The following is a 54,909-nucleotide window of genomic DNA, read 5'->3' as shown; positions in this document are numbered from 1 at the left end:
GCCGATGATGCCGAAGGGCAGGGCAAGCAGCGCCGTCGGCAGAGGCCCGAACGTGATCCCCCAGGACTGGAAGAGCCATGTCACCAGGATCGTGAGGGCGGTGCCGAAGGCCATCGTGTCGCCATGGGCGAAGTTTGAGAAGCGCAGGATCCCGTAGATCAGCGTCACCCCGAGCGCGCCGAGCGCGAGCTGCGATCCGTAGGAGGTGGCCGGGATGATGACGTAGTTGAAAAGAGCCGTCAGGGCGTTGAGAAAATCCATGGCTCAGCCCCCCAGGAATGTCTTGCGGACTTCGGGGTCGGCCAGCAGTGCCTCTCCCGTGTCGGTGTAGCGGTTGGCGCCCTGGACAAGGACATAGCCCTTGTCTGCGATGTTCAGCGCCTGGCGTGCGTTCTGTTCCACCATGAGGATCGAGATACCGGTGCGGGCGACCTCGATGATCCGGTCGAACAGCTCGTCCATCACGATCGGCGAGACGCCGGCGGTGGGTTCGTCGAGCATCAGGACCTTCGGCTGGGTCATCAATGCCCGGCCGACGGCAACCTGCTGACGCTGGCCGCCGGAAAGCTCACCCGCCGGCTGGCGCCGCTTCTCCTTCAGAATCGGGAACAGCTCGAAGACCTGCTCCATCGTGTGGGAGATGTCGTCGCGGCGCAGGAAGGCGCCCATCTCGAGGTTTTCTTCCACCGTCATCGAGGTGAAGATGTTCGAGGTCTGCGGCACGAAGGCCATGCCCTTGGCCACGCGGTCCTGTGGCGACAGGCGCGAGATGTCCTCGCCGTCCAGCCGCACCGCGCCGCCGCGCAGCTTCAGCATACCGAAGACCGCCTTCATCGCGGTCGATTTGCCGGCGCCGTTCGGCCCCACGATCACCGCGATCTGGCCCTTGTCCACGGCCACGGTGCAGTCATGCAGGATGTCGACCGGTCCGTAGCCGCCTGTCATGGCGTCGCCGATCAGGAATGGTGCCCCCATACCCTATCTCCCCGTTGCCGGTTGCGGCGCGCGGTCCGCGCGGGCCGTCCGGCTTTCATCTTGTTGAAAACAACCCGGCCGGAGGCCTCCGGCCGCGTGAACAGGCAACCGGCCTGACTGCCGGCCCGCCCTATCCATTGGCAGTAACCTTGTTCTTCAGGCCCGTGCCGAGATAGGCCTCGATGACCGCCTCGTTCTCCATGATATGCGCCGCGGAGCCCTGGGCCAGCACCTTGCCTTCGGCCATCACGATCACCGGGTCGCAGAGGCGGCCGATGAAATCCATGTCATGCTCGATGACGCAGAAGGTGTAGCCACGCTCCTTGTTCAGCCGCACGATGGCATCGCCGATCGTGTTCAGAAGCGTCCGGTTCACGCCGGCGCCGACCTCGTCCAGGAAGACGATCTTGGCGTCGACCATCATCGTCCGCCCCAGCTCCAGCAGCTTCTTCTGGCCGCCGGAGATCTGGCTCGCCTTCTGGTCGGCAAGGTGGGAAATGGTCAGGAATTCAAGGACCTCGTCGGCTTTCTTGGCAAGTGCGCGTTCCTGCTGGGCAATCGCCCCGCGCCGGAACCAGGTGCTCATGATGGTCTCGCCGACCTGGGCTGGCGGCACCATCATCAGATTCTCGCGAACCGTCATGGAGCCGAATTCATGGGCGATTTGGAAGGTCCTCAGCAGTCCCTTGTGGAACAGCTCGTGCGGGCTCAGCCCGGTGATGTCCTCGCCATCCATCAGCACGCGGCCGGAGGTGGGCGGCAGGCGCCCGGCGATGACGTTGAACAGCGTGGTCTTGCCGGCGCCGTTTGGTCCGATCAGCCCTGTGATCGAGCCCTGCGCGATCTCCAGGGATGCCCCGTCGACGGCATGGAACCCGCCGAAATGCTTGTGCAAGTCTTCGACGACGATCATGTCATGTCTCCCCGTGGCTCTTGTTTTTGCGCCGGTATACCGGGCAGAGCCTTGTTCTTAAAGCAAACGGCCCGGATGCTGACCGGGCCGTTCTTGTCTTCACGCGCCGACGCTTACTGAGCGTAGTAGTCGGTGACCTGCTTGTCGTTCTTGATCGTGTAGATCCGATAGGAACCGGCGGCTTCGCCCGGCCCGATCAGCTTCACGCCGGTGGCGCCTTCGTAGTTGATCGACTTGCCTTCGGCGAGCAGCTTCAGACCCTTGGCAAGTTCACCCGGAAGGATGGTTTCGCCCGGGCCGTTCGCGACCTTCATGACATCGTTCTTGAAGACTTCCGCCTTGTCCGACTTCGCGGCCTGCATGGAGAGCAGGATCAGGGCCGCGGCGTCATAGCTCTCGCCAGTGAACGAGGAGGTGCCGTCGAAGCCGGCGGCCTTCGCCATGGCAAGGAACTTGGTGTGGCCGGCGCTCTGGATGCCCGGCACGTCGCCGAACGAGCCGTCCATCGGCTTGCCGATCGCCTTCAGCAGGCTGTCGCCATACATGCCGTCGGGCAGGTAGAACTTGGAGAAGGCACCGGCGTCGAGCGCACCCTGGATGATGCCCTTGCCGCCCTTGTCGACGTAGCCGGCAACGACGAGAAGCTGACCGCCGGCCGAAGCGAGCGTGCCGACTTCAGACGAGTAGTCCGCCTTGTTGTCTTCGTGCGGGACCGAGATGGTGACCTTGCCGCCGGCCTTTTCGAACGCGGCCTTGAAGGCATCGGCCAGACCCTTGCCGTAGTCGTTGTTGGTATAGGTCAGCGCGACGGTCTTGATGCCCTTCTTCATGATCGCATCGGCCATCACGGTGCCCTGGCGGGCATCGGACGGGGCGGTGCGGAAGAACAGGCCGTCATCCGGGGCGGTCGACAGCGCCGGCGAGGTCGCGGAGGGCGAGATCATCACGATGCCGTTCGGGCGCGCCACCGATTGCAGCACGGCGCCGGTCACGCCGGAGCAGTCCGCACCCATGATCGCCGCGACGTGATCGGAGGTGACGAGACGCTGGGCCGCGGCGGTCGCGGCCGCGGCGTCGGTGCAGGTGTCGTCGCCGCGCACGGCCGTGACGGTATCGCCACCAAGCAGCGCGTGCGAATCGCTGACTTCCTTGATCGCCATTTCGGCCGATTTGGCCATCATCGGCGTGACGGATTCCAGCGGGCCGGTGAAGCCGAGAAGAATACCGATCTTGATGTCCTTGGCGTTGGCCGCGCCGGCCATCAAGGACACGGCGGCCGAAGCCAGAAGCAGTTTTTTCATTTTACACTCCCGTGTTGGATCGAGGTCCGCCGGTTACCGTAGAAGGATGCGGAATAAAAGGGAAGTCATTCAAAGTGCCTTCCAGGGCCCTGATTTGTAACGCCGCCGTGATCGGTCGTGGCCCTAAAACGACGCCCGGCATGTCGCGCCGGGCACGTTGACGGGTAGGGTGGCGGGCAGGCTGACGGCTGCGCCGGGCGGCCCTCCGGACCGGCTTCCGGGGGGGCTCCGGTCCCGCCGGGTTGCGGGCAATGGCGGGGTCAGATCGACAGCCGCGCGGCCTGGGTGCCACGCTCACGGTAGGGCGTGGTGTTGTAATGCGCCCGGTAACATTTCGAGAAATGCGACGGGCTCGCGAAGCCGCATGCCAGCGCGACGTTGATCACGCTCATGTCGGTCTGCATCAACAGGTTTCGCGCCTTTTGCAGGCGTAATTCCATGTAGTAACGCTTCGGGCTGCGGTTCAGGTAGCGACGGAACAGGCGCTCCAGCTGCCGTGTCGACATGCCGACCTCGTCGGCAAGGTCGGCCGGGCTGATCGGCTCCTCGATCGCGGCCTCCATCATCTGGATGACCTGCGAGAGCTTCGGGTGGCGCACGCCGATCCGGGTCGGGATCGACAGGCGCTGGGTGTCCTGGTCGGTGCGGATGGTGGAATAGATCAGCTGGTCGGCCACGGTGTTGGCCAGGTCCTCGCCATGATCGTCGGCGATCAGCTTCAGCATCAGGTCGATGGAGGAGGTGCCGCCGGCCGTCGACATCCGGTTGCCGTCGATCACGAAGACCGACTTGGTGAGCTTCACATCCTCGAATTCCTCCAGGAACCCATCCTGATTCTCCCAGTGGATGGTGGCCTTCTTGCCGTCGAGCAGCCCGGCCTTGGCCAGCGCGTAGGAGGCGGTGCAGAGCCCGCCCATCACCACGCCGCGGCGCGCCTCGCGCCGGAGCCAGGAGACGATCGGCTTCGTGGTCGCCTTCTGCACGTCGATCCCGCCGCAGACCAACACGATATCGTCGCGGTCAAGCTCCTCCAGCCCGCTGTCGAGCTTGAACGAAGTGCCGTTGGAGCAGGTGGCGAAGTCGCCGCCTTCCCCGACCAGTTTCCAGTGGTAAACGTCCCGGCCGGCGATGCGGTTGGCAATGCGCAGGGGTTCCACCGCGCCGGCAAAGGACAGCATGGTGAAGCGGTCCAGCAGCACGAAGATGAATCGCTTCGCAGGGCGGCTTTGAGCGCCTGGGTTCGATCTGCGGTTAGACTCAAGCATGGAGCGACCTATTGGCGTCGTTTCCGTGACACCGATACACCAACGACCGGCTACGACAAGGGGGCGCGAATCGGAATCCGACCTGGCCGCGGCAGTTGCGGTGGAGGGGGGTGTTCCCTATAACGCGCCAAACCTGCAACGTCCCCGTGTTCCGGAGTGTGATATGACCAAGGGCTGGACCAAATCCGACTGGCGCGCGAAGCCCCGGGTGCAGATGCCCGACTACCCGGATCCTGCCGCCTTGGCCGAGGTCGAGTCGCGGCTGGCGAAATACCCGCCGCTGGTCTTCGCCGGCGAGGCGCGGCGCCTGAAGAAGGCGCTTGGCCAGGTGGCGGAGGGGCGCGCCTTCCTGCTTCAGGGCGGCGACTGCGCCGAGAGCTTTGCCGAGTTCTCCGCCGATAACATCCGCGACACCTTCCGGGTAATGCTGCAGATGGCCGTGGTGCTGACCTATGGCGCCAAGGTGCCGGTGGTGAAGATCGGCCGGATGGCCGGGCAATTCGCCAAGCCCCGCTCTGCCCCGACGGAGACCCTGGGCGGGGTGGAGCTGCCCTCCTACCGCGGCGACATTATCAACGGTTTCGACTTCACCGCCGATGCGCGGGTGCCGGACCCGGCGCGGATGCTGCAGGCCTATACCCAGGCCGCCGCCACGCTGAACCTCCTGCGCGCCTTCTCCACTGGCGGTTTCGCTGATATCCACCGCGTGCATTCCTGGACGCTGGGCTTTGCCGAGGATGACAAGGCGGAACGCTACCGCGCGCTTTCCAGCCGGATCTCGGACGCGCTCGACTTCATGAACGCGGCCGGCGTCAACGCCTCGACCGCGCATGACCTCGGCACGGTCGACTATTACACCAGCCACGAGGCGCTGCTTCTCGAATACGAGGAGGCCCTCTGCCGGATCGACTCGACGACAGGCCTGCCGGTGGCGGGCTCCGGTCACATGATCTGGATCGGCGACCGCACGCGACAGCCGGACGGCGCGCATGTGGAATTCTGCCGCGGCGTGCAGAACCCCATCGGGTTGAAATGCGGACCCTCGCTTTCGGTCAGCGACCTCAAGACCCTGATCGAACGGCTGAACCCGGAGAACGAGGCCGGCCGGCTGACCCTGATCGCGCGTTTCGGCGCGGGCAAGGTGGGCGATCACCTGCCGAAGCTGATCCGCGCGGTCGAGGAAGAGGGCGCCCGGGTAGTCTGGACCTGCGACGCGATGCACGGCAACACGATCAAGTCCGCCTCGGGCTACAAGACCCGGCCGTTCGAGTCCGTTCTGCGCGAGGTCCGCGAGTTCTTCGACATCCACAATGCCGAGGGCACGATCCCCGGCGGCGTGCATTTCGAGATGACCGGCAGGGACGTCACCGAATGCACCGGCGGCGTGCGCGCGGTGACGGACGAGGACCTTTCCGACCGCTACCACACCGCCTGCGACCCACGGCTCAACGCCAGCCAGTCGCTGGAGCTCGCCTTTTTGGTGGCCGAGGAGCTTTCGAACCGGCGCGAGATCCAGCGTTCCGCCGCGCTCTGAGCCGGGTCTCGAAGACAGCACTTCCAGGCCGCCCTGCAGGGCGGCCTTATTCGTCCGGGTCGACCAGCCGCAGGGCGGGGCGGGCGCGGAACGGGGCGGGGGCCTCGTCGAAGCCGGCACGGGCAGTGCGGGTGGCGGCGGTGTCAAACGCTCCGGGGGAAACGCCGCGCAGTGCGCGCCGCTGGGTGCCGTTCACGGTGAAGCGGCGGGGCGGGTAGCCGATCGTGCCGCTTGTAACCAGGCAGCCGAACAGCCGCGTCAGCGCACCCTGATGGTCGGTCAGCGGCAACAGCAGCATCTGCCCCTCCAGCGCCGGTCGGCCCATGCCACGCTCTGCCCGCAGCGAGAGCTGCAGGTCATGCGGCCCGTTGAGCACGTCGGTCAGCGCCGCGGTCACCGCCTCGCGCGCCGGCAACTGGAACAGCGCGGCCAGCGGCATACCCCGCACCTCCATGCCGAGCAGGTCGCAGACATGCATCCCGGCCAGCCGGAAGCGGGCATGACCCGGCGCGATCCGGTCCAGGATGAAGGCATAGGGCAGGGCGGATGCGATGCCGCGGGGATCGACTTCGCCCCGCGACGGCGCCAGCCGCGGGCCGCGCAGACGGTCCCAATAGTCGCGGACGATGGCGATTTCCGGCAGGTCCGGCAGCGTGCGATACTCCGATAGGGCGACGACTTCGCCGGCCTGGTGGTGGTCCCGTTCCATGATCTTCCCCGAGCCTTGAGAGGCGGGTTCGATTGCCGGACGGAAAACGTTCTGTTAACCCTAAAACGGCAATCCTTACCCAAGGGTTAAGATACACCCGCCGACCTCCGGTTGGGCGAGAAAGTGAAGAATTGGTTAATGCTTCGCGCGCCTGCCCACCTGTGGCGATGGGAACGTGCGCCGGGCAGAAGCCGGACGGTCCAAGATTTTCTACGCACGGCAAGGCCTTGCGTGCAGGTGCGAAAGGCAGGGTGCCGATGGTCGTGTCGATGACGGGGTTTGCCGCCGGGCGGGGCGAGGGGGCGGGGGCGTCCTGGGCCTGGGATCTCAGAAGCGTCAACGGCAAGGGGCTGGACCTGCGGCTGCGGCTGCCGGAGGGCGTCGAGGGGCTGGAGCAGGCGCTGCGCGCCGCGCTCGGGCGGCGGGTCGCGCGGGGGAGCCTCAGCCTCTCGCTGCGGCTCAACCGCGAGGCGGGTGCGGCGGCGCTCCGCGTCGATCCGGCGATGCTTTCGGCCGCGCTCGCCGCACTGGGCGAGGTCGACCTTGCGGCTCAGGCGGTGGGGATGGAGCTGGCCCCGGCCTCTGCCGCGGACGTGCTGGCGCAGCGCGGTGTCCTGGCCGCGGGAGAGCCGGAGACCGACAGCGCGCCGCTGCTGGCCGCGCTGAAGGATGACTTCGAAAGCCTGCTTGAGGCGTTCGGTGCCGCGCGGGCGGCGGAGGGGGTCGCTCTCGGGGCCATCCTGGCCGGGCAGGTCGACCGGATCGCGGCGCTGGCGCAGGAGGCGCGGGGCCTTGCGGAGGCGCGCCGCGACCAGGCGGCAACCGCCCTGCGCGAGGCGCTGGCGCGGCTGCTGGAAAACGCCGAGGGGATCGACGAGGCCCGGGTGGCGCAGGAGCTGGCGCTGCTTGCCGTGAAGCAGGACGTAACGGAGGAGCTTGACCGGCTCGACGCCCACGTGGTCGCCGCCCGCGCCCTGCTGGCGGAGGAGGGGCCCGTCGGCCGCAAGCTCGACTTCCTGATGCAGGAGTTCAACCGCGAGGCCAACACGCTGTGTTCCAAGGCGCAATCGGCGGCGTTGACGCGCCTCGGGCTTGACCTCAAGGTGACCATCGATCAGATGCGCGAGCAGGTGCAGAACGTGGAGTAGAACCATGCCGGAACCGAAGACGCGGCGGGGGCTGCTGATCATCCTCTCGTCGCCCTCTGGGGCCGGGAAATCGACGCTCTCGCGTCGGCTGATGTCCTGGGATCCGACGCTGTCCTTCTCCGTCTCCGCGACGACGCGCGCGCCGCGACCGGGCGAGGAGGACGGCCGGGAATACTACTTCCGCAGCCGCGAGGACTTCGAGGAAATGGTGCGCACCGGCGACATGCTGGAGCATGCCGAAGTCTTCGGCAATCTCTACGGCTCGCCGCGCGGGCCCGTGGTGGCGGCGATGGAGGCCGGTCGCGACACGCTCTTCGACATCGACTGGCAGGGCGGCCAGCAGGTGAAGCAGGCGATGCGCGACGATGTCGTCTCGATCTTCATCCTGCCGCCCTCCATCGCCGAGCTGGAGCGGCGTCTGACCACCCGCGGACAGGACTCGGTAGAGGTGATCGCGGACCGGATGGCGAAGGCACAGGCCGAGATAAGCCATTGGGCGGAATACGATTACGTGCTGGTGAACCGTGATCTGGACGAAGCGGAGGCGGAGCTGCGCACGATCCTGACGGCCGAGCGGATGCGGCGCGAGCGCCAGCCCGGCCTGACCGATTTCGTGCGTGGCCTCAACAGGGAGTTCGATGCGAGATGATCTATGCTCTGGAAGGCGTGGCGCCGGTGTTCCCCGAAGACGGCGACTACTGGGTTGCCCCGGATGCCAATCTGATCGGGAACGTGGTGCTGGAGGCCGCGACCTCCATCTGGTTCGGGGCGACCCTGCGCGGGGATAACGAGGAGATCCGCGTCGGCATGGGGTCCAACATCCAGGAAAACTCGGTTCTGCACACCGACATGGGCTATCCGCTGACGATCGGGCCGAACTGCACGATCGGCCACCGCGCGATGCTGCATGGCTGCACCATCGGCGAGGGCAGCCTGATCGGGATGGGGGCGACCGTGCTCAACGGTGCGGTGATCGGGCGGGGCTGCCTGATCGGGGCCTGCGCGCTGATCCCCGAGGGCAAGGAGATCCCGGACCACAGCCTCGTCATCGGGGCGCCGGGACGGGTTGCGCGGGTGCTCGACGCCGAGGCGCGGGCGCAGCTGGTGCTCTCGGCCAAGCATTACCAGGCCAATATGCGGCGCTTCCGCGAGGGGCTGAAGCCGGTCTGAGCGGGCCGGTCCGGCGGGCTTGCGGGCGGGGTGTCGCGCGGCGCTGAAGGCAGCGTTCGGTGGATACCGTAATCGCACCGTATTCGCACCGCTTTGGCACCGTAAGACACCGCAAGCGGGGCAGTGGAGAGGCGCGTTCGGCGGATCAGGGAAATGGCAGCATTGATGAGTGCCAGGTTAACGCAGCGCCCGGTCCGGCGCTGGAATTTTTGTTCCACACATGCTAGCGACGATCATGTGCGCCTGCCAGGAGAGAGCGGATGACGGAAATGCAGGTCTTGCGGCCCCCGGCCACGGTCGAGGCGTTCCGCGAGCGGCTGGGCGAGATCTCTCACACCCTGCCGAAGCGGCTCAGGCAATGCGCCGAATATATCGCCTCGCACACTGACCGGATCGCCGTCTCGACTGTGGCGGAGCTGGCCGCGGGGGCGGGGGTTCCGCCCTCGGCGCTGATGCGGTTCTGTCAGATCATGGGGTTTTCCGGCTTCTCCGAGATGCAGAAGCTCTTTCGCGAGGCCTATGCGCCGGGCTTTCCCGACTATTCCACCCGGCTGAAGAACCTGCGCGACAGCGGCGCGGGCAGCCCGGCGGCGCTACTGGCGGAATTCGTCGAAGCCGGGCGGATGTCGCTTGAGGGACTCGCAAAGACCGCGGACGCCGCCGCTCTGGACGCGGCGCTGGCGGTACTGACGGAAGCCGACACGGTGCATCTGATCGGCTACCGGCGGGCCTTCCCGGTGGCCAGCTACCTTGCCTATGCCTTCGAAAAGATGGGCGTCGCGGCGATGCTGCATGGTGGGGTCGGCAAGCTGGAGCACCGCCATGCCCTGCGGCCGGGCGACGCCCTTCTGGCGATCACCTTCGCACCCTATAGCGAGGAGACGATCGCTCTGGCGCAGGAGGCGCGCGCCCGAGGGCTTTCCGTCGTCGCGGTGACCGACCGGCTGACCAGCCCGCTGGCCCGCCACGGCAGCGCGGTGCTGACGGTGCCCGAGGTCGACTTCGGCGCCTTCCGCTCGCTCTCCGCGACGCTGGCGCTGGCGATCACGCTGGCGGTTGCCGTGGGGGCGGCGCGGGGGCGCGGCTGACCCGGGGCGCGGCAGCGCGGGGGGCTGCCGCGTCGGCGGGAATGCTGAAAAGGGCTTTTGCTTCCGGCGAAATTGGAATAAAAATTCCAAAAACCACCATCTCTGGTGAGTCTCGACCACTGCGGGAGGCTGCATGAAACCCTTGGATGTCATCACCATCGGCCGGTCCTCGGTCGATCTTTATGGCGCGCAGGTTGGCGGGCGGCTGGAGGACATGGGGTCTTTCGAGAAATACCTGGGCGGATCGCCCACCAACATGGCGGCGGGCACGGCGCGGCTGGGGCTGCGGTCGGCGCTGATTACCCGTGTGGGCGACGAGCACATGGGGCGGTTCATCCGCGAGCAGCTGGCGCGTGAGGGCGTGGACGTGCGCGGGGTGAGGACCGATCCGGAGCGGCTGACGGCGCTGGTCCTGCTGGGGATCCGCGACGAGGCGCAGTTTCCGCTGATCTTCTACCGTGAAAATTGCGCCGACATGGCGCTTTGCGAAGACGACATCGACGAGGGGTTCATCGCCGAGGCCCGCGCCGTTGTGGCGACGGGCACGCATCTGAGCCATCCGCGGACCGAGGCGGCGGTGCTGAAGGCGCTGCGGCTTGCGCGCAGGCACGGGGGGCAGACGGCGCTCGACATCGACTACCGGCCGAACCTCTGGGGGCTGGCGGGGCACGGCGCGGGCGAGGAGCGGTTCATCGAAAGCGCCAAGGTGACGGAGAAGCTGCAGGGCACGCTTGCCCTCTTCGACCTGATCGTGGGGACGGAGGAGGAATTTCACATCGCCGGCGGCTCTACCGACACCATCGCGGCGCTTAGGGCCGTGCGCGCGGTGACGAAGGCCACGCTGGTCTGCAAGCGCGGGCCGATGGGGGCGGCGGCCTTCACCGGGGCGATCCCGGACAGTCTTGACGAGGGCGAGGCGGGACCGGGGTTCCCGATCGAGGTCTTCAACGTGCTGGGCGCGGGCGACGGGTTCATGTCGGGCCTTCTGAAGGGCTGGCTTGATGGCGAGAGCTGGCCCAGGGCGCTGACCTATGCCAACGCCTGCGGCGCCTTCGCCGTCTCGCGCCACGGCTGCACGCCTGCTTACCCATCCTGGGAGGAACTGCAGTTCTTCCTGAAGCGCGGGGTGAAGCAGAAGGCGCTTCGCAAGGACGCCGAGCTGGAGCAGGTGCATTGGGCGACGAACCGCGCCGGGGACTGGCCGGTGATGCGCGTCTTCGCCTTCGACCACCGCATGCAGCTGGAGGAGATGGCGGCCGAAACCGGGGCGGACCCGGCCCGTATCGGCGCCTTCAAGGCGCTCTGCCTGGAGGCCACGCTGCAGGTGGCGGACGGCCGGCCGGGCCATGGCATTCTCTGCGACGGGCGGCTGGGGCGGCAGGCGCTCTACCGCGCGGCGGGCTCCGGCCTCTGGATCGGGCGGCCGGCGGAATGGCCGGGCTCGCGCCCGCTGACGCTGGAACCTGAGCTGGGGCCGGATTGCGGGGGCCTGGGCGAGTGGCCGCTGGAGCAGGTCGTCAAGGTGCTCTGCTTCTACCATCCGGGCGACGACGCGGCGACCCGGGCCGGGCAGGAGGCGACCGTCGCCCGGCTTTTCGCCGCGGCGCGCCGCAACCGGCTGGAATTCCTGCTGGAGGTGATCCCCTCCAAGGTCGCGCCGGTGGATGACGCGACCTCGGCCGAGGTAATCCAGCGCTTCTACGATATCGGTGTCTACCCCGACTGGTGGAAGCTGGAACCCTTCACCACCGATGCCGCCTGGGCCAATGCCTGCGCAGCGATCACCCGCAACGATCCGCATACCCGTGGGGTCGTGGTGCTCGGCCTCGACGCGGCGGAGGCGGAGCTTGCCGCGTCCTTCGAACTGGCGGCGCGGCACGACCTGGTCAGGGGCTTCGCCGTCGGCCGCACCATCTTCGCCGAGGCGGCGCGGGGCTGGCTTGCGGGCAGCTTGAGCGATGCCGAGGCGGTGGCGATGATGGTGCGGAAATACGCTGCCCTCTGCGCGGTCTGGAACCGCGCGCGGGGGCTGAGGGAGGCGGCCTGAGGCCGCCCCGGATCGAAACGGACGGAAAGGACAAGCGATGCCGGATCTGCTGGAGAAGCCGAAGGGCACGCGCGGCAAGGTGCATGACATCACGCCCGAGAGCGCGGGCTGGGGATACGTGGGCTTCGGCCTCTACCGTCTTGCCCCGGGCGAGAGCGCGGCGGAGGTGACGGGCGACCGCGAGGTGATCCTGGTTCTGGTGGAGGGCAAGGCGCGGCTTTCGGCGGGGGGCGCCGATTACGGCGAGATGGGTGAGCGGATGGATGTCTTCGAGAAGACGCCGCCGCATTGCCTCTATGTGCCGAACGGATCGGACTGGGCGGCGGAGGCCACGACCGACTGCACGCTCGCCATCTGCACCGCGCCGGGCAAGGGCGGGCATCCGGCGCGCCGGATCGGGCCTGAGGGGATCGTTCTGACCCAGCGGGGGCAGGGCGCGAACACCCGCTTCATCAACAACATCGCCATGGAGGGCGAGGATTACTGTGACTCGCTTCTGGTGACGGAGGTGTTCACGCCGCAGGGCAACTGGTCCTCCTACCCGCCGCACCGGCACGACGAGGATGATTTCCCCAACATCACCTACCTGGAGGAAAGCTACTATCACCGGCTGAACCCGGCGCAGGGCTATGGCCATCAGCGGGTCTTCACCGAGGATGGCAGCCTGGACCAGACCATGTCGGTCGCCAATCACGACGTGGTGCTGGTGCCGAAGGGGCATCACCCCTGCGGCGCGCCCTACGGCTACGAGATGTATTACCTCAACGTAATGGCCGGGCCGCTCAGGAAATGGCGGTTCAAGAACCACCCCGATCACGACTGGATCTACCGGCGCGACAACCCCGGTGCATAAGGCCCGCGGCGCGGGACTGAAGAGGGCTCAGCCCTCCGGCCCGGCGGCGGCGAGCACGACCTGAAGGCTGGGGGCATGGGGCGCAAGCTCGGCCAGCACCGCGTCGGGTTCCGGCAGGTGCGGGCAGAGCACGCAAAGTTCGCCCCGGAATCCCAGCGCCTCCAGCCGCCGGGCGACGTCGATGGCGTCGAAGCCCGGGCCGATCAGCGGGCAGGCGGCTGCGGTCGGGCGGTGGCGGGCGAGAAGCTCCGGCGTCAGGCTGTCGATCTTTGCCTCCAACACCCTGGTGCCGGGCACGACGGGCGGGATCTCCTGCGTTCGGGCGCCGATGACCAGCGCGCAGGGCGGCTCGTGATGCTTGGGCGTCCCGGGCTGGGAGGCGTTAGGGTCCGGGGTCTGGTTGATGTCTTCTTCCATGGCGCAAATTCTGCAAGAAACTTCACGGAACGGTGATCGCGGCCATTTGCAACGGAAGCCGGATCGACGCAAGCGTTCTGCAGCCGGGAGTTGCGCATTGCGCGCGATTGCCGCAGGGTCTGCCGCGATGCGGAGGGGATGATGCGATCCGATCTGGTGAAGTCGATCCTGGGCGGGTTGCCCCAGCCGCTGGTGTTTCTGGCCGCCGACGGACGGATCCTTGCGGCCAATGCCCCGGCGGTGGAGCTTCTCGGCCCGGCCATCGAGGGGCGGCATTACGTCACCGTGCTGCGCCAGCCGGCGCTGCTGGACGCGATCGAGGGCACGCTGCGCCATCGCCAGCCGGCAAGCGCGCGCTACCTCGTCTCCGGTACCGCGCGGGAATCGGTCTGGAAGGTGCTGGCCGCGCCGGTGGAGGGCGAGGGGGAGGCCGGTGTGCTCGTCAGTTTCCTCGACACCACGGACCTAGAACAGGCCGGTCAGATGCGCCGCGATTTTGTCGCCAATGTCAGCCATGAGCTGCGAACGCCGCTGACCGCACTTCTGGGCTTCATCGAGACGCTGAAAGGCGCCGCGCGCGACGATGCGCCTGCGCGCGACCGGTTCCTTGGCATCATGGAGCGCGAGGCGGGGCGGATGAACCGGCTGGTGCGCGATCTGCTGTCACTGTCCCGTGTCGAGGCGGACGAGCGTGTGCGGCCGACCGAGCGCGTTGACCTTGCCGCGCTGGTCCTCTCCTGCGTTACGGCGCTGCGTCCGGTGGCGGATGCGGCCGGCGTCACGGTCGAGGTGACCGGGGCGGAGGCCCCGGTGAGCGTGCCGGGCGATCCCGACCAGCTGACCCAAGTGTTCCACAACCTGATCGAGAACGCGGTGAAATACGGTGGCGCGGGCGGCCATGTCGGCGTCGCGCTGACCCGCGAGCCGCGCGACATCAGCCTGAGGGGCCCGGCGGTGCGTGTCGACGTCACCGACCGCGGCGAGGGGATCGACGCGATTCACCTGCCGCGGCTGACGGAGCGATTCTACCGCGTCGACAGCCACCGCTCGCGCGAGCAGGGCGGTACCGGGCTGGGTCTCGCCATCGTCAAGCATATCGTGAACCGGCATCGCGGCCGGTTCCGGATCGAGAGCGAGCGCGGCAAGGGCAGCCGGTTTTCGGTGATTTTGCCGGAAGGGTGAGCCGGCTTCGGTGCGACTGTCACCTTGCTGTTACAATACTGTCGCAAAAGGCTGACAGGAGCGCGCTACACCGCGCGCGAGCGTGTCCGGCCGAGGGCCGGGCGCGGAGCATGGATCGGGCGGCCCGCAGGGCTGCCGGGCGGACAGGAGAATGGCATGACCAACGCGCATACGGTGACGAGCTTCGATGACGACCTCGAAACCATCCAGGCGATGATCATGAAGATGGGCGGCTTCGTCGAGGCCGCGATCCTCGATGCCGCCCAGGCGCTCGAGACGCGCGACGAGGAGCTGGCCGACCGGGTCCGCGCCAACGACAAGCAGATCGACGCGCTGGAAGAGGCGGTCAACACCGAGGCCGCGCGGCTGATCGCGCTGCGCGCGCCGGCGGCATCGGATCTGCGCACGATCCTGACGGTGATGAAGATCTCCGCCAATCTCGAGCGCATTGGCGACTATGCCAAGAACATGGCCAAGCGCTCGACCGTGCTGGCCCAGATGCAGCCGATCCCGGGCGCCGGCGGTGCGCTGAAGCGGATGGCGAAGGCGGTCGAGGTGATGCTGAAGGACGCGCTCGACGCCTATACGCAGCGCGACATCGAACTGGCAGCCGACGTGCGCATCCGCGACCAAGAGGTCGACCAGATGTACAATGCCATGTTCCGCGAGTTCCTGACCCACATGATGGAGGACCCGCGCAACATCACCGCCTGCATGCATCTGCATTTCATCGCCAAGAACCTGGAGCGGGTGGGCGACCACGCCACATCCATCGCCGAGCAGGTGATCTACCTCGTCACGGGGCGGATGCCCGACGACAACCGGCCGAAGGGCGACAACACCTCCTTCGTCAGCTCGGAGGGGAACGCCTGATGGCCGCGCCCGAGCTGCCGGTGGTGCTGGTCGTCGAGGACGAGCCGGCGCAGCGGGAGGTTCTGGCCTATAACCTCGAGGCCGAGGGCTTTCGCGTCGCGCGCGCGGAGAACGGCGAGGAGGCGCTGCTGCTGATCGAGGAGGAGACGCCCGACCTGATCGTGCTCGACTGGATGCTGCCCTCGGTCTCGGGCATCGAGGTCTGCCGCCAGGTGAAGTCGAAAAGTGACACGCGGGGGATCCCGATCATCATGCTCTCCGCCCGGTCGGAGGAGGTCGACCGGGTGCGCGGGCTGGAGACCGGCGCCGATGATTACGTGGTCAAGCCCTACTCCATCGTCGAGTTGATGGCCCGGATCCGCGCGCAGCTGCGCCGGGTGCGGCCGGCGGCGGTCGGGGGGACGCTGGAATTCGGCGACATCCGCCTGGACGCCGAGAGCCACCGCGTCTACCGCGCCGGCGAGGTGCTGAAGCTCGGGCCGACGGAGTTCCGGTTGCTTGCCACCTTCATGGAAAAGCCGGGCCGGGTCTGGAGCCGCGAGCAGCTGCTCGACCGGGTCTGGGGGCGGGACATCTACGTCGATACCCGCACGGTGGACGTGCATATCGGCCGGCTCCGCAAGGCGCTTTGCCGCCATGGCGGCGAGGATCCGGTGCGCACGGTGCGCGGCGCGGGATACGCCCTGGGGTGAGGCGCGGCCTGACGAGGCTCCGTTGCAGCCTCGTCAGCGCCGAACGCCCGGAGCGCAAGCGGAGGGACGGACCAACACCGCGCGCCGTGCCCGGCGGCGCGGCGGCCCGAGTATTCCTGCCAGCAAGAAGTGCGGGGGCCGCGGGCGGGATGGCTTGCGGCCCCGTTCCGTTTGCGCGACGGTGCCGGCATAATCGGCGGGCCGCAGGGCCCGCAGCAGGGAGATATGCCATGCCGATCAAGAACCGCTTTTCCGAGATGCTGCCCGAGATCACCGAGTGGCGACAGGATTTCCACGAGAACCCGGAGCTTCTGTTCGAGGTGCATCGCACCGCCGGGATCGTGGCCGAGAAGCTGCGCGCCTTCGGTTGCGACGAGGTCGTCGAGGGGATCGGCCGGACCGGGGTCGTCGGCGTGATCAAGGGCAAGACCGACAGCGCGGGCCGCGTGATCGGGCTGCGCGCCGATATGGATGCGCTGCCGATCGTCGAGGCGACGGGGCTCGATTATGCCTCTAAGACCCAGGGCAAGATGCATGCCTGCGGCCACGACGGCCATACCGCGATGCTGCTGGGCGCGGCGAAGTACCTTGCCGAGACGCGGAATTTCGACGGCACCGCCGTGGTGATCTTCCAGCCGGCCGAGGAGGGCGGCGGCGGCGGCAAGGAGATGGTCGACGACGGGATGATGGAGCGGTTCGGGGTGCAGGAAGTCTATGGCATGCACAACATGCCGGGCATCCCGCTTGGTCACTTCGCGATCCGCCCGGGCGCCATGATGGCGGCGGCGGACCAGATGGAATGCACGATCACCGGCAAGGGCGGCCATGCGGCGAAACCGCATGACTGCATCGACCCGACGCTGGTGGCGAGCCATGTCGTCGTGGCGCTGCAATCGGTGGCGAGCCGCAACGTCGACCCGCTGAAGCAGGTCGTCGTCTCGGTCTGCACCTTCCGGACCGAGAGCGAGGCCTTCAACGTCATTCCGCAGACGGTGCTGCTGCGCGCCTCGATCCGGACCATGGACCCGGAGGTGCAGGATTTCGTCGAGGGCCGGATCAAGGCGATCGTCGAGAACACCTGCGCCGCCTTCGGTGCGACGGCCGAAATCGACTATCGCCGCGGCTACCCGGTGACGATGAACGCGGAGGAGAACACCGGCTACGCGGTCGAGGCCGCCAAGCGGGTGACCGAGAACGTGGATGCCGACGCGGTGCCGCTGATGGGGTCGGAAGATTTCTCGTTCATGCTGAACGCGCGGCCGGGGGCCTACATCTTCCTCGGCAACGGCGACACGGCGATGGTGCATCACCCGAAGTACAACTTCGACGACAACGCGATCCCGTTCGGGTCGAGCTGGTACGCGGAGATGGTCGAAAGCCGGATGCCGGCGGCCTGACGACAATGGCGGGGGGCTGTCTGCCCCCCGCACCCTCCCGTGCCGAGCCGGGCGTGGAGGGTCGGGGTCAGCCGATCTCCGCCAGCGTGAGCGGGCAGGGGGTGCCCCCATAGAAACGGTCCAGGATGGACTGCATCAAGCCCTGCAAAGGCGGGTCCGCGGCGGCGCGGAAGAGCGTGGCCGAAGACCGCAGCTTCATCGCGTCGACCGGGCCGAGAATGCGGGCAGGGTCGGTTTCCGGCTGGGCCAGCAGCGCCGCGGCACACTCGGCGAGGCGGGGGCCAAGGACCGGGTCCGCAGCATAGGCACGGGCCTCGGCCAGATCGGCGATGCCGTAATACTGCGCGGTGGCGGAGCGCCCGAGGCTGGCCAGCTGCGGAAAGACGAACCACATCCAGTGGCTGTCCTTCCGGCCGCGGCGAAGCTCCGCGAGGGCAGTCGGGTAGATCTTCGCCTGGGCCTCGGTAAAGCGGGCGAGGGCGGCCATCTCAGCCGCCGGTGTGGCTCATGTGGCGGCTCATCTGGCCGGCGACGGTCTGGCGCGAATAGTCGAAATCGTGCCCCTTCGGCTTGCGCGCGATGGCCGCGCGGATGGCGGTGCGGAGCTCCACATCGTCCTCCGTCGCGCGGAGCGGGCTGCGCAGGTCGGCGCGGTCTTCCTGGCCGAGGCACATGAAGAGATCTCCGGTGCAGGTGACGCGGACCCGGTTGCAGCTTTCGCAGAAGTTATGCGTGAGCGGGGTGATGAAGCCGATCCGCTGGCCTGTTTCCTCCAGCCGGACGTAGCGGGCCGGGCCGCCGGTGCGGTCGGAGAGTTCGGTCAGCGTGTAGCGGGTGGCGAGCTGCGCGCGCAGGTCGGAGAGCGGCCAGTACTGGTGAAGCCGGTCCTCCTCGCCCATGTCGCCCATCGGCATGACCTCGATGAAGGTGAGGTCATGGCCTTCGGCGGCGCACCATTCCGCGAGGGTGAAGAGCTCGTCCTCGTTCACGCCCTTCAGCGCGACGGTGTTGATCTTCACCTTCAGCCCCGCCGCGCGGGCGGCCTCGATCCCGGCAAGGACCTGGGGCAGTCGGCCCCAGCGGGTGATCTTGGCGAATTTCTCCGCATCCAGCGTGTCGAGCGAGACGTTCACGCGGCGGACGCCGCAGGCGGCGAGCTCGGCTGCGTATTTGCCGAGCTGCGAGCCGTTGGTGGTCAGCGTGAGCTCCTTCAGCGCGCCGCTTTCGAGATGGCGGGACATGTTCTGGAAGAAGGTCATGATGCCGCGGCGCACGAGCGGCTCGCCGCCGGTGATACGCAGCTTCTCTACCCCGAGCCCGACGAAGGTGGTGCAGAGGCGGTCAAGCTCCTCCAGCGTCAGGAGTTCCTTCTTGGGTAGGAACTCCATGTGTTCGGACATGCAATAGACGCAGCGGAAGTCGCAGCGGTCCGTCACCGAAACGCGGAGATAGGTGATCGCACGGGCGAAAGGATCGATGAGGGGCGCTATCATGGGCGGAAGGTAAACCGGGCGTGCGGGGCCGGCAAGGGTCAGCTGCGCGGCGGCAGCGGGCGCATGGCGGCGCGGGCGGGGTTGTCGCCCCAGGGCTTGCCGCGCCCGGCCGCCTTCAGCGCGCGGGAGAAACGGCGGATGGCCCCGGGGCCCGGCAGGCGCGGGGTATGGGCGAGCTCCCAATGAAACCCGTTGATGGGATCGTTGAAGAAGACCGCGTAATAGCCGGGAACGTATACGGAATATTCCATCGGCGCATCGGTGACGGGAAGGCCGTTCGCCAGCAGGAAACGGGTGTGGAAGGCATCGACCTCGGCCCGGTTCCGCGCCCAGAGCGCGATGTGATGGAGGCCGACCGCGCGGGCCTCGTGATCGAGCTTCGTGCCGCTGCGGGCGGGCTGGATACCGATGTAGGAATGTGGCAGCGGGAAGCGCGCCATGTAATAGGTGGAGTGGTAGCCGATATCGAGCGTCCAGAAGCTCTTGTAGCCGAGCCAGCCGAACATGCTGTCGTAGAAGGCGACGGATGCCTCGTAATCGAGCACCGAGACTTCTACGTGATGCAGGCCGCGCCAGCGCATGGGGCCCTCCCTCTGCTGCGGCAGTCTCGGGGGGCGGGGGAAAGATGACAAGCCCTTTGGAGCGCGCGCCCGGGCCTCAGCCAAGGTGTTTCCCGGCCTCGCGCCGGGCGAAGGCCTTGAGGCCGGCCCCGTGTTCGGCGAGGAAGGCGGCGGCGCGGGGGGCGTCGTGCTTGGAAAGCTCGCGCAGCCACCAGGCGATGGCCTTCTGGATGAACCAGTCGCCGTCGGGCACGTAGGACGCCGCCCAGCCGAGAACCCGCGCGCGGATCGCCTGATCCTCGGACGAGGGGTGGTTCATCTTTGTCCAGGGCAGCGTGATGACGAGGGCGGCGCGGCGGGTCCACATGTTCGGGTGGCGGGCCCAGGCCTCGACCTCGTCGATCCGGGAGGGGTCCGCCACCAGCCGCCGGGCGCCGGCGTCGCAGGCGTGATCGGCAATGGCCCAGGCGTCGAAGCCGGGCGCCCAGGAGGCGATCAGCCGCCAGGCGCCGCTGTCATCTGGCCGGATCCGTGCCTGGGTCAGCAGTTTCGCGGCGGCCACCTTCGCCTCGTGGATGTCGCTGTCCCAGAGCCCGGCGGCCAGCGCGATCCGCTCTTCCACCGACAGCGTCTGGCGCCAGGTCTTTGCCATCGCGTCGATCTCCGGCACGCGGAGGCCGAGATAGGGGCGCGGCGCCTTGTGATAGGCGGCGGCGCCCGCGGCGCGTTCGGGGTCGGCGCCGGCGCGAAGCTGGGCGAGGGCGTCTTCGAGGCTGGGGGTCATCGCGGGGCCTTTCGCGGCCGGGAACGGGAAGGACGGGCAGGGTGGGATCCGGGCGAGTCGACCGGGCGGCCAGCATAGCGATGATGCGCCGCGCGCGCGATGACGTGCGATTGACGGGGAACGCGCGCGATTGTGTTCGCGGACGGACGCGCGTTCCGGGTTGCAGCGGGGCCGGGGATGCCTAGATGATTCTGCAGCGCGGCAAGTGACGAGGGTGGTATGGCAAAGGCACGCGAGGGCTCTGCGAAAACGGCCGCGACGGAGCGGGTGGTGCTGGTCCTGCAGGGCGGCGGCGCGCTCGGCGCTTACCAAGCGGGCGCCTTCCAGCGGCTTTCGGAGCTTGGCCACCAGCCGGACTGGGTGGCCGGGATCTCGATCGGCGCGGTGAATGCGGCGATCATCTGCGGCAACCGGCCTGAGGAGCGCGCGTCGGCGCTGGAGACGTTCTGGCACCGGATCACCGCGGCGCTGCCGCAGCATCCGGTTGCGGGCTTTCCGCCGCGCCAGATGTTCGGAGACTGGGCTGCGGCGGCGGTGATTGCCGGCGGCGTGCCGGGCTTCTTCTCTCCGCGCCTGCCCTTTGCTGCGCTGATGCCCGGGGGGCTGAGCCACCTGACAAGCTTCTACGACACCGCGCCCCTGGCCGAGACGCTGAGGGAGTTGGTGGATTTCGACTACCTGAACGGGCACGGTCCGCGGCTCAGCGTCGGGGCCGTCGACGTGGAGACCGGCAATTTCGTCTATTTTGACAGCGCGCGCGAACGGATCGGGCCGGAGCATATCCTTGCCTCCGGTGCGCTGCCGCCGGGCTTTCCCGCGGTCGAGGTCGCCGGGCGGAGGTACTGGGACGGCGGGCTTGTCTCCAACACCCCCCTGCAGCATGTGATGGACGAGGCGGAGACTGATCCGCTCTGTATCTTCCAGGTCGATCTCTTCTCTGCCCGCGGCAGCCGGCCCGGCAACATGAGCGATGTGCAGCAGCGCGAAAAGGACATCCGCTATTCCAGCCGCACCCGGCTGACCACCGACCGCTACCGGGAGCTTGCGCGGCTCAGCCAGGCGGCCGAGCGGCTGGCCGCCAAGCTGGGCGAGGCCTACGAGGACGACGAGGACCTTGCGCTGCTGCGCGCGGCCACGCCGGATTGCCCGATCGCGCTGGTCCATCTGATCCACCGCGACCAGGCCTACGAGGGGGCCTCGAAGGATTACGAGTTCTCGCGGCTTTCGATGGTGGAACACTGGGCGGCGGGCGAGCGCGACGTGACGCGGACGTTGTCCCACGGCCACTGGAAGACGCGCGAGCCGGCGAAGCCGGGGCTTCATGTCTTCGACCTTACGCGCGATGACCATGAATCAGCGGGCGGGCGCTGAGCCCGCGGGCCTACGGCAAACGTGATCGTGATCACGGGGGTCGGGGCTTGATTCGAAGGGTTCGCCCCGCCATGCTGTGTGACCAGCCGGGCATGTCGCCCGAGACTGAACCGGGCATGTCGCCCGAGGAGGATGGATTATGGAAGGCTTGAGTGTCGGACACCTGCTGGTGGTCGCGGTCGTGGCCCTGGTGCTGTTCGGCCGGGGCAAGGTGAGCTCGCTGATGGGCGAGGTCGGCAAGGGGATCACCGCCTTCAAGAAGGGCATCAACGACGGCGCGAAGGAAATCGCCGACGAGGGGACGGCCTCGGCCGCCCGTGACGTGACGCCCGAGGCGGAAAAGGCCAAGGCCTGATCCCGACCCGGCGGCGCGGGCCCCCCGAACGGCGGGGGCCCGGTATGGAGAGGATCCCTCCGGCCAGATGCGGATCCGTCGCCCGGGGAATCACCCCTTTGGGCAGAGGGCGGGGTAAGCCCCGAATCTGCCTTCAGACTGTGCCGGATGACGCCCGCGCGGGACTGCGCGACGGCGGCAAATCCCGCCTTTCGCCCGTGAATGCGCGCAATTCTTCCCAATATCAAAAGCTCTATGACAGGTTTTGTGACGGAACTGTCATTCACCTGTCACATGAAGCGGCTATCCCGGCCACGTCTTCGCGCCCTGGGAGTGGAGACGAAGACCGAAATCTGATCCGGGAGAAAAGCCGTGAGCTTCTTCAAAACCATCGCCGTCGGCGCCGCTGCCGCCGCCTTCAGCGTCTCGTTGGCCGGCGCGAGCTTCGCCGCCGACATTTCGGGCGCTGGCTCGAGCTTCATCTACCCCGTCTTCGCCAAGTGGGGCGAAGCCTACAAGAAAGCCACCGGCATCGGCCTGAACTACCAGTCGATCGGGTCCGGCGGCGGCATCAAGCAGGTGACCGCGAAGACCGTGACCTTCGGCGCCTCCGACAAGCCGCTGGACGACAAGTACCTTGCCGATCACGGGATGATCCAGTTCCCGATGATCCAGGGCGGCATCGTCATGATGTACAACGTCAAGGGCGTGAAGCCGGGCCAGATGGTTCTCGACGGCAAGGTCGTCGAGCAGATCTACATGGGCAACATCACCAAGTGGAACGACCCGGCGATCGCCAAGCTGAACCCGGGCCTGAAGCTGCCGAACGAACCGATCGTCGTCGTCCACCGTTCGGACGGGTCGGGCACCACCTTCAACTTCACCAACTACCTGTCGAAGATCTCGAAGGAATGGGCTGACAAGATCGGTTCCGACACCGCCGTCGAATGGCCGCTGGGCCTGGGCGCGAAGGGGTCGGAAGGCGTGGCCAACACCGTCAAGCAGACCGCTGGCGCGATCGGCTACAACGAATACGCCTACGTGATCCAGAACAAGCTCGGCTACTCCAAGATGGTCAACAAGGACGGCAAGGTCGTCGCGCCGTCGCTGGAAACCTTTGCCTCGGCCGCGGCCAACGCCGACTGGGCGGGCGCCAAGAACTTCCACGTGATCATCACCGACCAGCCCGGCGCCAAGTCCTGGCCGATCGCCGCCTCGACCTGGGTGATCATCCACAAGGACCCGCAGGACCCGGCCGCCGCCGCCGCCGCCCTGAAGTTCTTCGCCTGGGCCTACAAGAACGGCCATCCGGAAGCCAAGGCGCTCGACTATGTCGCGATCCCCGACAATGTCGTCGGCCTGATCGAGAAGTCCTGGAGCGCCGTGCAGCATAACGGCAAGCCGGTCTACGCCGCGATGAACTGAGCCCGCGACGTGGCTTGAGGAAACTTGGGACGGGCAGGGCCTTTGGCCTTGCCCGTCCGCCTTCACGATGAGATCAGCAGCAAGGGGGCGGCTGCCATGACGATGATGACGGACACTGCGTTGAACGGATCCCGGGCCCGGGCGGAGGCGATCTCCCGCCGGATGCGGCAGCAGGATCGGCTGTTCTTCTGGCTGACCTGGGGGTCAGCAACCGGCGTCGTCCTCGTTCTGCTTGGCGTGCTCGTCTCGCTGCTGTGGGACTCCCTTCCCGCCTTCCGTCATTTCGGCATCGCCTTCATCTGGACCGAGCGCTGGAGCCCGGCCAAGGACATCTTCGGCGCGCTGGCGCCGATCTACGGCACGCTCGTCACCTCTGCGATCGCCATGGTGATCGGGGTACCGGTGAGCTTCGGCATCGCGATCTTCCTGACCGAGATCTGCCCCAAGCGCCTGCGCCGGCCGATCGGCACCGCGATCGAGCTTCTGGCCGGGATCCCCTCGATCATCTACGGCCTCTGGGGGTTCTTCGTGCTGGCGCCGGTGATGCAGCAGGTGGTCCAGCCTTTCCTGATCAACACCTTCGGCGACCTGCCGGGGATCGGCATCCTGTTCTCCGGCGCGCCCTACGGCATCGGACTGCTGACGGCGGGGCTGGTTCTCGCCATCATGATCCTGCCCTTCATCACCTCGGTCAGTCGCGACGTGTTCAACACCGTCCCGGTGATGCTGCGCGAGAGCGCCTACGGCATGGGCATGACGACCTGGGAGGTCGTGCGCTACATCATCATCCCCTACACCCGGCTCGGTCTTGTCGGCGGCATCATGGTGGGTCTCGGCCGCGCGCTGGGGGAGACGATGGCCGTCACCTTCGTGATCGGCAACTCCCACCATATCCGCGCGTCGCTGCTTTCGCCCGCGACGACGATCTCCGCCGCCATCGCCAACGAGTTCGCCGAGGCCACGTCGCCGCTCTACACCTCCAGCCTGATCGCGCTCGGCCTGATCCTGTTCTTCATCACCTTCAGCGTTCTGGCGCTGGCGAAGTGGCTCATCGGCCGCACGGAAAGCTTCTGAGGTCCGCCCATGTCCATCGCATCCCGCCGCTATCGCAGGAACCGCATCGCCATGGTGCTGTCGGCCGGGGCCGCCGGCATCGGCCTGTTCTTCCTTGCAGCGATCCTCTGGACGCTGCTGTGGAAGGGCCTCGGCGCGATCCGGCCCTCGATCTTCCTCCAGATGACGCCGCCGCCGGGGTCGAACGGGGGCCTTGGCAACGCGATCTTCGGCTCGCTCGCCATGACGTTCGTGTCGATCCTGATCGCGACGCCGATCGGGATCCTCGCCGGGACATATCTTTCGGAATACGCCCGTGGCTCGAAGATCGGCGAGGCGGCGAAGTTCATCAACGACGTGCTCCTCTCGGCGCCCTCGATCATCGTGGGCCTTTTCGTCTATGCGGTGCTGGTCGTGCCCTTCGGCCATTTCTCTGCCTGGTCGGGGGCGATTGCGCTGGCGGTGATCGCCCTGCCGGTGATCAACCGCACGACACAGGACATGCTGCAGCTCGTCCCGAATTCACTGCGCGAGGCGACCGCCGCGCTTGGCGCGCCGCGCTGGAAGTCGATGACCTTCGTGATCTACCGCTCTGCCTGGTCGGGCATCCTGACCGGGGTTCTGCTGGCCATCGCCCGCGTCTCGGGCGAGACGGCGCCGCTTCTGTTCACCGCGCTCAACAACCAGTACTGGTCTACCGACATGAGCCAGCCGATGGCCAATCTGCCGGTCGTGATTTTCCAGTTCGCCATGAGCCCCTATGATGACTGGCAGCGGCTGGCCTGGGGCGGGGCGCTGATCATCACCGTCGCGATCCTCGCGCTCAACATTCTTGCCCGCAGCCTGTCCGGCCGCCGCTCGTCGTGAAGGAGAAGGACATGAACATGCCCGCAGACACCCAGACCCCGACGCATGGCTTCGACCTGCAGGGCCAGGCGCAGACCTTCGTTCAGGGCGACACCGAGCGGCCCGCCAAGGTCGCGGTCAAGAACGTCGACTTCTGGTACCAGAACGGCCATCACGTGCTGAAAGGGATCGACCTGGAGCTGCGCGACAAGACCGTGACGGCCTTCATCGGCCCGTCGGGATGCGGCAAGTCCACGCTCCTTCGGATCTTCAACCGGATGTACGACCTCTACCCCGGCCAGAAGGTCTCGGGCGAGGTGCTGCTCGACGGGCGCAACATCCTGTCGCCGTCGGAGGATCTGAACCAGCTCCGCGCCAAGGTGGGGATGGTGTTCCAGAAGCCCACGCCCTTCCCGATGTCGATCTACGAGAACATCGCCTTCGGCATCCGGCTTTATGAGAAGATCTCCAAGGCCGACATGAACAACCGGGTGGAGCAGGCGCTGCGCGAGACCGCGCTCTGGGACGAGGTGAAGGACAAGCTGCACCAGTCCGGCCTTGGCCTTTCGGGCGGGCAGCAGCAGCGGCTTTGCATCGCGCGGGCGGTTGCGGTCAGGCCGGAGGTGCTTCTGCTCGACGAGCCCGCTTCGGCGCTCGACCCGATCTCGACGGCGAAGATCGAGGACCTGATCATCAAGCTTGCCAACGATTACTGCATCGCGATCGTGACGCATAACATGCAGCAGGCGGCGCGGACCTCGCTCTATACCGCGTTCATGTATCTCGGCGAGTTGGTGGAGTTCGACAAGACCGAGAAGATCTTCACCGCGCCGACCCAGCAGCGCACCAACGACTACGTCACGGGTCGGTTTGGGTGAACAACGGCCCCGGCGCAGCCGGGGCGTAATCGCTCCGGTGGAGCGATTTCAGGCCTGAGCGCCTGAGCGCAAGCGAGGGCCGGCGTGAGTCTGCCAAAGGGCGGCTCGCCCACGCTGGGCCCGCGCTCATCCCCCCTTCGCCTTCAGCCGTGCGTTGCAGGCGCTGAGGTATTTCGGCCAGCTCTGCCCCGCCGTCCGTCCGGCCGCCTTGTCCGCGCGCCAGAGCTTGCCACAGGCGCGTTCGCGCGCCACGAAGGCGGCATGGGCGGCGCCGGCCGCAGAGGTGCCCCCGGCGGGGGCCGCAACGCCCGGTGTGGGCACGGCAAGACAGACCACGCCCAGGGCCAAGAATGAAAAGATGATCCGCATGGCATCCTCCTGACGCGGGGCCGCGCGCCCCGCCGGAGATGCCATAGCGCGATCATGCCTACCGAACGGTTAATCCCGAACGGTCAACCCACCGTCAGGCGCCGCGCGAGAGGGCGGCGACGCCGGTGCGGGCCATCTCGGCCAGGCCGAGCGGGCGCATCAGGTCGGCGAAGGCATCGATTTTCTCGGCGGTGCCGGTGATCTCGAAGACGAAGCTTTCCAGCGTCGAGTCGACCACGCTGGCGCGGAAGATGTCGGCGAGGCGCAGCGCCTCCACCCGGTGTTCGCCCGTGCCGGTGACCTTGAAAAGCGCGAGCTCGCGCTGCACCGCGCGGCCCTCGACCGTCAGGTCGTGCACCTCGTGGACCGGAACCAGCCGTTCGAGCTGCGCCTTGATCTGCACGATCACCTGCGGCGTGCCGGAGGTGACGACGGTGATGCGACTGCGGTGGCCCTCGTGATCCACCTCGGCGACCGTGAGGCTCTCGATATTGTAGCCCCGACCGGCGAAAAGGCCAATGACGCGGGCTAGAACCCCGCTTTCGTTGTCCACCAGCACGGCCAGCGTGTGGGTTTCGATCACCACCGCATGCGGGTCGCGCAGCTCGTAGGCCGAATGGCTGGTTGCGCCTTTCTTGATGTTCAGTGCCGACATCTCGGGCCCTCTATTCGTATCTTCTGTCCAGAAATATCCTCGGGGGGTGTGGGGGGCAGACAGCCCCCCGCCGAGGGCCTTACACCAGCGCCCCGCCGGCCCCGGTGATCGCGCCCTCGGTCGCCGCGCTGCCCAGGAGCATCTCGTTATGCGGCTTGCCCGAGGGGATCATCGGGAAGCAGTTCTCGTGCTTCTCGACCAGCACGTCCAGGATCACCGGCCCGTCGTATTCCAGCATCGCGCGGATTGCCTCGTCGAGATCGCCGGGGCGGTCGACCTTGATGCCCTTGGCCCCGAAGGCCTCTGCCAGCTTCACGAAGTCCGGCAGACTTTCCGACCAGCTGTGCGAATAGCGCTCGCCGTGCAGAAGCTGCTGCCACTGGCGCACCATGCCGAGGCGCTCGTTGTTCAGGATGAACTGCTTGACCGGCGCGCGGAACTGCACGGCGGTGCCCATCTCCTGCATGTTCATCAGCCAGGAGGCTTCGCCCGCGACGTTGATGACGAGGCTGTCGGGATGGGCGATCTGCACGCCGACGGAGGCGGGCAGGCCGTAGCCCATGGTGCCAAGGCCCCCGGAGGTCATCCAGCGGTTCGGCTCGTCGAAATGCAGGAACTGCGCGGCCCACATCTGATGCTGGCCGACCTCGGTCGTCACGTAGCGGTCGCGGCCCTTGGTCAGCGCCTCCAGCCGCTCCAGCGCGTATTGCGGCTTGATCGTGCTTTCCGAGCCGCGATAGGCGAGGCAGTCGACCTTCTTCCACGCGTCGATCTTGCCCCACCAGCGTTCCACCTGCGCCTTGTTGGTGCGCGCGCCGCGGGCCTTCCAGATCTCCAAGAGCTCGCGCAGGACATTGCCGACATCGCCCACGATCGGGATATCGGCATGGATGACCTTGCCGATCGAGGAGGGGTCGATGTCGATATGCGCCTTCTTCGAATGCGGCGAGAAATCCGGGATCCGGCCGGTGATCCGGTCGTCGAAGCGCGCGCCCACGGCGATCATCAGGTCGCAGCCGTGCATGGCGAGGTTCGCCTCGTAGAGCCCGTGCATCCCCAGCATCCCGAGCCAGTTCTTGCCCGAACCGGGATAGGCGCCGAGCCCCATCAGGGTGGAGGTGATCGGAAAATCCGTCGCCTCGACCAGCTCGCGCAGCAGGCGCGAGGCCTCGGGGCCGGAGTTGATGACACCGCCGCCGGTGTAGAAGATCGGCCGTTCGGCGGTCTCCATCAGCTCGGCCAGCTTCTCGATCGCGGCGCGGTCGCCCGCGACCCGCGGCTGGTAATGGCTGATCTTGGCCTTGGCCGGGGGTACGTAGGTGCCGGTGGCGAATTGAACGTCCTTGGGGATGTCGATCAGCACCGGGCCGGGGCGCCCATGGGTGGCGACGTGGAAGCCCTGATGGATCGTGTCGGCGAGGCGATCGGTCTCCTTCACCAGCCAGTTGTGCTTGGTGCAGGCGCGGGTGATGCCGACGGTGTCGGCCTCCTGGAACGCGTCGGTGCCGATCAGGAAGGTGGGGACCTGGCCGGAGAGGACGACGAGCGGGATCGAGTCCATCAGCGCGTCGGTCAGCCCGGTGACGGCATTGGTCGCGCCGGGGCCGGAGGTGACGATGACGACGCCGGGCTTGCCGGTGGAGCGGGCATAGCCCTCCGCCATGTGGACCGCGCCCTGTTCGTGGCGCACCAGGATGTGGCGGATGCCGTTCTGCTGGAAGATCTCGTCATAGATCGGAAGCACGGCGCCGCCCGGGTAGCCGAAGACCACCTCCACCCCTTGATCCTTCAGGGCCTGAACCACCATCTTCGCGCCGGTCATCTGCTTGGTCATCTCACCATCTTCCTCGGGCCGTCTCACTCTGGCTTCGAAATTCGCAACAAAAAGCCCCCGGAGTTACTCGGGGGCGCATGGGGATCCTGTCTGGGGTCCGTCACCGGCCCATGCGCTTTGCCTCCAAAATTACAAGTACCGTGATCATCGCGCGTCCCTCATGCGTGTGCGGCGGCACATTAGGCTGCGGTCTCGGGGGCGTCAATGCCGAATTGGCGGAATAATCTGCCGCCGCGTAGGTTGCCGGGGCACTTATGTTGCGCTGGGGGATGGGTGTTGGCAACAAGTGGAAAGATCTTCGGGCCTGCTCGCAGGGCCACACGAAAAGGTGTCCCCGCTGCTGGACAGGAGCGGAACCCGATGTAAGAGTGCGTGCGAGCAGTCGGTTCGGCAGAAGCGCTTCGCAGGCCAAACCCCTGGATAGACTGCCGAATCCAACTTGGGAGGAAACCTAATGGATCGTCGTTCATTCCTGACCAAAGCCAGCGTCGGCGGGGTCGCTGCGGCCGGGGCCGCGGCGCTTGCCGCGCCGGCGGTGGCCCAATCCGCGCCGAAGGTCACCTGGCGCCTCACGTCCTCGTTCCCGAAATCGCTCGACACGATCTACGGCGCCGCGGTGACGATGGCGGATTACATCTCCGAGGTGACCGACGGGAACTTCAAGATCCAGGTCTTTGCCGCGGGCGAACTGGTCGGCGGCCTGCAGGCGATGGACGCCGCGGCGGCGGGCACGGTGGAGTGCTGCCACACGGCGACCTACTACTACTGGGGCAAGGATCCGGCCTGGGCGCTTGGCACCTGCGTGCCCTTCGGGCCGAACGCGCGTCAGATGAACGCCTGGTACTACTACAACAACGGCCGCGACCTGCTGAACAAGTTCTACGAGAAGCAGGGCCTCTACGGCATGCAGTGCGGCAACACCGGCGTGCAGATGGGCGGCTGGTACCGCAAGGAGATCAAGACCCTCGCGGACATCAAGGGCCTGAAGATGCGCATCGGCGGCTTCGGCGGCAAGGTGATGGAGGCGCTCGGCGCGGTGCCCCAGCAGATCGCCGGCGGCGACATCTACCCGGCGCTGGAAAAGGGCACGCTCGACGCCTGCGAATGGGTCGGCCCCTATGACGACGAGAAGCTCGGCTTCTACAAGGTTGCGCCGTACTACTACTACCCCGGCTGGTGGGAAGGCGGCCCGGCGCTGACGACCCTCGTGAACCTGAAGAAGTGGAACGAGCTGCCGAAGTCCTATCAGACGCTGTTCAAGGCGGCCTGCCAGGCGGCGGACCTCGACATGCTGGCGCATTACGACGCGGTGAACCCGGCGGCCCTCAAGCGGCTGGTGGCGGACGGCGCGAAGCTGCGCCCGTTCAGCCGCGAGATCATGTCGGCGGCCTTCGATGCGGCCCACAAGATCTATGCTGACCTGTCCAAGACCAACGCGCCGTTCAAGGAGATCTGGGAGAGCCAGTCCGAGACGATGCGCGGCGGATACCTGTGGGACCAGGTGGCCGAGTATCACTACGACACCTTCATGATGGGTCAGGACAACGCCAACAAGATCTGAGGCTCCGGCCACCAGATCGGAAAGGCCCCGGGAAACCGGGGCCTTTTGCTTTGCGGGGACCTCCCGTGGCCATCCGCTAGGTCGGCCGGTCGCCCATCAGGTATCGCGGGCCCTGGCCATTCGCGGCCGCCCGGTCGCCGGCATTGTAGAGCTGGCAGCGGTCGAGCGAGAGGCAGCCGCAGCCGATGCAGCCATCGAGCTTCTCGCGCAGCGCCGAGAGCGCCTCGATCCGCGCGTCGATATCGGTGCGGAACTCCTGCGAGAGGCGGGTCCAGTCGGCCTTGCTGGGCGGGCGACCCTCCGGCAGGGCCGCAAGCGCCGCACGGATCCGCTTCAGCGGAAAGCCCAGCTGCTGCGCGATCAGCACGAAGGAGAGCTTGCGGATGTCCGAGCGGTCATAGCGCCTGTGCCCGCCGGCGTTCCTGAGGGGCGCGATCAGCCCTTCGTCCTCGTAATAGCGGATGGCGGAAACGGCGAGGCCGGTGCGCCGTGCGATCTCGCCGATGGGGAGGCCGCCGGAGGGGGAGGGCATGCGAAAACTCCTTGATCTCAAGTTCACTTGAGAAATTACAACAGGAATCGCCCGAAATGCCAACGGAAAGGACCGAAAATGGCGGCTATGCTGGAACATGTGAACGTGACCGTGCCCGACCCGGATGGGACGGCGGCGCTTTACGAACGGCTCTTCGGCTGGAAGATCCGCTGGCAGGGGGGCGCCATCCACGGCGGGCGCTCCGTCCATGTCGGTACCGCGGAGCAATATGTCGCGCTCTACACCGGCCCGGGCGGCGAGCAGTCGCCGCGGCAGGACAATTACAGCCAGCTCGGCGGGCTCAACCATATCGCCGTGGTGGTCGACGACCTCGAAGCGCTGGAGGCGCGGGTGAAGGCGGAGGGCCTCGCTACCCATTCGCATGCCGATTACGAGCCGGGGCGGCGCTTCTACTTCCACGACGCCGACGGCATCGAATACGAGGCGGTCAGCTACGCCTGATCCAAGGCGCTTGCCAGGGGGCCGGCTTGGTGCTAGCCCTCTGGCCATGAAGACGAACGGCATCATCTGCATTTGCTGCATTATCGGCTGACATACGTCAGGCGGGCCGTTCTCTCTGTTCTCAATCCAGACCGAACCTGTTAGGCCCGCCGCCGGTGCTGCCGCGCGAGGGACAGGCATGGTCGAGATCAGGCTCCACAACACCAAGACCCGGACGAAGGAGGCCTTCGTTCCGATCGACCCCACGAACGTGCGGATGTATGTCTGCGGGCCGACGGTCTACGACCGGGCGCACCTCGGCAATGCGCGGCCCGTGGTGGTTTTCGACACGCTCTTCCGGCTGCTGCGCCATGTCTATGGCGAGGGCCACGTAACCTATGTCCGCAACTTCACCGACGTCGACGACAAGATCAACGCGCGCGCGGCCGAGATGAAGGCCGCGGGCGATCCGCGCGAGCTGGAGACGATCATCCGCGCGCTGACAGACGAGACCATCGCCTGGTATCACGCCGACATGGACGCGCTCGGCGCGCTCCGCCCGACGCTGGAGCCGCGCGCGACGGAGTTCATCGGCCAGATGATCGGCATGATCGAGGGGCTGATCACCTCCGGTCACGCCTATGCCAAGGACGGGCATGTCCTCTTCCGCGTGCGGTCCTACCGCGATTACGGCGCGCTTTCGGGCCGGTCGGTGGACGACATGATCGCCGGTGCCCGGGTCGAGGTGGCGCCGTTCAAGGAAGACCCGATGGATTTCGTGCTGTGGAAGCCGTCCTCGGACGATCTTCCCGGCTGGGACAGCCCCTGGGGGCGGGGGCGGCCGGGCTGGCACATCGAATGCTCGGCCATGAGTCACGAGCTGCTGGGCGAGAGCTTCGACATCCACGGCGGCGGCATCGACCTGCAGTTCCCCCACCACGAGAACGAGATCGCCCAGAGCGCCTGCGCCCACCCGCACGGAGATTTCGCCCGCTACTGGATGCACAACGAGATGCTGCAGGTCGAGGGCAGGAAGATGTCCAAGTCGCTGGGCAACTTCTTCACTGTACGGGATCTGCTGGATCAGGGCGTGCCGGGCGAGGTCATTCGGTTCGTGATGCTGAGCACGCATTATTCGAAGCCGATGGACTGGACCGAGAAGAAGCGGCAGGAGGCGGAGGCGACGCTGCGGAAATGGCGCGGGCTGATCGCCGGGGCCGAGGCGGTGGGGGAGCCCGCGGCCGAGGTGGTCGAGGCGCTGTCCGATGACCTCAACACCGCGGGCGCGCTGGCGGTACTGCACCGGCTGGCGGCCTCCGGCGATGGCGCGGGACTTCGCGCCTCCGCCTGTCTCATGGGGCTTCTGGGCGCGGATCAGGGTGGCTGGGCTGAGGCGCCAACGGTGGATCTTTCGGGCTTCGCTGAGCGTCTGAAGAATGCCAGGCAAGCTGCTATGAAAACAAAGGACTTTTCGGAAGTCGACCGACTGAAGGCTGGCCTCGTTGCCGCCGGGGTCGAGGTGCGGATCGGGCGCGATGCGGTCGATCTGGTTGCGGGGGCGCAGTTCGATGCCGCCAAGTTGGAGGCGCTGACATGAGCGACGCGCGCTTCTGGCCGGCTCCGGCGCCGGGGGTTTTCCGCCCCCGGACCTCCGGAGAGTATTTTTGCCAAGAAAAAGTAGGGGGAGTGCGAGGATGAGCCGGGAGCGTCTTTATCTCTACGACACCACGCTCCGCGACGGGCAGCAGAGCCAGGGGGTGCAGTTCTCCGTCCCCGAGAAGCTGCAGATCGCGAAAGCGCTGGACGATCTCGGGCTCGATTATATCGAGGGCGGCTGGCCCGGGGCGAACCCGACGGACAGCGATTTCTTCGCCGCAGCGCCGAAGACGCGGGCGACCTTCACCGCCTTCGGCATGACCAAGCGGGCCGGGCGCTCGGCGGCCAATGACGATGTGCTGGCCGAGGTGATGAATGCCGGCACGCCGGCCGTCTGTCTGGTCGGCAAGACCCATATCTTCCATGTCGAGACCGCGCTCGGCATCACGCCGGAAGAGAATATCGAGAATATCCGGGCCTCTATCGCCCATCTTTCATCCAATGGACGAGAAGCGCTCTTCGACGCCGAGCATTTCTTCGACGGCTGGAAGGCCGACCGGGACCATGCGCTCGACTGCCTGAAGGCGGCGCTGGAGGCCGGGGCGCGCTGGGTCGTCCTCTGCGATACAAACGGCGGTACGCTGCCGGCGGAGGTCGGGCGGATCGTCTCGGAAGTCATCGCGGCGGGGCTGCCGGGCGACCGGCTCGGCATCCATTGCCACAATGACAGCGAGGCGGCGGTGGCCTGTTCGCTTGCCGCCGTCGATGCGGGCGTTCGGCAGGTGCAGGGCACGCTGAACGGGCTGGGTGAGCGCTGCGGAAATGCAAATCTTGTCAGCCTGATACCGACACTTCTTCTGAAAGAACCTTATGCCAGCCGGTTCGAGATCGGGGTCAGCCTCGACGGGCTGAAGCGGATCACCAAGGTCTCGCGCATGCTCGACGATATCCTGAACCGGGTGCCGAACCGCTCCGCGCCTTACGTCGGTGCCTCGGCCTTCGCGCACAAGGCGGGGCTCCATGCCTCGGCGATCCTGAAGGACCCGGCGACCTATGAGCATGTCGACCCGGCCCTCGTCGGCAATTCGCGGATCATCCCGATGTCGAACCAGGCCGGGCAGTCGAACCTGCGCGCGCGGCTGGCCTCGGCCGGCATCGAGGTGGAGGCCGGCGATCCGCGGCTGGCCGAGATCCTGCGCGAGGTGAAGCGGCGCGAGGATATGGGCTATGCCTATGACGGCGCGCAGGCCTCCTTCGAGCTGGTCGCGCGGGCGGAACTGGGGCTTCTGCCGAAGTTCTTCGAGGTGAAGCGCTACCGCGTCACCGTAGAGCGGCGGAAGAACAAGTACGACCGGATGGTCACGCTGTCGGAAGCCGTCGTGGTGGTGAAGATCGGCGAGGACAAGATGCTCTCGGTCTCCGAGAGCATGGACGAGACGGGAAGCGATCGCGGGCCGGTCAACGCACTCTCCAAGGCGCTGGCGAAGGACCTCGGGCCCTACCAGCCGAATATCGACGACATGAAGCTGGTCGATTTCAAGGTCCGCATCACGCAGGGCGGCACCGAGGCCGTCACCCGCGTCATCATCGACAGCGAGGATGGCGAGGGGCATCGCTGGTCGACCGTCGGGGTCTCGCCCAACATCGTTGACGCGTCCTTTGAGGCGCTGCTGGATGCGATCACCTGGAAGCTTATCCGCGACGGGGCGCGGGCGACGTGAGCCTCGACCACTGCCGCGATCTGGTGGAGCGGGGCGATCCTGACCGGGCGCTGGTGACGGCGGGCGCGGACGAGGCGGCCCAGGCGAAGCTCTGGCCGCTCTGGGCCTTCAACCTGGAGGTCGCGCGCGCGCCCTGGGCCGCGCACGAGCCGCTGGTGGCGGAGATGCGGCTGCAATTCTGGGCCGATGCGGTGGAACGCCTGCCGGAGGGCGGCACGCCCGGTCATCCCGTGATGGAGCCACTGGCCGAGGCGCTCGGCGGGGCCGGGGCCGCGCCGCTGGCGGCCCTGGTCGAGGCGCGCAGGCGGGATGTCTGGCGCGAACCCTTCGCGGATGTAGCGGCGCTTGGCGCGTATTTGGAGGCAACCTCGGCGGGGCTTTTCTGGGCCGCGGCGCGTAGTCTTGGCGCCCCCGAGGCGGCCGAGCCGGTGGTGCGGGCCTATGGCTGGGGCGCCGGGCTCGCGGCCTGGCTGCGGGCGGCGCCGGAGCTGAGCGCGCGGGGCTGGGCGCCGCTGCCGGAAGGGGCGGATGTAGCCGCGCTCGCGCGGGACGGGCTGAGCCGGATCGCAGAGGCGCGGCGGCGGCGGCGGGTGGTGCCGGCCTCTGCCTTCGCGGCGCTGGCGCCGGGCTGGCAGGCGGCGGGCATTCTGCGCCGCGCGGCCCGGGCGCCCGGGCGGGTGGCGGAGGGCGGGCTCGGCCCGTCCGAATTCGCGCGGCGCGGTGGGCTGGCCTGGGCCGGGCTCACCGGGCGGTGGTAATGTAGCGTGTAAGCCGCGCCTCTCAAAACTCTGAAATCAGGTGATGATTTCGCTGTCCGCCGGGCGAAAGGCGAGCCAGATCAGCGCGCCCCCGGCCAGCACGATCAGCGGCGCCATCATCATGCTGACGGCATGCCAGCCCGCCTGCGGCGTGCCGCCCGAACAGTTCATCAGCCCGCCAGAGGCGAAGGAGGCCATGGTCACCCCGCCGAAGACGATGAGGTCGTTGAGGCCCTGCATCCGGCCCCGCTCCGATGGCGCATGGGCGGAGGCAAGCATGGTCGTCGCGCCGATGAAACCGAAGTTCCAGCCGATCCCGAGGAGCATCAGCGCACCGAAGAAGTTCGTCAGCGCGACGCCGGCCAGCGCGACGGTGGCGGAGCCGGCGAGGATGACAAGACCGGTGCCAATGATCTTTTCCACCCCGAACCTGGCGATCAGGAAACCGGTGAAAAAGGAGGGGACGTACATCGAAAGCACGTGGGCGGAGACGATGTTGGCCGCGTCATCGGTATGGAAGCCGCAGCCCACGACCGCCAGCGGCGCCGAGGTCATCATCAGGTTCATCAGCGCGTAGGAGACGGTGGCGCAGATCACCGCCACGGCGATGCGGGGCGTGGTGATGAGCTGCCAGCGCGTCCGCCCTCGGGGCGCGTCGTGATGCGGCCGGGCCACGCGCGGGATGTCGACCAGCGGAAACAGCAGGAACCCCACCGCGTTCAGGCCGACCACGGCGAGGTAGGTGCCGAGGAAGGGCACGGCCAGCGCGCCGGAGGTCATCTTGACCAACTGCGGGCCGACGATGGCGGAGGCGAGCCCGCCCGCCATGACATAGGAGATCGCCTTGGCCTGGAAGCCCTCGGAGGCGGTATCGGCGGCGGCAAACCGGTAAAAGCCCTGCGCCGACATGTAGATGCCGGTCATGAGCGATCCGGCGAGGAAGAGCAGGAAGGAGTTCTCGTAAAGCCCCACCGCCCCAGTGATCGCGCCCAGCATGCCGCCGAGGGCGCCGATGAAGAAGCCGGTGCGGCGGCCCCATTTCTGCATCGCGGCCGAAAGCGGCGTGGCGGTCAGCATCGATCCCACCACGATCATCGAGATCGGCACCGTGGCGAGGCAGGGATTGGGCGCCAGCGTCTGTCCGGCCAGGCCGCCGATGGTGAAGATCATCGGCAATTGCGCCCCGATCAGCGCCTGGGCGGCGACCAGGACGGCGACGTTACGGCGGGCGCGGGCGTCGCCGTCTGCGGGGGCAAGGATCTCTGTCATGCGCCATGGCTAGTGCGCGGCGCGGGGGCCGGCAAGAGGCCCCGTGCGGGGGCCGATCATCCCCCCGCGCGGTGCCGGCCGGCGGGGCTTGTGGCGGGCGGGGAAACTTCTAGCCTGCGGCGCGAGTATTTGGGCCAGGAAAAAGCGGGAGCGCGGCGCGCGTGATCGGGCGGATCATCGAGACGGAGGCCTGCGTGGCCGAGGGCGCGGCCTGGCTCGCGGCACGCGAGCCGCGCTTCGCCGCGGCGCTGGAGGCTGCGGGGCCGCTGCCGCTGCGGCGGCGGGCGGGCGGGTTCGGGGCGCTTCAGGATGCGATCGTGGGGCAGCAGGTCTCCACCGCCTTAGCGCGCGCGATCAGCGGGCGGCTGGCCGAGGCCGGTCTGGTGACGGCGGAGGCGGTCGCGGCGGCAGATGAGGCGGCGCTGCGGGCCTGCGGCCTGTCGCGGCCGAAGATGCGCTATCTGAAGGCGGTGGCGCTTTCGGGCTTCGACTATGCTGCGCTGGTGGACGCACCGGAGGAAGAGGCCGTGGCCCGCCTCGTGGCCCTGCCGGGGATCGGGCGCTGGACGGCGGAGATCTACGTGATGTTCGCGCTCGGCCGCGCTGACGCCTTCGCGGCGGGCGACCTGGCGCTGCAGGAGGCGGCGCGGATGATCTTCGCGCTGGAGGATCGGCCCTCGGAGGCGGCGCTGCGTGAGATGGCGGAGGCCTGGCGGCCCTGGCGGGCCGTTGCGGCCCGGCTCCTCTGGGCCTATTACCGCGTGGCCAAGGGGCGCGAGGGGGTGAGATGACGCGGGAACTGCAATTCGGGCGGCGGGCGCCGGTTTCGGGCAAGGCGAAGAGCCTCGTCGTTTTCCTGCACGGCTATGGCGCGGACGGGGCGGATCTTCTTGGCCTTGCCGATCCGCTGGGGCCGCATCTGCCCGATACCGTTTTCATCGCGCCAGACGCGCCCGAGCGCTGCGGGGGCAATCCCTTTGGCTACCAATGGTTCCCGATCCCCTGGATCGACGGGTCCAGCGAGGCCGCCGCCGCCGCCGGCATGGCCGAGGCGATGGCGGATCTGAACGCCTTCCTCGATGCACGGCTGGCGGAGGAAGGGCTCGACGACAGTGCGCTGGCGCTGGTGGGCTTCTCCCAGGGCACGATGATGGCGCTGGCCGTGGCGCCACGCCGCCCTTCCGCCTGCGCCTGCGTCGTGGGCTTTTCCGGCATGCTCGTCGCCCCCGAACGGCTGGCGGCAGAGACCGTCTCGCGCCCGCCCGTGCTGCTGGTTCATGGCGATGCCGACGAGGTGGTGCCGCCCGCGGCGATGCCGGCGGCGGCCGAGGCGCTGAGGGCGGCGGGATTCGCGGTCTCCACCCATGTCTGCCGCGGGGTGGGGCATGGAATCGCCCCCGACGGGCTGTCGCTGGCGCTGCAGGCGCTGAAGGAGCACCTGCCGGGCTGAAAACCGGCCGACGCGGCGTGGCGCGGGGTCCGGAACGGGGCTGGAACTGTCATGCTGTTGTGAAGTTGCAGCTTTATGCCCATCTGCACAGACCCACCGCATGTTGCGGGACTTGCCAGAAGACGAACGCCATATATAGTTAATCTATCGGGAGCGGGTTGCGCGACCCGCGCCCGCCAGACGGCCCTCCGGGGCGGGATCGGAGACCGGGTGATGGACGGAGACTTCAGAACCAGTTTCGTGCGGGAACCTGCGGCGCTCAGGCATTATCCCGCGCTGGTGCTGAACGCGGATTACAGGCCGCTGTCCTACTACCCGCTGTCGCTCTGGCCCTGGCAGGAGGCGATCAAGGCGGCCTTCCTCGACCGGGTCTCGATCGTGGCGGAATACGATGCCTTCGTCAGGTCTCCCACCACCGAGATACGGATACCTTCGGTGGTGGTGCTCAAAGAATTCGTCAAACCCCAGAAGCGCGTGGCCTTCACGCGCTTCAATCTTTTTCTGAGGGACGAATTCTGCTGCCAGTACTGCGGCACGCGCGGCGATCTGACCTTCGATCATGTCATTCCGCGTGCCCGCGGCGGGCGCACGAGCTGGGAAAACGTGGTGGCGGCCTGCTCGCCCTGCAACCTCAGGAAGGGCTCCAAGAGCCTGCGGCAGGTGGGGATGCAGCTGCGCAAGCCTCCGGTGCCGCCGACGGCGGAAGACATGCAGAAGGCGGGCCGCAAGTTCCCGCCGAACTACCTGCACGAGAGCTGGATGGATTTCCTTTACTGGGATGCGGAGCTGGAGGCCTGAGGGGCTTGCAGCCGGCGCGATGAGGGGCGAGGGTCGGGCGACAAATCAAGGGAGCCCGCCGATGTCCGATCCATTTTTCCAGCCCGTTTCGGGGATGACGCTGCCGCGTTTCGCGGGCGTTCCGACCTTCATGCGGCTGCCCGAGGTGGGGCCCGACCATCCGCGCTTCTCCGACGTGCAGATCGGCATCGTCGGACTGCCCTGGGACGGCGGCACGTCGAACCGGCCCGGCGCACGCCATGGGCCGCGGCAGCTGCGCGACGCCTCCACCATGATCCGGGCGCAGCATCCGGTCTTCGGTATTCGGCCGTTCGAGCTGGCACGGGTCGCGGACCTCGGCGACGTGGGGCCGAACCCGGTCGACCTGCACGACACGCTGGAACGGATCGAGGGCGTCTATGCCAAGCTTCGGACTGCGGGGGTGCGGCCGCTGACCGCGGGGGGCGACCATCTTTGCACGCTGCCGGTGCTCAGGGGCCTCGCCAAGGGCGCGCCGCTGGGGCTGATCCATTTCGATTCGCACACGGATCTTTTCCCGGCCTATTTCGGCGGCCGGGCGCTGACCCACGGGAACCCGTTCCGCGTGGCGGTGGAGGAGGGGCTTCTGGAACCCGCACGCTGCATCCAGATCGGTATCCGCGGCACGATGTACGATTCGGCGGACCGCGAGTTCGCAGCCGAGCACGGCATTCGCATCGTCACGATCGAGGAGCTTTTCGACCGTGGTATCCCGGATGTGATGGCAGAGGCGCGCGAGCGTGTGGGCGACGCCCCGGTCTACTGCTCCTATGACATCGACTTCATCGACCCGGCCTTCGCGCCCGGGACCGGCACGCCCGAGGTGGGCGGGCCGAATTCGTTCCAGGCGCTGCAGGTGGTGCGCGAGATGCGCGGGCTGAACGTCGTCGGCGCAGATCTGGTAGAGGTTTCGCCGCCCTTCGACCAGGCCGGCAACACCGCCTGGCTCGGCGTCTCGGTGATGTTCGAGCTGCTCTGCGTCATGGCCGAGGCCTTGTAGACGCCTCAGGCGAGAAGTTCCGGGCAGGATGAAACGGGCTTTTCATCCTGCTTGGTATATCTTCCAAGGGGCGCCGTCGGGTGTGGGCAGTGGCCCCCCCGCCTTTCGGCCACCCGCCACGGATGCTAGACTCGTTGCTGCAATGCGGCTAAAAGGGCGCCGTTAGCGCTAACAGACGGGCCGGGACGGTTGGGCGTCGCGGTGCCGGGGCCGAGGAAAGGGCAGAGCATGGTTGCGCGCGTTATTCCGGTCGATCCGTTCGACCTGGTGATCTTTGGTGGCACCGGGGACCTGGCAAAGCGGAAGATCCTTCCGGGCCTCTACCGGCGGTTCCTGGCCGGGCAGATGCCGCCCGAGGCACGCATCATCGCCGCCGCCCGTTCGGAGATGGACGATGCCGGCTACCGGGCCTTGGCCGGGGCGTCGCTGGCGGAATTCGTCTCCAAGTCGAAGCAGGACGAGAAGGCGATTGGGGAATTCCTCGAACGGCTGCATTACGTCACCATCGACGCCACGGGCGAGGGGGGCTGGAAGGCGCTGAAGGGCCTGATGCGCAAGGGCGTGGTGCGGGCCTTCTACTTCTCCGTGGCGCCGTCGCTCTTCGGCGACCTGGCAGAGCGGCTGCATTCGCATGGCATCGCCGATGGCGAAAGCCGGATCGTGGTGGAAAAGCCCTTCGGCCGTGATCTCGCCTCCGCCCGCGCGCTGAACGCGGTCCTGGCCGAGCATTTCAACGAGGAGCAGATCTACAGGATCGACCATTACCTGGGCAAGGAAACCGTCCAGAACCTGATGGCCGTGCGCTTCGCCAATGTCCTGTTCGAGCCGCTGTGGAACGCGCAATACGTCGACCACGTTCAGATCACCGTGGCCGAGACGGTGGGCGTGGGCGGCCGCGGTGCCTATTACGACAAGTCCGGCGCGATGCGGGACATGATCCAGAACCACCTGATGCAGCTTCTCTGCCTGATCGCGATGGAGCCGCCCTATCACTTCGAGCCGAACGCCGTGCGCGACGAGAAGCTGAAGGTGATCCGCGCCCTGGAGCCCGTGCCGGCCGAAGACATCGTGCGCGGCCAGTACCGTGCCAAGCCGGCCAATGGCGGTGCGGCCGAACCCTCCTATGCCGAGGATGTCGACAACCCGCAAAGCCGCACGGAAAGCTATATCGCGCTGAAGGCGCGGGTGGCGAACTGGCGCTGGCAGGGCACGCCCTTCTACCTGCGCACCGGCAAGAAGCTCCGCGCCCGCACCTCAGAGATCGCGATCGTCTTCAAGGAGGCGCCGCATTCCATCTTCGGCGAGGAGGAGAGCTGGCGCGCCAATATCCTCGCCATCCGGCTGCAGCCGAACGAGGGGATGAACCTCTCCGTCATGATCAAGGAACCGGGGCCGGGCGGCATGCGGCTGACCGACGTGCCGCTGGACATGTCCTTTGCCGACGCGCTTGGCGAGGACGGGATGGACATTCCCGACGCCTACGAGCGGCTGATCATGGACGTGATCCGCGGCAACCAGACGCTCTTCATGCGCGGCGACGAGGTCGAGGCGGCCTGGGCCTGGACCGACCCGATCATCGAGGGCTGGGAGTCGCGCGGGGATCGGCCGAAGGGCTATGATCCGGGCTCGTCCGGGCCGGAGGATGCGCTTATGCTTCTGCACCGCGACGGGAGGCGTTGGCGGGAGATACGCGGATGAACCTGATCGAATATCCCGACCGGGACCTGATGTACCTCGCAGTCGCCAACAAGGTGGCCGGCCAACTCGGCGATTTCCTGCGCCGCAACCAGCGCGCCTCGCTCTGCGTGCCGGGCGGGACCACGCCGGGGCCGGTGTTCGACGTGCTGTCCGATGTCGATCTCGACTGGAGCCGCGTCGGGATATTCCTGAGCGATGAGCGCTGGGTGCCGGAAAGCTCGCCGCGGTCCAACACGCGGCTGATCCGCGATCGGCTGCTGGTGAACAAGGCCGAGGAGGCCGCGCTGGTTCCGATGCATATCGACACGCCGACGCCGGAGCAGGCGATCGAGGCGTTGCAGACGGGGCTTGAACCCTGGCTGCCGATCTCGGTGCTGATCCTTGGGATGGGGGGCGACATGCACACCGCCTCGCTCTTTCCGGGTGCCGACCGGCTGGCCGAGGCGATGGAGGCCAACGCGCCGATGCTGATGCCGATGCGGGCGGAGGGCGCGGAGGAGCCGCGGCTGACGCTGACGGCGCCGGTGTTGGCCGGTGCGCTCGCGACCCATCTGGTGATCGTGGGCGCGGAGAAGCGTGCGGCGCTGGAAAAGGCGCAGGGGCTCGACTCGATGCAGGCGCCGATCCGCGCCTTCCTCGGCGAAGCCACCGTGCATTGGGCGGAATAGGAGCGGGCAATGGAAATCTGGCAGCGGCTCGAGGCGCATCATGGCCGCGTGGGCGACCGGCGTATTCTTGACCTGTTCGACGGCAAGCGGGCAGAGGACTTCTCGGCCCGGGCCGACGGGCTGCTCTTCGACTATTCGAAGACCAACATCGACGCCGAGGCGCGCGGCCTTCTGATCGAGCTTGCCGAGCGGGCCGATGTGGCGGGCAAGCGCGAGGCGATGTTCACCGGCGCCAAGATCAACGAGACCGAGGGCCGCGCGGTGCTGCACACCGCGCTTCGGAACCTCAAGGGCTCGGTGACGGTGGACGGCGCAGACGTGATGCCGGAGGTGCGCTCGGTTCATGCCCGCATGGCCGAGTTCGCCCGCGCGGTCCGCATCGGCGCCTTCAAGGGGCAGGGCGGGCCGATCAGGGATGTGGTGAATATCGGCATCGGCGGGTCGGACCTCGGCCCGGCGATGGGGTACCTCGCGCTCGCGCCCTATGCCGACGGGCCGCGCTGCCATTTCGTCTCGAACGTCGATGGCGCGCATGTGCACGATCTTCTGGCGCAATGCGATCCGGCGACGACGCTGGTGATCGTGGCGTCGAAGACCTTCACCACGGTCGAGACCATGACCAATGCCGGGACGGCGAAGCGTTGGATGGGCAAGGCGGTCGCCGACCCCGCGGCGCAATTCGCCGCCGTCTCCACCGCGCTCGACAAGACCGGCGCCTTCGGCATCGACCCGGCCCGCGTCTTCGGCTTCGAGGACTGGGTCGGCGGGCGCTACTCGATGTGGGGACCGATCGGGCTGTCGCTGATGCTTGCCGTCGGGCCGGAGGCCTTCGACGATTTCCTCGCCGGCGGGGCGGCGATGGACGCGCATTTCCGCACGGCGCCCCTGGCGGAGAACCTGCCGGTGCTCCTGGCGCTGGTCGGGATCTGGCACAATCAGGTCTGCGACTACGCGACGCGCGCCGTACTGCCCTACGAGCAGCGCCTCAGCCGGTTGCCGGCCTATTTCCAGCAGCTGGAGATGGAGAGTAACGGCAAGCGCGTCTCGATGGACGGGCGCGATCTGCCGCGGCATTCCGGTCCGGTCGTCTGGGGCGAACCGGGGACCAACGGCCAGCACGCCTTCTACCAGCTCATCCACCAGGGCACGCGGGTGATCCCCTGCGAGTTCATGGTTGGCCGCGAGGGGCACGAGCCGGACCTGGCCCATCAGCACCTTCTGCTGGTCGCCAATTGCCTGGCCCAGTCCGAGGCGCTGCTGCGTGGCAGGACCCTCGCGGAAGCCACGGAGATCATGCGTAAAAAGGGCCTTGAAGGGGCGGAGCTGGAACGTCAGGCGCGGCACCGCGTCTTCCCGGGAAACCGGCCCTCGACCACGCTGGTCTACGACAAGCTGACCCCCTTCGTGCTGGGCCAGATCGTGGCGCTTTACGAGCACCGGGTGTTCGTGGAGGGCGTGATCCTCGGCATCAACAGCTTCGACCAATGGGGCGTCGAGCTGGGCAAGGAGCTTGCGCTGAAGCTGGTTCCGATTCTCGAGGGCAAGGAAGGCACCGAGGGCAAGGACGGCTCGACCGCCATGCTGGTGGCGGCGCTGAAGGGCTGAAGCGCAGGGTGGCGTTCCGGGGCAGGTCACAGGCTTAGTGGAGAGAAGCCCTGTACCGGTCCGGCGAGACGCCTTCGCGGCGCAGGAACGCGCGCGAGAAGGACGCGGCGTTTTCGTATCCGCTCATCGTCGCAATGACCTTGATCGGAAGTGTATCGTGGGTCTCTAGCAGGGCCTTCGCGCGCGCGAGCCTTGTCGTGCGGATCATCTGCCCGATCCCGAGGTCCCTGTCCGAAAACACGCGGTAAAGCTGTGCCCGTGAGCATCCCAGCGCTTCCGCGATCGCCGAGGCGGTCAGGCCGGCCTCCGCGGCGCGGATTTCGATCAGCGCTCTCGCCGCCTCGAACAGGTCCCTGTCCTTCGGTGCGGCCCGGCGGCGTGCGCTTCGTTCGTTGAGGGCGGCGACGGCCAGTTCTACCGTGTTTTCCACCGCGACCTCGGCGGAACGCGCGCCCAGGTCCCTGCCGCTCACGGGTATTTCCTGAAGCTGGAGCCGCAGAAACCGCAGCAAACCCGTTTCCGGCAAAAGGGAAATGCCCTGCTCTCCGGTGAGCGTTGCCGGATCGGCGTCGATCAGATGCTTGGGCAGCGTGAGATAGGCATGCGCGCAATCGTGGGATCGCGACCGGATGGATGACCCGCTGTCCAGGACGAGAAAGCCCGCGCCCGGCTCTGCGACCACCTCTGTCCCGTGGCTGGGGCGGAACTCGGTGGCGCCGGCCATGACGAGACTCAATAGCAGGAAGTCCGGATGGCTTCCCTGGAAATGGCCGATCATGTCGTCGGCCTGCGCGTAGCAGACGGCACTCCCGCCGCGGCTGCCGAAGAGCAGGCGCTCGCCGTCGAAGGCCCGATAATCACGCCCTTTCGGAACGTCGAGGCGGAGTGATGGATGTAGGCTGCGCCAATAATCCACCTGGTCCTGCTGGCGCACATCCCGGGTCGTCTCCAATGTGAAGCCCGGATGCGGGTCGCCACGGTCGTCCAAAGGTCAGCCTCCCCTGCCAGATCTCTCCTGTGTGGCATGCCCAGTGGGCCCCGGTCACGTTAAGCAAATAGCACCTTTGAAACTGGCGCTTATGCGCGCCGGGTCAAGAATTTCGCGCCCCGGGGGCCCTTGCTGGATGGGTGCATTGCGGGCGTCGATTGAACCCAGGGTCGATCCCGAACAGGCGTCGTCGGTGCGCGCTGCCCGGGGCGGACGCCCTGTCCTTCCTGTCCCCCGACGCTTCCGATCGAATTGAGATGTTCTGCATCAACTTGAGACACCCTGCATCGCACGTTCCTGCTAGGCATCGGGGAAACATGAATAGTGGTGTTCGTAAGACAAGGAAAAGACAGTGAAACCTCTTGCCAGCGTCCTCGCGCTTCTCGCCTCCGGCGTGGTTTTCTCCACCGCCGCGGTTGCGAATGATGCCTCAAGCCCGGCGCCCGTCGTTTCGATGGCGGACACGGCGCCGCAAATGACCTGGGGTGGGAGTTACGTCGGGGTCTTCGGGGGGCGCACCTCGGGCCACATCAAGGTCGATGGCTGCGTCGGCATCTGTTACCAGGATCCCAAGCTCAGCGGCAACCTCTTCGGACTTCAGGCCGGATATGACTGGGAGCAGCCGAACCACGTCGTGACCGGCGTGTTCGCCTGGGTGCCTCTCGCCCGGCCCAAGTCGCCGCTGGTCGAGACGATCCCGGGTATCGGTACGGTCAGCGACCAGATCAAGCAACGCTTTACGGCGGTACTGGGCGCGCGGGTCGGCTACGCGTATGACACCTGGCTTCCCTATGCCTTTGCCGGGCTGGATTATACCGGGCTGCGGGTCACGACAGGTCCGGGAAGCAGCTTCGCCAAGAATTACGACCACACCTATGTCGGGCTCGCGGCCGGTGTGGGCGTGGAGCACGCGCTGACGCGGCACGTCTCGCTCGACCTGCGCTACATGTATACTCACCTTCCCAGCAGGACCTTCAACTTCGGGGGCGGTCCGGAGAAGTACAGCGAGCCGAATGGCTCGACCCTCACGGTCGGGATCACCTACCGCTTCTGAACCAGGCCGGGCCGGCGGGCGCCCAACGGCCCGCCCGTGTTTCCGCTCTCGCTTGAATTCATGGGAGAGAGGGCAGGGGCGCCGTCCCTGCTGCCCCGCCGGTCTGAGTTTGGGCCAATATCAGTTTAAGCGGCGCGCTGATGCGGGCCGCTTTTTCGTCATGGCTGGTGGGCTGGAGCGGGTGAAGGGAATCGAACCCTCGTCGTAAGCTTGGGAAGCTTCTGCTCTGCCATTGAGCTACACCCGCAGCGAGGTTCTGATAGCCGGAGCCGGGCAGTTGCGCAAGAGGGCTCAGCGCCCGGTCAGGCGGATGGCGCGAGGGCGCGTGGGGAAAGCGCGCCCGGCCCTCCGCAGCCTGCGCCGGGTGGCGGGCGGCGGCGGGCGGCGGGGGGACCGCGGTCTCCGTCTCAGGTGCCGTAGGCGCGGGGGGCGGCAGCCTTCACGGCCTCGGCGGCGGCGATCAGGGCCTCGGCGATGAAATCGAGTTCTTCCCGGCTCAGCCGCACAGGCAGGCGCACGTCGCAGGCGCGCATCAGCATGGCGCGTGTCTGCGGCAGCTCGGGCACCTCGCCGAGGAACTGCCAGTTCCAGAAGGCGCGGGCGTTGTCTTGGCTAAGCCCGAAGACCTGGACCGAGACGCCGCGCGCCTTGGCCGCATCCTGGAAGGCGCGGGCCTCGGCATCACTCTCGAACCCCACGAGGTTGAACTGGATCGAATCCGGCGCGCGCTCTTCCGGCGGCAGCGGCGGCGGGACGTGAAGCCACTCGCAGGTGTTCAGCCGATCGGCGACGTAATCGTGGTTGGTGCGGCCCTTCTCGACCCGGTCGGCGACCAGCGGCAGCTGCGGCCGGATCACCGTGGCCGAGAGGTTCTGCAGCCGCATGTTGTAAAGCGGCAGCCGGTTCTGCCAATGCGCAAAGCTGTTCTGCAGCCCGGCCTCGCCGCGGTGCTTCTTCCAGTTATGCTCGTAGGCGCCGGACATGATGGTGGCGCGGGCGGCAAGTTCGGGGTCGTCGGTGATCAGAATCCCGCCCTCGCCTGCATTCACGAGCTTGTAGGACTGGAAGGAGAAACAGCCGATCTTGCCGAGCGTGCCGATCTTCTTCCCGTGCCATTCGGTGCCCAGCGAATGGGCCGCATCCTCCAGCACAGGGATGTCACGTTCGGCGCAGGCGGCCATGATCGCGTCCATGTCCGAGGTATGGCCGCGCATGTGCGAGATCAGGACACAGGCAATGTCGTCGTCGATCTTCCGCGCGAAATCGTCGAGGTCGATGCGGAAGTTCTCGCCCACCTCGCACAGCACCGGAACGCAGTCGGCATGGACCACGGCGGAAGGCACGGCGGCGAAGGTGAAGGCCGGGATCAGCACCCGCGCGTCCCGCGGCAGATCGAGCGCCTTAAGCGCCAGGAACAGCGCTCCCGAGCAGGAGGAGACGGCCAGCGCATAGCGCGCGCCCATCAGCTCGGCGAACTCGGCCTCCAGCAGCTGAACCGGAGAGCTCTCGGATGTGTAGCGGAAGAGATCGCCCGAGGAGAGCAGGCGCTCGATCTCGGCGCGGGCGGCGTCTGGGATGGGCTCTGCGTCGTAGACGTTCGGAGCGAGGGCCATTCTTCACCTTTCCTGAAATCGCCTTTCAGGAAATGTGTAAGTGATCGAGGGCCGCTTGGCCATTGCAAATGCCCGTGATGGGCGGGGGATGGCCGTTTACGGCGCGTCATGCGCGGCTCCGGCGGGTGTCGCCCTGATGCCTCTACAGGCCCAGCTTGTCGCGCAGCGTGTACCAGGACATCCCGGCAACGAGCATCGGCCCACGCAGCAGCGTGCCGCCGGGGAAGGCCGGCATCGGCAGCGCGGCCATCACATCGAACCCGTCCGAGGTGGCCGTCACCGCCTCTGCCATGAGCTTGCCCGCCAGCGTCGCCATCGCCACGCCATGCCCCGAGAAGCCGGAGGCCGAGAGCGCATTCGCCGCCGGGCGGCGGAAGCAGGGCATCCGGTTCAGCGTGATTGCCAGCGTGCCGCCCCAGGCATGGGTGATTTTCACATCCGCAAGGTGCGGATAGACCTGCAGCATCGGCTTGCGCACCTTGGCGGCGATGTCGCGCGGGAAGCGGTAGGTCACCGTCTCGCCGCCACCGAAGATCAGCCGCTGGTCCTCCGAAAGCCGCCAGTAGTTCACCACGAACTTGGTGTCATGGGCCGCGATCATCTCGGTCAGGACCTCGGCCGAGCGCGCGCCCAATGGCTCGGTCGCCACGATGTAGTTGTTGATCGGCATGACCCGCGCGGCGATGCGCGGCTCCAGCCGGTCGAGATATCCGTTGGCGGCCAGGATCACGTGATCGGCCAGCACCGTGCCCTTCGTCGTCGTCACCCGGCTGGGCGTTGTCGCGCTGCCATGGGCAAGGGCGTTGACCTCGGACCGCTCGAAGATCGTCGCGCCCGCGGCCTCGGCCAGCCGCGCGTAGCCAAGCGCGAGGTTCAGGGGATGCACATGACCCGCGCCACGGTCGATATCGCCGCCGACATAGGCCGGCGAGGGGATCAGGGCCTGCAGTCCCGCTCGGTCAAGCGGGGTGATCTGGTCGTAGCCGTAATCGCGGGCGAGGCGCTCGGCCATGGCGTGCGAGTGGGCGACCTCGGAAGCAAGCCGCGCCGCATGGGCGATGCCTCGCCGGGTCGGCACGCCGGCCTCTTCGGCCAGCGCATAGGTCAGCGCCTTGGCCTCCTCTGCCATGTCCCAAAGACGCCGGGCGGCGGACTTGCCGGCCATCTTCTCCAGCGCGCCGACCTCCAGCCGCTGGCCCGATCCGATCTGCCCGCCGTTGCGGCCCGAGGCACCGAAACCCGCGCGATGCGCCTCCAGCACCACCACCCGGCGGCCGGTGCGGGCAAGGTGAAGCGCTGCGGAAAGCCCGGTGTAGCCACCCCCGACGATGCAGGCGTCGGCGCGGATCTCGCCGGCGAGGGCGGGGCGGTCGGGCGCGGGGTCGCGGGTCGCGGCATAGAGGCTCTCGGGGTATTCGCCCGGCCGGTCGTTGAGGTGCAGAAGGCTCATGCGCGCATTCCCCCCGACCCGGCACCACGGATGGCCCGCGCCCGTCCGCGGGCGGGCGAAGGCCCGGCGGTGCGGCGCGCCGTGGTTGGGGCCGGGACCGCCTGCCGATCGGATCTCCGCCTGCTCATACGTTCAGCAGCAGGTGCTCGCGTTCCCAGGGGCTGATGACCTGCAGGAACTCCTTGTATTCGTTCCGTTTCACGGATTCGTAGACAGAACAGAACTCTGGCCCAAGCGCCTCCCGGATCGCCGCGCTCTCGGCGAAAATGTCGAGCGCGTCGCCGAGGTTCGTCGGCAGTTCGTCATCGCCCATATAGGCGTCGCCCGTGCATTCCGGCCGCGGCATCTTCTTCTCGACCAGCCCGAGGTAGCCGCAGACCAGCGAGGCGGCGATGCCGAGGTAGGGGTTGCAGTCCATCCCGGCGAGGCGGTTCTCGATCCGCCGCGCCTCGGGCTCGGAGATCGGGATGCGCAGCCCCGTGGTGCGGTTGTCGCGGCCCCATTCGAGGTTGATGGGTGCGGCGAAATCCGGGACGTAGCGGCGGTAGGAGTTCACATAGGGCGCCAGCAGCGCGATGACCGCAGGCAGGTAGGTCTGCATCCCCGCGACGAAATGCAGGAACGCCTCGGTCTCCGACCCGTCGGGATTGGAAAAGATGTTCTTGCCGGTCTTCGCGTCGACCACGGAATGGTGCAGGTGCATTGCCGATCCCGGCTCGCCCTCGATCGGCTTGGCCATGAAGGTGCCGAAGCAGTCGTGGCGCAGCGCCGCCTCGCGGATCAGCCGCTTGAAGTAGAAGATCTCGTCGGCCAGGGCGACCGGCGCGCCGTGGTTGAGGTTGATCTCCACCTGGCCCGCGCCGCCCTCCTGCAGGATACCGTCGATCTCGAAGCCCTGGATCTCGGCGAAATCGTAGATGTCGTCGATCACCTTGCCGTATTCGTCGACGGCGGACATCGAATAGGCCTGCTTGGCCATGGCGCGGCGCCCGGTGCGGCCCATCGGCGGGATGATCGGCTGGTTCGGGTCGATGTTGCGGGCGACGAGGAAGAACTCCATCTCCGGCGCCACCACGGGGCGCCAGCCCTTCGCCTCGTAGAGCCCCAGCACGCGCTTGAGCACGTTGCGCGGGGAATAGGGGATCAGCACGCCCTGCTGGTCGCGCGCCTCGTGGATGATCTGCAGCGTGTAATCCGCCGTCCAGGGCGCCGCCGTGGCGGTGGAGAGGTCAGGGACCAGCACCATGTCCGGCTCGGTGAAGGCGCCCACCGGGTTGTCGGCCCATTCGCCGGTGATGGTCTGCAGAAAGATCGAATTCGGCAGGTAGAACTGCGGCTGTTTGGCGAATTTGGACGCCGGCATCGCCTTGCCGCGGGCGACGCCCGCGATATCGGCGATGATGCATTCCACCTCGTCCAGCCGGCGCCCGCGGATATAGTCGCGGGCGGCATGGGGGAGCTTCTCGATCCAGTCCGGCATGGGGTCCCTTTCGGTCTAGCCTCTGGGGTGTTTGAAAAATTCGCCGATCCGGGCGGCGATCGCGCCGGCGGCGAGCGGGGTGCCGAGGCGCGCCTCGGCGGCCGCGAGCTGGGCCTCGGGAACGACGCCCTTGCCGCGGGTCTTGATCAGGCCGCTGACGAAATCGTCGGCAAATTCGGGATGGGCCTGAACGGTATAGGCGCGGTCGTCATAGACCAGCGCCGCATTCTCGCAGAATGGGGAGGAGGCGACGCGCGTCGCGCCCTCCGGCAGTTTTGTCACCTGGTCCTGGTGCCAGGCGTTCAGCGTCAGCGTCTCTCCACCGAAGTCGTAATCGGTCGGACCGACCGACCAGCCGCCGTGGAACTTCTCCACCTTGCCACCCAGCGCCTGGGCGATGATCTGGTGACCGAAACAGATCCCGACGAGCGGGACATGCGCGTCATAGACGGCGCGGATGAAGGTCTCGAGCGGCTTGATGAACGGCAGATCCTCGTAGGCGCCGTGGCGCGATCCGGTGATCAGCCAGCCGTCCGCCTCGCTGGGCGATGCGGGAAAGTCCATCTCCATCACCTTCCAGGTGCGGAAGGTGAAGCCCTGCCCGCCGAGGAGGCGCTCGAACATGGCCGGGTAGTCGCCCGCTTCCGGACGAAGGGCGTCAGGCGCCTCGCCGGTCTGAAGTATTCCGATCCGCATGGGGTGCTCTGAATGGTTGTTTCGGCGAGGGTAATCCGGCCCGGGCGGGCCGGCAAGGGGGGAGAGGGCGGGGCGTTTGCCGGCCCCATCCGGCGCCTTTTCGCACGCGCGCCGCCCCGTCAGACAGTGTCGAGATAGACCTCGATCTGCTCCTCGGGCGACAGTTCGGCCATGTAGTGGCGCTCCTGCCGCTTGGTCAGAACGAAGTTCCGGATCAGCTCCTCCGGCAGCAGCCGGGCGATCACCGGGCTGCGCTCGAACATGTCGATCGCCTCGTCCCAGGTCGTCGGCAGCTGGGGCAGCGACAGCGCATAGGCGTTGCCGGTGATCGGGGCGGGGGCCTCTAGCTTGTCCTCCATCCCCATCAGCGCGGCGCCCAGGATGGTGGCCAGCATCAGGTAGGGGTTCACGTCGCCGCCGGAGACCCGATGCTCGATCCGCCGTGCCTCGGCGCTGCCCGACGGGATGCGGATCGCCGAGGTCCTGTTCTCATAGGCCCAGCAGATGTTGTTGGGCGCATGCGCCTCCGGCACCAGCCGGTCGTAGCTGTTGGCATGCGGCGCGAAAAGCAGCGTCGAGGGTTCCATCGCCGTCAGGCAGCCCGCCACCGCGTGCCGCAGCGCGTCCGACCCCTTCGGCCCACCGTCGGAGAAAATGTTGCGTCCGCTCTCGTCGAGCACCGAGAAATGGGTGTGCAACCCGTTGCCGGAGTAGTCCGGATAGGGTTTGGCCATGAAGGAGGCGGCAAAGCCGTGCCGCCGCGCCAGCCCCTTCACCAGCATCTTGAAGAGCCAGGCGTCGTCGGCGGCCTTCAGCGCGTTCTCCGTATGCATCAGGTTGATCTCGAACTGGCCCAGCCCGGCTTCCGAGATCGCGGTGTCGGCCGGGATGTCCATCGCCTCGCAGGCGTCGTAGAGATCGGTGAAGAAGATGTCGAATGCGTCGAGCGCGCGGATCGAGAGCGTCTCGGCCGCCTTCCTGCGCTTGCCCGAGCGGGGCGAGACCGGGGCCTGAAGCTTCTTGCCGCTGTCGTCGATCAGGAAAAATTCGAGCTCGGTCGCGACAACCGGGGTCAGGCCCCGCTCGGCGTAGCGCTCGACCACGGCGCGCAGCGCATGGCGGGGGTCGCCCTCGTAGGGCGCGCCCGTGTCGCGGAACATCCAGATCGGCAGCAGCGCGGTGGGCGCCTCGAGCCAGGGCATCGGCAGGAAGCCACGCTCGGTCGGGCGGAGCACGCCGTCGGCATCGCCGCTGTCGAAGACCAGCGGGCTGTCCTCGATATCCTCGCCCCAGATGTCGAGGTTGAGCACCGACATCGGAAACCGCGTGCCTTCGCTGACCACCTTGTCGGCGAAGCGGGCGGGGACGCGCTTGCCGCGCGCCTGGCCGTTGAGGTCGGCTGCGGCCACGCGGATTGTGCGCACCTCGGGGTGCTTGTGGAGCCAGGTCTTCATGTCTGTCATGGGATTTCCCGCCGGGTCTGGGCCGCTCTGGGCCGAAGGCGCAACCTCGATGACAGGGCGCGTCCCCGTCCGGGAAGGTCCCCGGGCCGGTCCTGAAGGAACCGGCGGGCGGGGTCTCGGGCGGGGGCGGGCGCGGTCAATTTCAGCACGAAGTGGTTGCGGATCACCGCAGTAAGGCCGGGATTTCGGCGAAAGGCAACGGGGAAGGCGCCCGAAGCGCGCGCGCAGGCTGCTTTTGCCAAAAAGGCAGGCATGACAAAGCACAGCGCCCGCCGGTTTCGGCGCTCATGCGCTACCCGGCGGCGCCCATGTGCCGCGCATCGGGCAAGCGGGCTATGGCCCGGGCGGCGTCGGAACGGCGAGGTACTCCGCCGCCGGGATCCGCACGATCTGCCGGATCATCAGGGCCTCGCGCATGTCGGGGGCGAGCGCTTCGAGCGCCTCGCAGAGTGCTGCGAATCCCGCCTCGGCATCGGAGCCGGGACCGGCGATCAGCGCCTGGCCCGGGGCGCTGTCGGTGCGTCCGATGACCTTCAGCGCGCCGGTGAGGTCCGGCTCGTGGCGGTTCAGCATCGCCCAGGTGATCGCATCGATCGCGGCGATGTCGGCGCGGTCCCCGGCCACCGCATGGGCGCTGTCGCGATGCGCGCCTGTCTCGAGTGTGCCCGGGAAGCGGAAGCCGCGCTTGCCGGCCCAGATCTGCGGCGCAGCCCAGCCGGAATGGCTGTCGGGCTGGTTGTAGGCGAAGCGCCGGGTGGCGTAATCCTCGGGATCCTCCGCAGCCTCGCCCGCCCGCACCACGAAGAGCGAGCGGTAATGGCCCGGCGGCGTGTCCTCCAGCCCGTAATCGGCGGTTGCCAGCAGCGTCACGCGGTCGTGGAGCCGGGTGCGGAACGGCAAGCCGCAGGTCTGGCCCAGAACCAGCTCCGGCGCCTGCCAGCCTTCCATCAGCCCGATCTCGCGGTCGAGCGCGTCCGGCGCCGCGATCCCGCGCGCGCGCAGCGCATCGCGGACGGCCGCCCAGAAGGCATCGTTCGCCGGCTGCTGGCCGGGCATATCGTACATCGGCAGAGCGGCGATCATTTCAGCCGGGCCTCCACGCGCTGGCGGGCGAGGTTGGAGTCGCGGTCGTTGATGCCAAGGAGATTGGCGAGAAGCCGCAGCAGCGAATCCTCCTCGCCGTCACGGTGGCCATCAGCGAGTACGACCGACCACAGCGCCTCAATCACGCTTTCGCGGTGGTCGTAGTCGACCGCCTCCTTGATCGCGCGGGTGAAGCGGACGGTGTCGGGGGCCTGCGCCTCCAGGTCCTCGGCCCGGTGGCGCAGGTCGATCGCATCGAAGGGCGAAAGCCCGTATCGGGCGGAAAGGATGCGGTCGATCCGGTTGATCTCTGCATCGGAATAGTCGCCGTCCACCCGGGCGATGCGCACCATCAGCGCGGCGAGCGCAAGGCGCGCGTCGGGCTGGCTCAGCGGGCGCGGGTCGGGGGCCAGAAGGCCGCGAAGAATGTCACCGATCATGGATCACGGTATAGGGAGCGCGCGGCCCCCGGCCAAGGGGGGGCGCGTGCGATGACGCGGAAATGACTGCAGTTGCGGCGCGTTCAGCCGTCATATCCCTCGATGATGGCCAGATCGCCGTCCGAGGCCGGATCGCGCAGCGCCTTGGCCGCCTGGTATTCGGGGCTGGCGTAGCAGGCCCGCGCCGCCTCGATCGAGGGGAATTCGAGAACCACGCCCCGGGCGCGCAGATCTCCCTCCATGACCTCCTGCGCGCCGCCCCGGACCAGGAAGCGCGCACCGTATTTGGCGAAGGCCTCGGCATTGGCCGCGCGGTAGCGCTCGTAGGCGGCGGGGTCGGTCACGTCGACATGGGCGATCC

Annotated in this window: 55 protein-coding genes and 1 tRNA gene (2 of these 56 only partly in view); 30 read left to right on the top strand and 26 right to left on the bottom strand. The window is 67.5% G+C overall.

Going from position 1 to position 54,909, the window contains the following annotated elements:
• The 5 genes from EIP85_RS16195 to EIP85_RS16175 all read right to left on the bottom strand — a co-directional run.
• Window positions 1-261, bottom strand: partial view of a branched-chain amino acid ABC transporter permease gene (locus tag EIP85_RS16195; protein ID WP_127903258.1) — the beginning only. The gene continues 750 nt to the left of window position 1, outside the view; the window shows 261 of its 1,011 coding nt (coding positions 1-261); the start codon lies at window positions 259-261; its stop codon lies off the left edge, out of view.
• 3 nt (window positions 262-264) lie between these two features.
• Window positions 265-975, bottom strand: coding sequence for an ABC transporter ATP-binding protein (locus tag EIP85_RS16190; RefSeq protein ID WP_127903257.1), 711 nt, complete (start codon window positions 973-975; stop codon window positions 265-267).
• 130 nt (window positions 976-1,105) lie between these two features.
• Complete coding sequence (locus EIP85_RS16185) at window positions 1,106-1,888, bottom strand: ABC transporter ATP-binding protein (RefSeq protein WP_127903256.1); 783 nt, start codon at window positions 1,886-1,888, stop codon at window positions 1,106-1,108.
• 113 nt (window positions 1,889-2,001) lie between these two features.
• Window positions 2,002-3,189 (bottom strand): ABC transporter substrate-binding protein, encoded by a 1,188-nt coding sequence (locus tag EIP85_RS16180; RefSeq protein ID WP_127903255.1) that lies wholly within the window; start codon window positions 3,187-3,189, stop codon window positions 2,002-2,004.
• Window positions 3,190-3,449: 260 nt separating this feature from the next.
• The gene (locus tag EIP85_RS16175) at window positions 3,450-4,454 is read right to left on the bottom strand and encodes a GlxA family transcriptional regulator (RefSeq protein WP_127903254.1); all 1,005 of its coding nucleotides are present in this window, start codon (window positions 4,452-4,454) and stop codon (window positions 3,450-3,452) included.
• Window positions 4,455-4,617: 163 nt separating this feature from the next.
• Between EIP85_RS16175 and EIP85_RS16170 the strand changes: the two genes are divergently transcribed.
• Window positions 4,618-5,988, top strand: a complete 1,371-nt coding sequence (locus EIP85_RS16170; protein ID WP_127903253.1) for a class II 3-deoxy-7-phosphoheptulonate synthase — start codon at window positions 4,618-4,620, stop codon at window positions 5,986-5,988.
• 46 nt (window positions 5,989-6,034) lie between these two features.
• Here EIP85_RS16170 and EIP85_RS16165 read toward each other — a convergent pair whose 3' ends face one another.
• Window positions 6,035-6,697, bottom strand: a complete 663-nt coding sequence (locus EIP85_RS16165; RefSeq protein WP_127903252.1) for a PAS domain-containing protein — start codon at window positions 6,695-6,697, stop codon at window positions 6,035-6,037.
• Window positions 6,698-6,954: 257 nt separating this feature from the next.
• Here EIP85_RS16165 and EIP85_RS16160 point away from each other — a divergent pair, with 257 nt between their 5' ends.
• The 6 genes from EIP85_RS16160 to iolB all read left to right on the top strand — a co-directional run bounded on the left by EIP85_RS16160 (window position 6,955) and on the right by iolB (window position 13,003).
• Entirely contained in the window at window positions 6,955-7,845 is an 891-nt protein-coding gene (locus EIP85_RS16160) for a YicC/YloC family endoribonuclease (RefSeq protein WP_127903276.1), read from the top strand.
• A gap of 4 nt (window positions 7,846-7,849) precedes the next feature.
• On the top strand, window positions 7,850-8,494 hold the full coding sequence (gene gmk / locus EIP85_RS16155; RefSeq protein ID WP_127903251.1) for a guanylate kinase: 645 nt from the start codon (window positions 7,850-7,852) through the stop codon (window positions 8,492-8,494).
• Window positions 8,491-9,015: a gamma carbonic anhydrase family protein gene (locus tag EIP85_RS16150; RefSeq protein ID WP_127903250.1), complete on the top strand. Its 525-nt coding sequence runs from the start codon at window positions 8,491-8,493 to the stop codon at window positions 9,013-9,015. The genes gmk and EIP85_RS16150 overlap by 4 nt, the downstream gene beginning before the upstream one ends.
• A 260-nt stretch (window positions 9,016-9,275) precedes the next feature.
• A complete protein-coding gene (locus EIP85_RS16145; RefSeq protein WP_241560064.1) occupies window positions 9,276-10,103 on the top strand; it encodes a MurR/RpiR family transcriptional regulator in 828 nt (275 codons plus the stop codon).
• 133 nt (window positions 10,104-10,236) lie between these two features.
• Complete coding sequence (locus EIP85_RS16140) at window positions 10,237-12,150, top strand: bifunctional 5-dehydro-2-deoxygluconokinase/5-dehydro-2-deoxyphosphogluconate aldolase (RefSeq protein ID WP_127903249.1); 1,914 nt, start codon at window positions 10,237-10,239, stop codon at window positions 12,148-12,150.
• 37 nt (window positions 12,151-12,187) lie between these two features.
• Window positions 12,188-13,003, top strand: a complete 816-nt coding sequence (gene iolB, locus EIP85_RS16135) for a 5-deoxy-glucuronate isomerase (protein WP_127903248.1) — start codon at window positions 12,188-12,190, stop codon at window positions 13,001-13,003.
• Between the two features lie 27 nt (window positions 13,004-13,030).
• Here iolB and EIP85_RS16130 read toward each other — a convergent pair whose 3' ends face one another.
• The gene (locus EIP85_RS16130) at window positions 13,031-13,420 is read right to left on the bottom strand and encodes a hypothetical protein (RefSeq protein ID WP_127903247.1); all 390 of its coding nucleotides are present in this window, start codon (window positions 13,418-13,420) and stop codon (window positions 13,031-13,033) included.
• A 141-nt stretch (window positions 13,421-13,561) separates the two neighbouring features.
• Here EIP85_RS16130 and EIP85_RS16125 point away from each other — a divergent pair, with 141 nt between their 5' ends.
• From EIP85_RS16125 to EIP85_RS16110, 4 genes are all read left to right on the top strand, one after another.
• Entirely contained in the window at window positions 13,562-14,602 is a 1,041-nt protein-coding gene (locus EIP85_RS16125; RefSeq protein ID WP_127903246.1) for an ATP-binding protein, read from the top strand.
• A gap of 156 nt (window positions 14,603-14,758) precedes the next feature.
• A complete protein-coding gene (gene phoU / locus EIP85_RS16120; RefSeq protein WP_127903245.1) occupies window positions 14,759-15,475 on the top strand; it encodes a phosphate signaling complex protein PhoU in 717 nt (238 codons plus the stop codon).
• Window positions 15,475-16,167, top strand: a complete 693-nt coding sequence (phoB, locus tag EIP85_RS16115) for a phosphate regulon transcriptional regulator PhoB (protein ID WP_127903244.1) — start codon at window positions 15,475-15,477, stop codon at window positions 16,165-16,167. Before phoU ends, phoB begins: the two co-directional genes overlap by 1 nt.
• Before the next feature lie 230 nt (window positions 16,168-16,397).
• Window positions 16,398-17,564, top strand: a complete 1,167-nt coding sequence (locus tag EIP85_RS16110; RefSeq protein ID WP_127903243.1) for a M20 aminoacylase family protein — start codon at window positions 16,398-16,400, stop codon at window positions 17,562-17,564.
• Window positions 17,565-17,631: 67 nt separating this feature from the next.
• Here EIP85_RS16110 and EIP85_RS16105 read toward each other — a convergent pair whose 3' ends face one another.
• From EIP85_RS16105 to EIP85_RS16090, 4 genes are all read right to left on the bottom strand, one after another.
• The gene (locus EIP85_RS16105; RefSeq protein WP_127903242.1) at window positions 17,632-18,051 is read right to left on the bottom strand and encodes a DUF1810 domain-containing protein; all 420 of its coding nucleotides are present in this window, start codon (window positions 18,049-18,051) and stop codon (window positions 17,632-17,634) included.
• A 1-nt stretch (window position 18,052) separates the two neighbouring features.
• Window positions 18,053-19,057, bottom strand: a complete 1,005-nt coding sequence (moaA, locus tag EIP85_RS16100; protein WP_127903241.1) for a GTP 3',8-cyclase MoaA — start codon at window positions 19,055-19,057, stop codon at window positions 18,053-18,055.
• A gap of 38 nt (window positions 19,058-19,095) precedes the next feature.
• Complete coding sequence (locus EIP85_RS16095; protein WP_127903240.1) at window positions 19,096-19,638, bottom strand: VOC family protein; 543 nt, start codon at window positions 19,636-19,638, stop codon at window positions 19,096-19,098.
• A 76-nt stretch (window positions 19,639-19,714) separates the two neighbouring features.
• Window positions 19,715-20,401: a DNA alkylation repair protein gene (locus tag EIP85_RS16090; RefSeq protein ID WP_127903239.1), complete on the bottom strand. Its 687-nt coding sequence runs from the start codon at window positions 20,399-20,401 to the stop codon at window positions 19,715-19,717.
• 219 nt (window positions 20,402-20,620) lie between these two features.
• Here EIP85_RS16090 and EIP85_RS16085 point away from each other — a divergent pair, with 219 nt between their 5' ends.
• From EIP85_RS16085 to pstB, 6 genes are all read left to right on the top strand, one after another.
• Window positions 20,621-21,772 (top strand): patatin-like phospholipase family protein, encoded by a 1,152-nt coding sequence (locus EIP85_RS16085; protein ID WP_127903238.1) that lies wholly within the window; start codon window positions 20,621-20,623, stop codon window positions 21,770-21,772.
• Window positions 21,773-21,911: 139 nt separating this feature from the next.
• Complete coding sequence (tatA, locus tag EIP85_RS16080) at window positions 21,912-22,127, top strand: twin-arginine translocase TatA/TatE family subunit (RefSeq protein WP_127903237.1); 216 nt, start codon at window positions 21,912-21,914, stop codon at window positions 22,125-22,127.
• A gap of 351 nt (window positions 22,128-22,478) precedes the next feature.
• Complete coding sequence (gene pstS / locus EIP85_RS16075; protein ID WP_127903236.1) at window positions 22,479-23,531, top strand: phosphate ABC transporter substrate-binding protein PstS; 1,053 nt, start codon at window positions 22,479-22,481, stop codon at window positions 23,529-23,531.
• 96 nt (window positions 23,532-23,627) lie between these two features.
• Window positions 23,628-24,605: a phosphate ABC transporter permease subunit PstC gene (gene pstC / locus EIP85_RS16070; RefSeq protein ID WP_127903235.1), complete on the top strand. Its 978-nt coding sequence runs from the start codon at window positions 23,628-23,630 to the stop codon at window positions 24,603-24,605.
• Between the two features lie 9 nt (window positions 24,606-24,614).
• A complete protein-coding gene (gene pstA / locus EIP85_RS16065) occupies window positions 24,615-25,451 on the top strand; it encodes a phosphate ABC transporter permease PstA (RefSeq protein WP_127903234.1) in 837 nt (278 codons plus the stop codon).
• Window positions 25,452-25,462: 11 nt separating this feature from the next.
• Window positions 25,463-26,308, top strand: a complete 846-nt coding sequence (gene pstB / locus EIP85_RS16060) for a phosphate ABC transporter ATP-binding protein PstB (RefSeq protein ID WP_422067219.1) — start codon at window positions 25,463-25,465, stop codon at window positions 26,306-26,308.
• Window positions 26,309-26,434: 126 nt separating this feature from the next.
• Here the strand turns inward: pstB and EIP85_RS16055 are convergent, their stop codons facing one another.
• The 3 genes from EIP85_RS16055 to EIP85_RS16045 form a co-directional block, all read right to left on the bottom strand.
• A complete protein-coding gene (locus EIP85_RS16055; protein ID WP_127903233.1) occupies window positions 26,435-26,677 on the bottom strand; it encodes a hypothetical protein in 243 nt (80 codons plus the stop codon).
• 94 nt (window positions 26,678-26,771) lie between these two features.
• Window positions 26,772-27,332, bottom strand: a complete 561-nt coding sequence (gene ilvN / locus EIP85_RS16050) for an acetolactate synthase small subunit (protein WP_127903232.1) — start codon at window positions 27,330-27,332, stop codon at window positions 26,772-26,774.
• 79 nt (window positions 27,333-27,411) lie between these two features.
• On the bottom strand, window positions 27,412-29,166 hold the full coding sequence (locus EIP85_RS16045) for an acetolactate synthase 3 large subunit (RefSeq protein WP_127903231.1): 1,755 nt from the start codon (window positions 29,164-29,166) through the stop codon (window positions 27,412-27,414).
• Between the two features lie 454 nt (window positions 29,167-29,620).
• Here EIP85_RS16045 and EIP85_RS16040 point away from each other — a divergent pair, with 454 nt between their 5' ends.
• A complete protein-coding gene (locus tag EIP85_RS16040; protein ID WP_127903230.1) occupies window positions 29,621-30,727 on the top strand; it encodes a TRAP transporter substrate-binding protein in 1,107 nt (368 codons plus the stop codon).
• 76 nt (window positions 30,728-30,803) lie between these two features.
• Here the strand turns inward: EIP85_RS16040 and soxR are convergent, their stop codons facing one another.
• On the bottom strand, window positions 30,804-31,259 hold the full coding sequence (gene soxR / locus EIP85_RS16035) for a redox-sensitive transcriptional activator SoxR (RefSeq protein WP_127903229.1): 456 nt from the start codon (window positions 31,257-31,259) through the stop codon (window positions 30,804-30,806).
• 78 nt (window positions 31,260-31,337) lie between these two features.
• Here soxR and EIP85_RS16030 point away from each other — a divergent pair, with 78 nt between their 5' ends.
• The 4 genes from EIP85_RS16030 (at window position 31,338) to EIP85_RS16015 (ending at window position 35,775) form a co-directional block, all read left to right on the top strand.
• Window positions 31,338-31,721: a VOC family protein gene (locus EIP85_RS16030; protein WP_127903228.1), complete on the top strand. Its 384-nt coding sequence runs from the start codon at window positions 31,338-31,340 to the stop codon at window positions 31,719-31,721.
• Window positions 31,722-31,899: 178 nt separating this feature from the next.
• The gene (cysS, locus tag EIP85_RS16025; protein WP_127903227.1) at window positions 31,900-33,297 is read left to right on the top strand and encodes a cysteine--tRNA ligase; all 1,398 of its coding nucleotides are present in this window, start codon (window positions 31,900-31,902) and stop codon (window positions 33,295-33,297) included.
• A 97-nt stretch (window positions 33,298-33,394) separates the two neighbouring features.
• The gene (cimA, locus tag EIP85_RS16020; protein ID WP_127903226.1) at window positions 33,395-35,017 is read left to right on the top strand and encodes a citramalate synthase; all 1,623 of its coding nucleotides are present in this window, start codon (window positions 33,395-33,397) and stop codon (window positions 35,015-35,017) included.
• The gene (locus EIP85_RS16015) at window positions 35,014-35,775 is read left to right on the top strand and encodes a squalene/phytoene synthase family protein (protein WP_127903225.1); all 762 of its coding nucleotides are present in this window, start codon (window positions 35,014-35,016) and stop codon (window positions 35,773-35,775) included. Before cimA ends, EIP85_RS16015 begins: the two co-directional genes overlap by 4 nt.
• A 36-nt stretch (window positions 35,776-35,811) precedes the next feature.
• On the opposite strand, the gene EIP85_RS16010 is transcribed toward EIP85_RS16015, so the two are convergent.
• Entirely contained in the window at window positions 35,812-37,044 is a 1,233-nt protein-coding gene (locus tag EIP85_RS16010; protein ID WP_127903224.1) for an MFS transporter, read from the bottom strand.
• A gap of 161 nt (window positions 37,045-37,205) precedes the next feature.
• Between EIP85_RS16010 and EIP85_RS16005 the strand changes: the two genes are divergently transcribed.
• From EIP85_RS16005 to pgi, 7 genes are all read left to right on the top strand, one after another.
• Window positions 37,206-37,835 (top strand): DNA-3-methyladenine glycosylase family protein, encoded by a 630-nt coding sequence (locus tag EIP85_RS16005; RefSeq protein WP_127903223.1) that lies wholly within the window; start codon window positions 37,206-37,208, stop codon window positions 37,833-37,835.
• Entirely contained in the window at window positions 37,832-38,494 is a 663-nt protein-coding gene (locus tag EIP85_RS16000; protein WP_127903222.1) for an alpha/beta hydrolase, read from the top strand. Before EIP85_RS16005 ends, EIP85_RS16000 begins: the two co-directional genes overlap by 4 nt.
• A 213-nt stretch (window positions 38,495-38,707) precedes the next feature.
• Window positions 38,708-39,292, top strand: a complete 585-nt coding sequence (locus EIP85_RS15995) for an HNH endonuclease (RefSeq protein WP_127903221.1) — start codon at window positions 38,708-38,710, stop codon at window positions 39,290-39,292.
• A 61-nt stretch (window positions 39,293-39,353) separates the two neighbouring features.
• Window positions 39,354-40,310, top strand: coding sequence for an agmatinase (speB, locus tag EIP85_RS15990; protein WP_127903220.1), 957 nt, complete (start codon window positions 39,354-39,356; stop codon window positions 40,308-40,310).
• 228 nt (window positions 40,311-40,538) lie between these two features.
• Window positions 40,539-42,008 carry a glucose-6-phosphate dehydrogenase gene (zwf, locus tag EIP85_RS15985; protein ID WP_127903219.1) on the top strand — a complete coding sequence of 490 codons (1,470 nt, stop codon included), beginning with the start codon at window positions 40,539-40,541 and terminating at the stop codon, window positions 42,006-42,008.
• Window positions 42,005-42,676, top strand: coding sequence for a 6-phosphogluconolactonase (gene pgl, locus EIP85_RS15980; protein ID WP_127903218.1), 672 nt, complete (start codon window positions 42,005-42,007; stop codon window positions 42,674-42,676). The genes zwf and pgl overlap by 4 nt, the downstream gene beginning before the upstream one ends.
• A 9-nt stretch (window positions 42,677-42,685) precedes the next feature.
• Window positions 42,686-44,281, top strand: coding sequence for a glucose-6-phosphate isomerase (pgi, locus tag EIP85_RS15975; protein ID WP_127903217.1), 1,596 nt, complete (start codon window positions 42,686-42,688; stop codon window positions 44,279-44,281).
• 34 nt (window positions 44,282-44,315) lie between these two features.
• Here the strand turns inward: pgi and EIP85_RS15970 are convergent, their stop codons facing one another.
• Window positions 44,316-45,269, bottom strand: a complete 954-nt coding sequence (locus tag EIP85_RS15970; protein ID WP_127903216.1) for a helix-turn-helix domain-containing protein — start codon at window positions 45,267-45,269, stop codon at window positions 44,316-44,318.
• A 352-nt stretch (window positions 45,270-45,621) separates the two neighbouring features.
• Between EIP85_RS15970 and EIP85_RS15965 the strand changes: the two genes are divergently transcribed.
• The gene (locus EIP85_RS15965) at window positions 45,622-46,323 is read left to right on the top strand and encodes an outer membrane protein (protein WP_127903215.1); all 702 of its coding nucleotides are present in this window, start codon (window positions 45,622-45,624) and stop codon (window positions 46,321-46,323) included.
• A 173-nt stretch (window positions 46,324-46,496) separates the two neighbouring features.
• Here EIP85_RS15965 and EIP85_RS15960 read toward each other — a convergent pair.
• From EIP85_RS15960 to EIP85_RS15920, 9 genes are all read right to left on the bottom strand, one after another.
• Window positions 46,497-46,570, bottom strand: a tRNA-Gly gene (locus EIP85_RS15960).
• Window positions 46,571-46,730: 160 nt separating this feature from the next.
• Entirely contained in the window at window positions 46,731-47,936 is a 1,206-nt protein-coding gene (locus EIP85_RS15955) for a DegT/DnrJ/EryC1/StrS family aminotransferase (protein ID WP_127903214.1), read from the bottom strand.
• Window positions 47,937-48,078: 142 nt separating this feature from the next.
• Entirely contained in the window at window positions 48,079-49,386 is a 1,308-nt protein-coding gene (locus EIP85_RS15950) for an NAD(P)/FAD-dependent oxidoreductase (protein WP_127903213.1), read from the bottom strand.
• Between the two features lie 124 nt (window positions 49,387-49,510).
• On the bottom strand, window positions 49,511-50,866 hold the full coding sequence (locus tag EIP85_RS15945) for a glutamine synthetase family protein (RefSeq protein WP_127903212.1): 1,356 nt from the start codon (window positions 50,864-50,866) through the stop codon (window positions 49,511-49,513).
• Window positions 50,867-50,881: 15 nt separating this feature from the next.
• On the bottom strand, window positions 50,882-51,562 hold the full coding sequence (locus EIP85_RS15940; protein ID WP_127903211.1) for a type 1 glutamine amidotransferase: 681 nt from the start codon (window positions 51,560-51,562) through the stop codon (window positions 50,882-50,884).
• A 119-nt stretch (window positions 51,563-51,681) separates the two neighbouring features.
• Window positions 51,682-53,016: a glutamine synthetase family protein gene (locus tag EIP85_RS15935; protein ID WP_127903273.1), complete on the bottom strand. Its 1,335-nt coding sequence runs from the start codon at window positions 53,014-53,016 to the stop codon at window positions 51,682-51,684.
• A 342-nt stretch (window positions 53,017-53,358) separates the two neighbouring features.
• Window positions 53,359-54,108 (bottom strand): phosphate/phosphite/phosphonate ABC transporter substrate-binding protein, encoded by a 750-nt coding sequence (locus tag EIP85_RS15930; RefSeq protein ID WP_127903210.1) that lies wholly within the window; start codon window positions 54,106-54,108, stop codon window positions 53,359-53,361.
• Entirely contained in the window at window positions 54,105-54,548 is a 444-nt protein-coding gene (locus tag EIP85_RS15925; protein WP_127903209.1) for a tellurite resistance TerB family protein, read from the bottom strand. Before EIP85_RS15925 ends, EIP85_RS15930 begins: the two co-directional genes overlap by 4 nt.
• Window positions 54,549-54,631: 83 nt before the next feature.
• On the bottom strand, window positions 54,632-54,909 hold the 3' portion of the coding sequence (locus EIP85_RS15920) for a DUF1330 domain-containing protein (protein WP_127903208.1). Its footprint extends 16 nt past the window's final position; the window shows 278 of its 294 coding nt (coding positions 17-294); its start codon lies beyond the right edge, outside the window; its stop codon occupies window positions 54,632-54,634.

Origin of the sequence: Solirhodobacter olei, from assembly GCF_004010155.1 — a bacterium.
GTDB lineage: Bacteria > Pseudomonadota > Alphaproteobacteria > Rhodobacterales > Rhodobacteraceae > Solirhodobacter > Solirhodobacter olei.
The sequence above is the reverse complement of the archived record's forward strand: the minus strand, read 5'-3'. Positions and strand labels throughout refer to the sequence as shown.

What these genes read in the sequence shown, in the direction of transcription:
- EIP85_RS16190 (WP_127903257.1), bottom strand. Translation starts at nt 975, where the DNA reads ATGGGGGCACCATTCCTGATCGGCGACGCCATGACAGGCGGCTACGGA.
- EIP85_RS16185 (WP_127903256.1), bottom strand. Translation starts at nt 1,888, where the DNA reads ATGATCGTCGTCGAAGACTTGCACAAGCATTTCGGCGGGTTCCATGCC.
- EIP85_RS16180 (WP_127903255.1), bottom strand. Translation starts at nt 3,189, where the DNA reads ATGAAAAAACTGCTTCTGGCTTCGGCCGCCGTGTCCTTGATGGCCGGC.
- EIP85_RS16175 (WP_127903254.1), bottom strand. Translation starts at nt 4,454, where the DNA reads ATGCTTGAGTCTAACCGCAGATCGAACCCAGGCGCTCAAAGCCGCCCT.
- EIP85_RS16170 (WP_127903253.1), top strand. Translation starts at nt 4,618, where the DNA reads ATGACCAAGGGCTGGACCAAATCCGACTGGCGCGCGAAGCCCCGGGTG.
- EIP85_RS16165 (WP_127903252.1), bottom strand. Translation starts at nt 6,697, where the DNA reads ATGGAACGGGACCACCACCAGGCCGGCGAAGTCGTCGCCCTATCGGAG.
- EIP85_RS16160 (WP_127903276.1), top strand. Translation starts at nt 6,955, where the DNA reads ATGGTCGTGTCGATGACGGGGTTTGCCGCCGGGCGGGGCGAGGGGGCG.
- gmk (WP_127903251.1), top strand. Translation starts at nt 7,850, where the DNA reads ATGCCGGAACCGAAGACGCGGCGGGGGCTGCTGATCATCCTCTCGTCG.
- EIP85_RS16150 (WP_127903250.1), top strand. Translation starts at nt 8,491, where the DNA reads ATGATCTATGCTCTGGAAGGCGTGGCGCCGGTGTTCCCCGAAGACGGC.
- EIP85_RS16145 (WP_241560064.1), top strand. Translation starts at nt 9,276, where the DNA reads ATGACGGAAATGCAGGTCTTGCGGCCCCCGGCCACGGTCGAGGCGTTC.
- EIP85_RS16140 (WP_127903249.1), top strand. Translation starts at nt 10,237, where the DNA reads ATGAAACCCTTGGATGTCATCACCATCGGCCGGTCCTCGGTCGATCTT.
- iolB (WP_127903248.1), top strand. Translation starts at nt 12,188, where the DNA reads ATGCCGGATCTGCTGGAGAAGCCGAAGGGCACGCGCGGCAAGGTGCAT.
- EIP85_RS16130 (WP_127903247.1), bottom strand. Translation starts at nt 13,420, where the DNA reads ATGGAAGAAGACATCAACCAGACCCCGGACCCTAACGCCTCCCAGCCC.
- EIP85_RS16125 (WP_127903246.1), top strand. Translation starts at nt 13,562, where the DNA reads ATGCGATCCGATCTGGTGAAGTCGATCCTGGGCGGGTTGCCCCAGCCG.
- phoU (WP_127903245.1), top strand. Translation starts at nt 14,759, where the DNA reads ATGACCAACGCGCATACGGTGACGAGCTTCGATGACGACCTCGAAACC.
- phoB (WP_127903244.1), top strand. Translation starts at nt 15,475, where the DNA reads ATGGCCGCGCCCGAGCTGCCGGTGGTGCTGGTCGTCGAGGACGAGCCG.
- EIP85_RS16110 (WP_127903243.1), top strand. Translation starts at nt 16,398, where the DNA reads ATGCCGATCAAGAACCGCTTTTCCGAGATGCTGCCCGAGATCACCGAG.
- EIP85_RS16105 (WP_127903242.1), bottom strand. Translation starts at nt 18,051, where the DNA reads ATGGCCGCCCTCGCCCGCTTTACCGAGGCCCAGGCGAAGATCTACCCG.
- moaA (WP_127903241.1), bottom strand. Translation starts at nt 19,057, where the DNA reads ATGATAGCGCCCCTCATCGATCCTTTCGCCCGTGCGATCACCTATCTC.
- EIP85_RS16095 (WP_127903240.1), bottom strand. Translation starts at nt 19,638, where the DNA reads ATGCGCTGGCGCGGCCTGCATCACGTAGAAGTCTCGGTGCTCGATTAC.
- EIP85_RS16090 (WP_127903239.1), bottom strand. Translation starts at nt 20,401, where the DNA reads ATGACCCCCAGCCTCGAAGACGCCCTCGCCCAGCTTCGCGCCGGCGCC.
- EIP85_RS16085 (WP_127903238.1), top strand. Translation starts at nt 20,621, where the DNA reads ATGGCAAAGGCACGCGAGGGCTCTGCGAAAACGGCCGCGACGGAGCGG.
- tatA (WP_127903237.1), top strand. Translation starts at nt 21,912, where the DNA reads ATGGAAGGCTTGAGTGTCGGACACCTGCTGGTGGTCGCGGTCGTGGCC.
- pstC (WP_127903235.1), top strand. Translation starts at nt 23,628, where the DNA reads ATGACGATGATGACGGACACTGCGTTGAACGGATCCCGGGCCCGGGCG.
- pstA (WP_127903234.1), top strand. Translation starts at nt 24,615, where the DNA reads ATGTCCATCGCATCCCGCCGCTATCGCAGGAACCGCATCGCCATGGTG.
- pstB (WP_422067219.1), top strand. Translation starts at nt 25,463, where the DNA reads ATGAACATGCCCGCAGACACCCAGACCCCGACGCATGGCTTCGACCTG.
- EIP85_RS16055 (WP_127903233.1), bottom strand. Translation starts at nt 26,677, where the DNA reads ATGCGGATCATCTTTTCATTCTTGGCCCTGGGCGTGGTCTGTCTTGCC.
- ilvN (WP_127903232.1), bottom strand. Translation starts at nt 27,332, where the DNA reads ATGTCGGCACTGAACATCAAGAAAGGCGCAACCAGCCATTCGGCCTAC.
- EIP85_RS16045 (WP_127903231.1), bottom strand. Translation starts at nt 29,166, where the DNA reads ATGACCAAGCAGATGACCGGCGCGAAGATGGTGGTTCAGGCCCTGAAG.
- EIP85_RS16040 (WP_127903230.1), top strand. Translation starts at nt 29,621, where the DNA reads ATGGATCGTCGTTCATTCCTGACCAAAGCCAGCGTCGGCGGGGTCGCT.
- soxR (WP_127903229.1), bottom strand. Translation starts at nt 31,259, where the DNA reads ATGCCCTCCCCCTCCGGCGGCCTCCCCATCGGCGAGATCGCACGGCGC.
- EIP85_RS16030 (WP_127903228.1), top strand. Translation starts at nt 31,338, where the DNA reads ATGGCGGCTATGCTGGAACATGTGAACGTGACCGTGCCCGACCCGGAT.
- cysS (WP_127903227.1), top strand. Translation starts at nt 31,900, where the DNA reads ATGGTCGAGATCAGGCTCCACAACACCAAGACCCGGACGAAGGAGGCC.
- cimA (WP_127903226.1), top strand. Translation starts at nt 33,395, where the DNA reads ATGAGCCGGGAGCGTCTTTATCTCTACGACACCACGCTCCGCGACGGG.
- EIP85_RS16010 (WP_127903224.1), bottom strand. Translation starts at nt 37,044, where the DNA reads ATGACAGAGATCCTTGCCCCCGCAGACGGCGACGCCCGCGCCCGCCGT.
- EIP85_RS16000 (WP_127903222.1), top strand. Translation starts at nt 37,832, where the DNA reads ATGACGCGGGAACTGCAATTCGGGCGGCGGGCGCCGGTTTCGGGCAAG.
- EIP85_RS15995 (WP_127903221.1), top strand. Translation starts at nt 38,708, where the DNA reads ATGGACGGAGACTTCAGAACCAGTTTCGTGCGGGAACCTGCGGCGCTC.
- speB (WP_127903220.1), top strand. Translation starts at nt 39,354, where the DNA reads ATGTCCGATCCATTTTTCCAGCCCGTTTCGGGGATGACGCTGCCGCGT.
- zwf (WP_127903219.1), top strand. Translation starts at nt 40,539, where the DNA reads ATGGTTGCGCGCGTTATTCCGGTCGATCCGTTCGACCTGGTGATCTTT.
- pgl (WP_127903218.1), top strand. Translation starts at nt 42,005, where the DNA reads ATGAACCTGATCGAATATCCCGACCGGGACCTGATGTACCTCGCAGTC.
- pgi (WP_127903217.1), top strand. Translation starts at nt 42,686, where the DNA reads ATGGAAATCTGGCAGCGGCTCGAGGCGCATCATGGCCGCGTGGGCGAC.
- EIP85_RS15955 (WP_127903214.1), bottom strand. Translation starts at nt 47,936, where the DNA reads ATGGCCCTCGCTCCGAACGTCTACGACGCAGAGCCCATCCCAGACGCC.
- EIP85_RS15950 (WP_127903213.1), bottom strand. Translation starts at nt 49,386, where the DNA reads ATGAGCCTTCTGCACCTCAACGACCGGCCGGGCGAATACCCCGAGAGC.
- EIP85_RS15945 (WP_127903212.1), bottom strand. Translation starts at nt 50,866, where the DNA reads ATGCCGGACTGGATCGAGAAGCTCCCCCATGCCGCCCGCGACTATATC.
- EIP85_RS15940 (WP_127903211.1), bottom strand. Translation starts at nt 51,562, where the DNA reads ATGCGGATCGGAATACTTCAGACCGGCGAGGCGCCTGACGCCCTTCGT.
- EIP85_RS15935 (WP_127903273.1), bottom strand. Translation starts at nt 53,016, where the DNA reads ATGAAGACCTGGCTCCACAAGCACCCCGAGGTGCGCACAATCCGCGTG.
- EIP85_RS15930 (WP_127903210.1), bottom strand. Translation starts at nt 54,108, where the DNA reads ATGATCGCCGCTCTGCCGATGTACGATATGCCCGGCCAGCAGCCGGCG.
- EIP85_RS15925 (WP_127903209.1), bottom strand. Translation starts at nt 54,548, where the DNA reads ATGATCGGTGACATTCTTCGCGGCCTTCTGGCCCCCGACCCGCGCCCG.